This is a genomic window from Pseudofulvimonas gallinarii (assembly GCF_004343305.1).
Lineage (GTDB): Bacteria > Pseudomonadota > Gammaproteobacteria > Xanthomonadales > UBA2363 > Pseudofulvimonas > Pseudofulvimonas gallinarii.
This window is the reverse complement of the sequence record NZ_SMAF01000002.1, coordinates 137808-194970: the sequence shown is the minus strand read 5'-3', so window position 1 is coordinate 194970 and position 57163 is coordinate 137808. Positions and strand designations below refer to the sequence as shown.

Annotated in this window: 52 protein-coding genes and 1 other annotated feature (2 of these 53 only partly in view); of the genes, 36 read left to right on the top strand and 16 right to left on the bottom strand. The window is 67.4% G+C overall.

All coding sequences use genetic code 11. The features are described from left to right. The 5 genes from mutL to tsaB all read left to right on the top strand — a co-directional run. A protein-coding gene (gene mutL / locus EDC25_RS02535) for a DNA mismatch repair endonuclease MutL (protein WP_123522102.1) crosses the window boundary here: on the top strand, positions 1-971 show its 3' portion. Its footprint begins 853 nt before the window's first position; only the last 971 of its 1824 coding nucleotides appear in the window; its start codon lies off the left edge, out of view; its stop codon occupies positions 969-971. Between the two features lie 127 nt (positions 972-1098). After that, entirely contained in the window at positions 1099-1989 is an 891-nt protein-coding gene (locus EDC25_RS02530) for a DUF1684 domain-containing protein (RefSeq protein ID WP_123522101.1), read from the top strand. Positions 1990-2210: 221 nt separating this feature from the next. Further along, entirely contained in the window at positions 2211-5471 is a 3261-nt protein-coding gene (locus EDC25_RS02525) for a S8 family serine peptidase (RefSeq protein WP_123522100.1), read from the top strand. A gap of 185 nt (positions 5472-5656) precedes the next feature. Beyond that, the gene (locus EDC25_RS02520) at positions 5657-7558 is read left to right on the top strand and encodes a cytochrome c3 family protein (protein ID WP_132577203.1); all 1902 of its coding nucleotides are present in this window, start codon (positions 5657-5659) and stop codon (positions 7556-7558) included. A gap of 12 nt (positions 7559-7570) precedes the next feature. Next, positions 7571-8296: a tRNA (adenosine(37)-N6)-threonylcarbamoyltransferase complex dimerization subunit type 1 TsaB gene (tsaB, locus tag EDC25_RS02515; protein ID WP_164484045.1), complete on the top strand. Its 726-nt coding sequence runs from the start codon at positions 7571-7573 to the stop codon at positions 8294-8296. An 80-nt stretch (positions 8297-8376) separates the two neighbouring features. Here tsaB and EDC25_RS02510 read toward each other — a convergent pair whose 3' ends face one another. After that, positions 8377-9291, bottom strand: a complete 915-nt coding sequence (locus EDC25_RS02510) for a DMT family transporter (protein ID WP_123522097.1) — start codon at positions 9289-9291, stop codon at positions 8377-8379. An 84-nt stretch (positions 9292-9375) separates the two neighbouring features. Here EDC25_RS02510 and EDC25_RS02505 point away from each other — a divergent pair, with 84 nt between their 5' ends. After that, positions 9376-10689, top strand: a complete 1314-nt coding sequence (locus EDC25_RS02505) for a threonine/serine exporter family protein (protein ID WP_123522096.1) — start codon at positions 9376-9378, stop codon at positions 10687-10689. A gap of 62 nt (positions 10690-10751) precedes the next feature. On the opposite strand, the gene EDC25_RS02500 is transcribed toward EDC25_RS02505, so the two are convergent. Both EDC25_RS02500 and EDC25_RS02495 read right to left on the bottom strand, forming a co-directional pair. Then, positions 10752-11075, bottom strand: a complete 324-nt coding sequence (locus EDC25_RS02500) for an H-NS histone family protein (protein ID WP_164484043.1) — start codon at positions 11073-11075, stop codon at positions 10752-10754. 249 nt (positions 11076-11324) lie between these two features. Next, complete coding sequence (locus EDC25_RS02495; protein ID WP_123522094.1) at positions 11325-13025, bottom strand: proline--tRNA ligase; 1701 nt, start codon at positions 13023-13025, stop codon at positions 11325-11327. Between the two features lie 726 nt (positions 13026-13751). Here EDC25_RS02495 and EDC25_RS02490 point away from each other — a divergent pair. From EDC25_RS02490 to EDC25_RS02455, 7 genes are all read left to right on the top strand, one after another. Beyond that, complete coding sequence (locus tag EDC25_RS02490; RefSeq protein ID WP_132577202.1) at positions 13752-14522, top strand: hypothetical protein; 771 nt, start codon at positions 13752-13754, stop codon at positions 14520-14522. A gap of 34 nt (positions 14523-14556) precedes the next feature. Continuing rightward, entirely contained in the window at positions 14557-15057 is a 501-nt protein-coding gene (locus tag EDC25_RS02485; RefSeq protein WP_132577201.1) for a hypothetical protein, read from the top strand. A 432-nt stretch (positions 15058-15489) separates the two neighbouring features. Continuing rightward, on the top strand, positions 15490-15705 hold the full coding sequence (locus EDC25_RS02480; protein WP_240639655.1) for a DUF1153 domain-containing protein: 216 nt from the start codon (positions 15490-15492) through the stop codon (positions 15703-15705). Further along, positions 15668-16899 (top strand): IS3 family transposase gene (locus tag EDC25_RS02475; protein WP_132577200.1). Its coding sequence is split into 2 segments (ribosomal slippage): positions 15668-15947 and positions 15947-16899, totalling 1233 coding nucleotides; the frame shifts between segments, so codons are not numbered across the junction. The genes EDC25_RS02480 and EDC25_RS02475 overlap by 38 nt, the downstream gene beginning before the upstream one ends. Then, positions 15946-16062, top strand: a sequence feature (AL1L pseudoknot). It overlaps the preceding gene by 117 nt. Positions 16900-17224: 325 nt before the next feature. After that, on the top strand, positions 17225-17539 hold the full coding sequence (locus EDC25_RS15150; RefSeq protein ID WP_205984976.1) for an ATP-binding protein: 315 nt from the start codon (positions 17225-17227) through the stop codon (positions 17537-17539). Then, positions 17536-18240, top strand: a complete 705-nt coding sequence (locus EDC25_RS02460) for a pseudouridine synthase (protein WP_123522091.1) — start codon at positions 17536-17538, stop codon at positions 18238-18240. The genes EDC25_RS15150 and EDC25_RS02460 overlap by 4 nt, the downstream gene beginning before the upstream one ends. An 81-nt stretch (positions 18241-18321) precedes the next feature. Beyond that, positions 18322-19773 (top strand): right-handed parallel beta-helix repeat-containing protein, encoded by a 1452-nt coding sequence (locus EDC25_RS02455; protein WP_132577199.1) that lies wholly within the window; start codon positions 18322-18324, stop codon positions 19771-19773. A gap of 470 nt (positions 19774-20243) precedes the next feature. On the opposite strand, the gene EDC25_RS14630 is transcribed toward EDC25_RS02455, so the two are convergent. From EDC25_RS14630 to EDC25_RS02445, 3 genes are read right to left on the bottom strand one after another with little or no spacing between them, the layout of a single operon-like run. Continuing rightward, positions 20244-20408, bottom strand: a complete 165-nt coding sequence (locus EDC25_RS14630) for a hypothetical protein (protein WP_164484040.1) — start codon at positions 20406-20408, stop codon at positions 20244-20246. Between the two features lies 1 nt (position 20409). Next, entirely contained in the window at positions 20410-21204 is a 795-nt protein-coding gene (locus EDC25_RS02450) for a hypothetical protein (RefSeq protein WP_123522088.1), read from the bottom strand. Beyond that, positions 21201-21728, bottom strand: coding sequence for an RNA polymerase sigma factor (locus tag EDC25_RS02445; RefSeq protein ID WP_165910863.1), 528 nt, complete (start codon positions 21726-21728; stop codon positions 21201-21203). The genes EDC25_RS02450 and EDC25_RS02445 overlap by 4 nt, the downstream gene beginning before the upstream one ends. A 112-nt stretch (positions 21729-21840) precedes the next feature. Between EDC25_RS02445 and EDC25_RS02440 the strand changes: the two genes are divergently transcribed. The 4 genes from EDC25_RS02440 to ruvA all read left to right on the top strand — a co-directional run bounded on the left by EDC25_RS02440 (position 21841) and on the right by ruvA (position 24807). Then, positions 21841-22494, top strand: a complete 654-nt coding sequence (locus EDC25_RS02440) for an esterase/lipase family protein (RefSeq protein WP_123522086.1) — start codon at positions 21841-21843, stop codon at positions 22492-22494. Between the two features lie 81 nt (positions 22495-22575). Continuing rightward, positions 22576-23316, top strand: a complete 741-nt coding sequence (locus EDC25_RS02435; protein WP_123522085.1) for a YebC/PmpR family DNA-binding transcriptional regulator — start codon at positions 22576-22578, stop codon at positions 23314-23316. Positions 23317-23505: 189 nt separating this feature from the next. After that, the gene (gene ruvC, locus EDC25_RS02430; protein ID WP_123522246.1) at positions 23506-24078 is read left to right on the top strand and encodes a crossover junction endodeoxyribonuclease RuvC; all 573 of its coding nucleotides are present in this window, start codon (positions 23506-23508) and stop codon (positions 24076-24078) included. 129 nt (positions 24079-24207) lie between these two features. Further along, entirely contained in the window at positions 24208-24807 is a 600-nt protein-coding gene (gene ruvA, locus EDC25_RS02425) for a Holliday junction branch migration protein RuvA (RefSeq protein ID WP_123522084.1), read from the top strand. Positions 24808-24891: 84 nt separating this feature from the next. Here ruvA and EDC25_RS02420 read toward each other — a convergent pair whose 3' ends face one another. Next, on the bottom strand, positions 24892-26640 hold the full coding sequence (locus EDC25_RS02420; RefSeq protein ID WP_132577197.1) for a hypothetical protein: 1749 nt from the start codon (positions 26638-26640) through the stop codon (positions 24892-24894). A gap of 405 nt (positions 26641-27045) precedes the next feature. Between EDC25_RS02420 and ruvB the strand changes: the two genes are divergently transcribed. The 10 genes from ruvB to queC all read left to right on the top strand — a co-directional run bounded on the left by ruvB (position 27046) and on the right by queC (position 34815). After that, positions 27046-28107, top strand: a complete 1062-nt coding sequence (gene ruvB, locus EDC25_RS02415) for a Holliday junction branch migration DNA helicase RuvB (protein ID WP_123522082.1) — start codon at positions 27046-27048, stop codon at positions 28105-28107. 55 nt (positions 28108-28162) lie between these two features. Next, entirely contained in the window at positions 28163-28576 is a 414-nt protein-coding gene (ybgC, locus tag EDC25_RS02410; protein ID WP_123522081.1) for a tol-pal system-associated acyl-CoA thioesterase, read from the top strand. Beyond that, positions 28573-29256 (top strand): protein TolQ, encoded by a 684-nt coding sequence (gene tolQ / locus EDC25_RS02405; protein WP_123522080.1) that lies wholly within the window; start codon positions 28573-28575, stop codon positions 29254-29256. Before ybgC ends, tolQ begins: the two co-directional genes overlap by 4 nt. A 17-nt stretch (positions 29257-29273) precedes the next feature. After that, positions 29274-29711, top strand: coding sequence for a protein TolR (gene tolR, locus EDC25_RS02400; RefSeq protein WP_123522079.1), 438 nt, complete (start codon positions 29274-29276; stop codon positions 29709-29711). 7 nt (positions 29712-29718) lie between these two features. Further along, a complete protein-coding gene (gene tolA / locus EDC25_RS02395) occupies positions 29719-30564 on the top strand; it encodes a cell envelope integrity protein TolA (RefSeq protein ID WP_123522078.1) in 846 nt (281 codons plus the stop codon). Then, the gene (tolB, locus tag EDC25_RS02390; RefSeq protein ID WP_123522077.1) at positions 30561-31874 is read left to right on the top strand and encodes a Tol-Pal system beta propeller repeat protein TolB; all 1314 of its coding nucleotides are present in this window, start codon (positions 30561-30563) and stop codon (positions 31872-31874) included. Before tolA ends, tolB begins: the two co-directional genes overlap by 4 nt. Before the next feature lie 60 nt (positions 31875-31934). Further along, positions 31935-32450, top strand: a complete 516-nt coding sequence (pal, locus tag EDC25_RS02385) for a peptidoglycan-associated lipoprotein Pal (protein WP_123522076.1) — start codon at positions 31935-31937, stop codon at positions 32448-32450. Next, positions 32450-33349: a tol-pal system protein YbgF gene (ybgF, locus tag EDC25_RS02380; RefSeq protein WP_123522075.1), complete on the top strand. Its 900-nt coding sequence runs from the start codon at positions 32450-32452 to the stop codon at positions 33347-33349. Before pal ends, ybgF begins: the two co-directional genes overlap by 1 nt. A gap of 11 nt (positions 33350-33360) precedes the next feature. After that, entirely contained in the window at positions 33361-34029 is a 669-nt protein-coding gene (queE, locus tag EDC25_RS02375; RefSeq protein WP_123522074.1) for a 7-carboxy-7-deazaguanine synthase QueE, read from the top strand. A 78-nt stretch (positions 34030-34107) separates the two neighbouring features. Then, on the top strand, positions 34108-34815 hold the full coding sequence (gene queC / locus EDC25_RS02370) for a 7-cyano-7-deazaguanine synthase QueC (RefSeq protein ID WP_123522073.1): 708 nt from the start codon (positions 34108-34110) through the stop codon (positions 34813-34815). A 126-nt stretch (positions 34816-34941) separates the two neighbouring features. Here queC and efpL read toward each other — a convergent pair whose 3' ends face one another. From efpL to EDC25_RS02330, 8 genes are all read right to left on the bottom strand, one after another. Continuing rightward, the gene (gene efpL / locus EDC25_RS02365; RefSeq protein WP_123522072.1) at positions 34942-35505 is read right to left on the bottom strand and encodes an elongation factor P-like protein EfpL; all 564 of its coding nucleotides are present in this window, start codon (positions 35503-35505) and stop codon (positions 34942-34944) included. 29 nt (positions 35506-35534) lie between these two features. After that, on the bottom strand, positions 35535-36302 hold the full coding sequence (locus EDC25_RS02360) for an SDR family NAD(P)-dependent oxidoreductase (protein WP_123522071.1): 768 nt from the start codon (positions 36300-36302) through the stop codon (positions 35535-35537). A 67-nt stretch (positions 36303-36369) separates the two neighbouring features. Further along, positions 36370-38532: a TonB-dependent receptor family protein gene (locus EDC25_RS02355; RefSeq protein WP_123522070.1), complete on the bottom strand. Its 2163-nt coding sequence runs from the start codon at positions 38530-38532 to the stop codon at positions 36370-36372. Beyond that, positions 38529-40670 (bottom strand): O-linked N-acetylglucosamine transferase family protein, encoded by a 2142-nt coding sequence (locus EDC25_RS02350; protein WP_123522069.1) that lies wholly within the window; start codon positions 40668-40670, stop codon positions 38529-38531. Before EDC25_RS02350 ends, EDC25_RS02355 begins: the two co-directional genes overlap by 4 nt. 34 nt (positions 40671-40704) lie before the next feature. Continuing rightward, entirely contained in the window at positions 40705-41334 is a 630-nt protein-coding gene (locus EDC25_RS02345) for an exopolysaccharide biosynthesis protein (RefSeq protein WP_123522068.1), read from the bottom strand. A 13-nt stretch (positions 41335-41347) separates the two neighbouring features. Beyond that, entirely contained in the window at positions 41348-42673 is a 1326-nt protein-coding gene (locus tag EDC25_RS02340) for a hemolysin family protein (RefSeq protein WP_123522067.1), read from the bottom strand. Positions 42674-42853: 180 nt separating this feature from the next. Then, entirely contained in the window at positions 42854-43099 is a 246-nt protein-coding gene (locus EDC25_RS02335; protein ID WP_123522066.1) for a hypothetical protein, read from the bottom strand. A gap of 71 nt (positions 43100-43170) precedes the next feature. Continuing rightward, a complete protein-coding gene (locus EDC25_RS02330) occupies positions 43171-43749 on the bottom strand; it encodes a superoxide dismutase (RefSeq protein ID WP_123522065.1) in 579 nt (192 codons plus the stop codon). A 168-nt stretch (positions 43750-43917) separates the two neighbouring features. On the opposite strand from EDC25_RS02330, the gene grxD reads away from it, so the two are divergent. The 9 genes from grxD (at position 43918) to EDC25_RS02285 (ending at position 56670) form a co-directional block, all read left to right on the top strand. Then, positions 43918-44235: a Grx4 family monothiol glutaredoxin gene (gene grxD / locus EDC25_RS02325; RefSeq protein ID WP_123522064.1), complete on the top strand. Its 318-nt coding sequence runs from the start codon at positions 43918-43920 to the stop codon at positions 44233-44235. 4 nt (positions 44236-44239) lie between these two features. Further along, positions 44240-44995: an SDR family NAD(P)-dependent oxidoreductase gene (locus tag EDC25_RS02320; RefSeq protein ID WP_123522063.1), complete on the top strand. Its 756-nt coding sequence runs from the start codon at positions 44240-44242 to the stop codon at positions 44993-44995. A gap of 30 nt (positions 44996-45025) precedes the next feature. Next, entirely contained in the window at positions 45026-45628 is a 603-nt protein-coding gene (locus EDC25_RS02315) for a YhgN family NAAT transporter (protein WP_123522062.1), read from the top strand. Beyond that, positions 45628-46098, top strand: a complete 471-nt coding sequence (gene rlmH, locus EDC25_RS02310) for a 23S rRNA (pseudouridine(1915)-N(3))-methyltransferase RlmH (protein WP_123522061.1) — start codon at positions 45628-45630, stop codon at positions 46096-46098. Before EDC25_RS02315 ends, rlmH begins: the two co-directional genes overlap by 1 nt. 332 nt (positions 46099-46430) lie before the next feature. Beyond that, entirely contained in the window at positions 46431-47024 is a 594-nt protein-coding gene (locus tag EDC25_RS02305) for a Maf family protein (RefSeq protein WP_123522060.1), read from the top strand. A gap of 47 nt (positions 47025-47071) precedes the next feature. Continuing rightward, complete coding sequence (gene rng, locus EDC25_RS02300; protein WP_123522059.1) at positions 47072-48556, top strand: ribonuclease G; 1485 nt, start codon at positions 47072-47074, stop codon at positions 48554-48556. A 36-nt stretch (positions 48557-48592) separates the two neighbouring features. Further along, a complete protein-coding gene (locus tag EDC25_RS02295; protein ID WP_123522058.1) occupies positions 48593-52414 on the top strand; it encodes a YhdP family protein in 3822 nt (1273 codons plus the stop codon). Further along, positions 52411-53865 (top strand): metalloprotease TldD, encoded by a 1455-nt coding sequence (gene tldD, locus EDC25_RS02290; RefSeq protein WP_205984965.1) that lies wholly within the window; start codon positions 52411-52413, stop codon positions 53863-53865. Before EDC25_RS02295 ends, tldD begins: the two co-directional genes overlap by 4 nt. Before the next feature lie 81 nt (positions 53866-53946). Beyond that, positions 53947-56670 (top strand): bifunctional diguanylate cyclase/phosphodiesterase, encoded by a 2724-nt coding sequence (locus tag EDC25_RS02285; RefSeq protein ID WP_123522057.1) that lies wholly within the window; start codon positions 53947-53949, stop codon positions 56668-56670. Positions 56671-57080: 410 nt separating this feature from the next. On the opposite strand, the gene EDC25_RS02280 is transcribed toward EDC25_RS02285, so the two are convergent. Then, positions 57081-57163: the 3' portion of a glutathione S-transferase N-terminal domain-containing protein gene (locus tag EDC25_RS02280; protein ID WP_123522056.1), read on the bottom strand. Its footprint extends 604 nt past the window's final position; 83 of the gene's 687 nt are visible here — the last part of the coding sequence; its start codon lies off the right edge, out of view; its stop codon occupies positions 57081-57083.

The window sequence follows — 57163 nt, the reverse complement described above, 5'->3', positions numbered from 1 at the left end:
ACCTGCTGTTCCTGGAGATCGACCCCGGTGCGGTGGACGTCAACGTCCATCCCGCAAAGCTGGAAGTCCGCTTCCGCGACAGCCGTCTTGTCCACGACTTCCTGTTCCGCACGCTGCACGAGGCGCTGGCGGGTGCGCGTGCGGGAGCGGCTGTGCCTGCGCACGCCGAGGCGGCTCCGCTCACGTCCATTCCGGTGCCGTCGGCGCCGTCCTTCCAGCCAGGCCGGCAGGCCGGGCTCGGACTGGCGGTGGCCGAGGTGATGTCGGGCTATGCCGCGCTCTATGGCGGCAATGCCGGCGGGGTGGCCGTCGCCGCGACCGGGACTGTCGGAGCATCCGCGCCCGCCTGGCCGGCGATGCCGGCGCAAAGCGGCGAAGCGGCCGAAATTCCGCCGCTGGGCTACGCACTGGCGCAACTGCACGGTGTTTTCATCCTGGCGCAGAACGCGCGCGGGCTGGTGCTGGTGGACATGCACGCCGCGCACGAGCGCATCACCTACGAGCGCCTGAAGGCGAACCGCGCCGGCCAGGGCATCGTCAGCCAGCGCTTGCTGGTGCCGCTGGGCATCGAGCTGAGCCCGCGCGAAGCGGTCGTGGTCGAGGAGCAGGGTGATCGGCTGGCCGCCCTGGGCTTCGAACTGGTCATGGCCGGGCCGTCGCAGGCGCGGCTGCTCAAGGTCCCCAGCCTGCTGGCCGGAGGCGATGCCGCTGCGCTGGCCAAGCAGGTGCTGTCGGATCTCGCCGAGCATGGAAGCAGCCGCCTGGGTGAGGAAGCCGAAAACGCGTTGCTCGCCACCATGGCCTGCCACGGCTCCGTGCGCGCGAACCGGGCATTGACGCTGCCCGAAATGAACGCGCTGCTGCGCGACATGGAAGCCACCGAGCGCTCCGGCCAGTGCAACCACGGCCGGCCGACCTGGGTCGAATGGCCGTTGGCGGAACTGGACAAGCTGTTCCAGCGCGGGCGCTGAGCCATCCTTGCCCCACCGCGGCTGGCTGGAACGCGCCGCGACCCGCCGTGCCGGCAAGCGCGTCGTGGGCCGCGATCGCCCGCAGCTCTGCTAATTTCGGCATTCTCCTCCCCGGTCGACATTGCCCATGGTCGTGCTTCCCCCGTTGCTGCTGGCGCTTGGCCTCGCCGGCGCCCCCGATGCGGTCTACCTGGCCGACCTTGAAGCCTCGCGGATGCAGCGCGCCGCCAACCTGACGCGCGAGGACGGCTGGACCGCGCTGGTCGGTCTGCACTGGCTCGACGCCGCAGCATCCACGAGCATCGGTTCGGATCCTGGCAACGACCTTGTCGTCGCGCATGCGCCCGCTGTCCTCGGCCGCTTCCACCTCCAGAACGGTCGCTGGCTCTTTACCCCTGCAGAGGGCGCCGACGTGGTGGCGCGTGGCGATGGCACCGCCCTTGCGGGACCGGTCGCCATGACCACCGACCGCGAGGCCGCGGCTGCAGGCGGCAGTGCGACGCGCCTTCAGGCCGGATCACTGCACTGGACGCTGATCCAGCGTGGTCTCGGCACCGGCCTGCGCATCTGGGACAGCGAGGCGCCTGGTCGCGTCGGCTTCAAGGGTCTTAACTGGTTTGCGCCGGACCCCGGCTGGCGCATCGAGGCGGCGTGGGTGCCGCACGATCCACCGCGGACCATCGAGATCGCAACCGTGCTCAACACGCTGGAGCCCATGCGCAATCCCGGCGCGCTGCACTTCGAACGTGACGGACGGAAGTACGTGCTGGAAGCCCTGGCCGATGAAGGTGATGCGCAGCTGTTCCTGATCTTTGCGGATCGCAGCAACCGCGCCGACACCTACGGTGCGGGGCGCTACCTGTATGCGGATGTCCCTGCGCTGAACGGAACGGTCCTTCTCGACTTCAATCGGGCTGTAAACCCGCCCTGCGCCTACACGCCGTTCGCGACCTGTCCGCTGCCGCCACCGGAAAACCGCCTGGATCTTTTCATCGAAGCGGGCGAAAAGCGTTACTGATCAGATATTTGCCAAATTACGCTGATGTTGCGCCGCAACACCTCGTTCAATGGAATGCTGTGGCACGTCCAAAGGACTGTCATTCAGGAGTCATCCATGTATGATTCAGCTTCCGCATAGGAAGCGGACACTCCCCGGAAACTCCTCGTGCTCCGGGTACCGATAGAACCACCCTCCCCAGGTTGTTCTTGGGTTACCACATTTCCAGAGGCTCCCGCTAGATGAAACTCACGTATCGTGCGCTCGCCGTTGGCCTGATGGCGGCCGGCCTGACCTTCGGGTCGGGTCTGACCGGTCTGTCCGGCAACGCGTTCGCCCAGTCCCATTCCAATTCCTCCGTGCAGGCGGAAGCGACCAAGGTCTACATGATCGAGTTCGCCGAATCCGGCCTGCTCTACTTCGAGGGCAACAGCGCCGGCTTGCGCGCAACGGCACCGGTCGCGACCGGTTCCCGCAAGCTCGACGTGACGTCCTCCGCCGCGATCGCCTACACCGATCACCTCAACGCGGTGTTGTCGCAGCACCTGGCTGGCATGGAAGCCGTGGTCGGCCGTGAGCTGACGCCGAAGTTCCACTACACCGTGACCCATCACGGTATCGCGCTGGAGCTGACGGCCGAGGAAGCGGCGAAGATCGCCCGCCATCCGTCGGTGGCCTCGATCGCCGAAGAAGAGATCTGGACGGTCGACACTTATCGCTCCGCTTACTATGTCGGCGCCGACACGATCTGGGACGGCAGCAACGTTCCCTCGGGCAGCCTGGGCACGAAGGGCCAGGGCATCACCATCGGCATGTTCGATACCGGCGCCAACACCGACCATCCGTCCTTCGCCCCGATGGGCGCGGAGTGCGGTTATCCGGCCCCGGAGCAGAAGCTGATCGCCAAGGACTGCTCGGCCACCGGTTGCGTGGGTGGCAATCCTGAAGACACCAACGGTCACGGCAGCCACACCGCCAGCACCGCCGGCGGCAACATGGTGCCGGTCACCGCCACTCCGGCACCGCAGCGTCCGATCACCGGTATCGCGCCCTGCGCCAAGCTGATTACCTACCTGGTCTGCCCGGGCGGTAGCTGTCCTGGCTCGGCGGTCACCAACGCGATCAACCAGTCCATCATCGACGGCATCGACGTGGCGAACTTCTCGCTGGGTCCGAACGTCAATGGCCAGCCGAACCCGTGGAATGCCGGCGATACCGTCCGCCGTACGCTGGACATGATGACGGCCGACATCGCCGTCGCCATGTCGGCCGGTAACACCCGGACCCCGCCGACCCAGCCGACCCAGCCGGTCGCCGAAGTCAAGAACATCGGCCCGTGGGTGATCACCGTCGCCAACAGCGGCCACGACGCCACTGCCGCTGGTCCGGGCACCGCCTCGGTCACCGGTCCGACGCCGGTCCCGCCTGCCCTGCAGAGCTTCACCATCCAGGGCGTCGACACCCCGCCGCCGGTTCCGACCGCGCGTCCGGTGATCGACTTCCCGGCGAACCAGCTGCTGTGCACCGGCAGCCCGCTGCCGGGCGCCGGCTACTACACCGGCAAGATCGCCCTGATCGCGCGTGGTACCTGCAACTTCTCCGAGAAGGTGGCCAACGCCGTCGCCGCTGGCGCCGACCTGATCATGCTGTACAACAATGTTGCCGGTGACCTCACCAACATCGCCACCAGCGCGCCGAACGGCGTCAGCGTGGTGACGGCGACCCAGGCAACGGGCAACGCGCTGGTCAGCTTCATCGCCAGCTCCGCGACCGACGTCATCCTCGACATCCACACCCCGCCGCGTTCGGCGGGTGGCGTGCTGAGCAGTGGCAGCCTGCGTGGTCCGAACATGTTCGCCGACTTCACCAAGCCGGACATCACCGCGCCGGGTACGGGCATCTATGCGGCCTACATGAACGGCACGGAGTACGGCAACTCCTCCGGTACCTCGATGTCGAGCCCGCAGGTCGCCGGTGGCCTGGCCCTTGTCCGTGCGGTGCAGCCGACCTGGACCCCGATGGAAGCGATCTCCGCCCTGATGCTGACCGCCAAGCGTGACGGCCAGACCATGCCGGATACCGTGACCCCGGCTGATCCGGACGGCGTCGGTTCGGGCATGCTCGAACTGCGCAACGCGACCCTCGCGGGCTTCGTGCTGAACGAGACGACCGCCAACTTCCTGGCCGCCAATCCGGGCAGCGGTGGCGATCCGCGTACCCTGAACCTGCCGGCAGTGCGCAACACGTCCTGCAACGGCAGCTGCTCCTGGACGCGTACCGTCAGCAGCACGCTGGCCACCAGCGCCAACTGGACCGCCACGGTCGTGCAGCCGACCGGCTTCACCGTCACGGTGAATCCGTCGACCTTCACGCTGGCCCCGGGTGCCGACCAGACGATCACCATCACCGCGACCCCGAATGCGGGCGAGCCGGGTGCGGACATCCGCTTCGGCTACATCGACTTCGCGTCGTCCGCTTCCCCGACCCTGCAGTTCACCGTTGCGGTGAAGGGTATCGGCGGTGTGCCCGGCGGTGATGCCGACCTGATGCTGAGCCTGTCGGCGATGCCGAACTCGGTGGCCAACGGCGGTGCCGTGAACTACCTGGCCAATGTCGCCAATTCCGGTCCGGACGACGCCACGGGCGTCGCCTTTGAACTGGAGCTGCCGGCCGGCAGCCAGTACGTCGGCTTCGCGCTGGCCAATGAGGGCAGGCTGGGTCTGGGTTCCGCGGCTGTCCGCAGTCGGAAGGACTCCTCCGTGCGCGGCGCGGGCTCCTGGAACTGCGGTGCCAGCGGCCAGACCGTGAGCTGCGAATACCTGGGTACGGTGGCTTCGTCGTCGCTGGCGGCTCCGCTGCTGATCCAGACAACGATCAATGCGACGAATCCGGGCACCTTCTCCGCCACCGGTACGGTCAGCGCCGACCAGACCGACCCCAACAGCAGCAACAACACCGCGACTGTTGATGTCGAGGTCGTCGGTCAGCCCGACCTGATCTTTGCCAATGGCTTCGAAGATCCGACCCCGCCCGGTCCGGCGTGCCTCAGTGTGGCCGGTGCCACCGCGGACGGTGAACCGGGCGCTGCGGGCAACACGGTCATGCTGGTCAACATTGGCGTGGGCAACGAGGTGCTGGGTATGTCCGCCGATGTCGTCGTCCAGGCGAACTCGCCGAGCTGGCTGTCCGAGGCGGCTGTGATGTTCGGCAGCACTTCGGACGATGGCCAGATCTACCTCACGGTGAGTGAGACCGACGCCTCTGGAACCGAAGCCACCTCGACGGAAGGTGTGCTTCTCCTGGGCGACTTCGGTTTGCCGAACATCACGGTCGGTGGTGATGGCGTTCTGAAGCTCGAGTTCTTCGAGACCTTCGACGACAGCACCAATCCGGACTCGGAGTGGGACGACATGGATCCGGCCTTCACCTGCCCGGGCATCTATCTCGAGTGCACCGACCAGCAGGCCTGCGACGCTGCAGTCAATGCCGCGAACAGCCGGTAACTGAGAACGCGGACGTTCCGGCCGGCAACGGTCGGAACATCCGCAGCAGGACTGGCCCCGCCCGGTTTTCCGGGCGGGGCTTTTTCATGCCCGCGTCTTTGACGCCACTGCGCCAACGTCCAGCGTACGGATGCGTGCCTGCACTAGACTTGTCGATCTCTCCGCTGCATTCCTGACCTCCCGTCATGCGCGCTGTTGCAGTCAAAGTCCTGTTGGCCACCATCCTTGTCGTGATTGCATGGTCCGCCGTGGCTGTCTACCGCGAGCGGGCGGCGCTGAACGAGCCGGTCGATGTCTCGCAGGCACATTTCACCGGTTCGCAGGCCTGCGTCGATTGCCATGCCGACCGCCACGAAAGCTGGTACGCGACCTTCCATCGCACGATGACCCAGGAAGCGACGCCGGACTCGGTACAGGGCCGCTTCGATGGCCAGCCGCTGGACTACTGGGGCCTGCGCATGCGACCGGTCAGCGAAGACGGCCGCTACTACTTCGAATACAGCGAGATCGACACCGGCGAAGTTGTGGACCGCCGCGAGATCGTGCGCACGGTCGGATCGCATCGTTACCAGCAGTACATGACCTACGTACCGGAAACCGGCAACTACGTCCGCCTGCACTACCTGTGGCACAACGGCGACCAGCGCTGGGTGCACATGAATGCCGCCTTCCTCGGCCCGGACGAGCAGGACTACAGCGCCCAGGTGTCGGTCTGGAACCAGAACTGCATCTTCTGCCACAACACCGGCCCCGAGCCGCGCATGACCAACTACGACGACCTGGTGCGGCGCGCCAGGGCGGGCGAGGCGGTCGATATCCGCACCGAGTCGCTGTTCGAATCGCGCGTGGCGGAGCTGGGCATTTCCTGCGAAACCTGTCATGGACCCGGCAGCCTCCATGTCGAACGCGCCGGCTCGTTCCTCACCCGTACCGCGATGCGCCTCAATGGCGGACGCGACGCGGCGATCGTGAATCCGGAAGGCCTGGCCGCCGAGCAGAGCACGCAGGTGTGTGGCCAGTGCCACGGCCAGCGCCTGCCGAAGACGAACGACATGGTGCGCGAGTGGATCCACGCCGGACCGACGTTCCGCGCCGGACAGAACCTCAACGACCACGTGCAGCCGGTCTGGAAGCACACGCCGGCACCGGCACAGGCGGACGAAAACCTGTTCTCGCTGCGTTTCTGGGCAGACGGGACGCCGCGCCTGAGCGCCTACGAATACCAGGGACTGCTGCAGTCGGCGTGCTACCGCGATGCCGAACTCACCTGCATCGACTGCCACACGGTGCACGGCGGCGATCCCGTCGGCCAGATCAGCGACCGCAACCGCGGCAACCAGCCCTGCCTGCGCTGCCACCAGGATTTCCGCCCCGAATCCGCGCTGGTCGCACACACGCGTCATCCGGCGGACAGCGAAGGGTCGCGCTGCTACAACTGCCACATGCCTGACGCGGTGTATGGCGTCATGGATATCCATCGCACGCATCGCATCGAGTCACCCGACGCGGTGCGGGACGCTGCGGCCGGGCGTCCCAATGCCTGCCTCAACTGCCATCTTGAAGCGACACCGAAGTGGGTCGCCGCGCAGCTGGACCAGGACCCTGACGCCGTGGTCCGGCTGGATGGCGCCGATGCCGGACTCTCCGAAGCCGCGGCCCTGTTGGCGGGGGATCCAGTGCAGAAGGCCATCATCGGCTATCGCGCCGGCCAGCCGGGTGCGCAGACGGGCATTGAACGTGCCTGGCTGGTGCCGTACCTGTTGCAGTCGATGGCCGACAAATATCCGTCGAGCCGACGTTTCGCACGGGACAGCCTTCGCCAGATCCTGTCGGATTTCCCCGATGCCGCCGCAGCGCAGCCGCTACTGTGGAAGCTGGACCAATTCGATTTCATCGCGCCGGTCGAGCAACGCATGCAGACGCTGGACGCGCTGCACGAGCTGTGGCGTTCGCTGGACAAGTCGGCCTGGCCTACGCCAGCACCGGCAACGGCCGTGAGCGCGGAGTACACGCTCGACGAAACCGTCCGTCTTGCATTGCTTGAACTGGGTGGTCGCCAGGACAAGCAGATTTCCATCGGCGAATGAGTGGATGCTGTCGTGAGTAAAGCGTCCGCCTTGCGCCTGTTGGCCATCGAATGCTCCAGCGCCGTCGCTTCCGTCGCGGCCTGGAATCGCGGAACGCTGGCCGGTCGCCGTGGCGTGACCGCCAGTGCCACCGTGGACCGGGTGCTGGGCTGGTGCCGTGAGCTGCTGGACGAAAGCGGCCTGGCGCCCGGTGACCTCGACGCGATCGCCGTGGGCGTCGGGCCTGGCGCTTTCACCGGTGTGCGGATCGCGATCTCCGTGGCGGAGGGATTGGCGTTGGCCTGGGACAGGCCGGTGATCCCGGTGTCCAGCCTGGCCGCACTGGCCATCGCGGCGCCACCGTCCGATGCCGATGCCCCGGTGCTGGCGGTGATGGATGCGCGCATGGACGAGGTCTATGCCGGCTGGTATCGCCTGACGCCGGCCGGAACCACGCTGGCGCTGTCTGAAGAAGAAGTCGTCGCGCCCGAGCACCTGTACTTGCCGCCGGCGGCTGCGCGGGGCTGTCGGGTCATCGGCAACGGACCGCAACTGTACGGCGAACGTCTCGCGGCTGCGCTGCCGTCGCCGCGGGAAACGCTGGATGTCAGCGAGCCGGACGCCATGCATGTCGCGCGGCTCGCTGCGGCGCTTGGACTGGAGGCTGCGACGCCAGCGCACCTGGTCGAGCCAGCCTACATCCGGAACAAGGTCGCGTTGACCACGGCCGAACGCATGGCCGGGCGCGCGAAGGGCTGATCCGCTCGGCCAGCAGGGTACCCGCCAGCGCGCGCTGTCGAGCGTCCCCGGTCGCGCGGGCCCATGGCGGAGCCGACGACTCAGGCCACCATGCACGCCACGCCGGAAAACGTGAGCGTCACGCCGAGCAGGCTGCGCCGCCCCAGCGCTTCGCGCAGGAACAGTGCCGCCAGCACGAGAATGAAGATCGATGCCGTCTCGTTGAGGATGGAGGCGATCGACGCGTCGGTGTACTTGTAACCGGCGAGCCACATGCTCATCGACAGGTACTGGCCGACAAACGCGGCGGCGAGCAGGGTGCCCCAGCGCTGCGGCCGTCCAGTCCGGCGCCAGTCGCTTCGCAGCGCAGGGCTGACAGCGACCAGTGCGACGAGTCCCAGCACCGCACCGCTGACGCGCAGCAGCACCAGCCACCAGAACGGCTCCGCTTCCAGCGTGCGCTTGATCATCACGATGGCGATCGCCATCAGGGCCATCGCGAGCGCGCCCTCCAGGACGCCGCGGCGAAGCGCCGAACGATCCACCTGGTCCAGACGGGTCGGGCCATTGACGACAAACAGGCCTGCCATCACCAGCATGAATCCGCAGATCTGAAGCAGCGACAGCCGTTCGCCCAGGAACAAGAACGACAGCACGATGACGAACGGGCTGTAGAGGTTGCCGACGACGCCCATCCGCCCGGCGCCGACGCGATTCAGCGCACGCAGGTACAGTGTGTCGGCGACGGCGATGCCGATCAGGCCGCTGGCGAGGGCCAGCAGCACCGTCGGCAGGCCGAAATCCGGCCATTCAAGCCGCTGCAGGCCGAAGGCCGTCGCCAGCGGTGACAGCAGCACCGCCACCGTTGCCGTCACCATCAGCAGTACGATGAGGTTCTTCAGCAGGCAAAGCCTGAGCGGCGGAATGTCTTCGCCAAGGCGTTTGTAGATAATGACGCCCACTGCCCAGGTCAGCGCGCAGCCGATCGACAACGTTTCGCCGAGTCCGAATCCCATGACCGCTGCACGCTACCCGAACTCCGTCCGCCCGGCCAGCACCGTGAAGCGGGTGCTTCCGTCCGAACGCGGCGGGATCGTGTCGTGATCGGTCGATGGATCCCGCCGGTGGTCAAGCCGCCTGCGCGGCCGAAGCCGTCTCCGCGCCGAAGCGAGCCGGGCCTGGATGCGCGGCAGGCGGATCTGGTGCGTCGCGCGCGCTTCCTGGTCGCGCTTGCGCGCTGCCTGCACCTGTATGGCGCGCCGGCGCCGCGCCTCGAAAACGCAATCACGGACGTCGCCCGCCTGATCGGCCTGGTCTGCAACATCAATTCGAGCCCGACCTCGATCGTGCTGTCGTTCCGTGAGCCCGGCGGTCCCGAGTCGATGCTCAACGAGATCACCCGTGTGGTCCGGCTGGAACCGGGTGGTCTGGACCTGCGCCGCATGGTCATGGCCGATGCCGTGGTGGAACAGGTGCTGGATGGCAGCCTGGATATCGATACCGGCTATTCGCGCCTGCTGGAAATCGAAGCGCTGCCCGGGCGCGCCGACTGGCTGGTGGTGCTGAGCTTCGGCCTGATCGGTGCCGGTGTCGCCAGCCTTCTGGCGCTGGGCTGGGCGGAACTGTTCGCCACGGGGGTCATCGGTCTGCTGGTCGGCTGCCTGTCTCTGGTCTGCACGCGCCATCCCAACCTCAACGCTTCCACCGAAGCGGTCTGCGCGCTGGTGGCGACGGTGCTGGCCTATGGCATCAGCAGCCTGATCCATCCACTGGCGGTGCAGATGGTGACGTTGGCCAGTCTCATCGTGTTGCTGCCCGGTCTGTCGCTGACCACGGCGATCAATGAACTGTCGACCCAGCATCTGGTGTCGGGCGTCGCGCGCATGGCCGGCGCATTCGCCGTGCTGCTCAAGCTGACCTTTGGCGTTGTCGCCGGCACGCAGGTCGCCCACCTGATGGGCTGGTCACTGGTGATGACCGAAACGGTGCCACTGCCTTACTGGGTCCTGTGGGTGTCGCTGGTGGGCGCCGCCTTCGGCTTCGCCATCAACTTCAGCGCGCCCTGGCGAGACGTTCCACTGGTGATGGGCGCAGCCATGACCAGTTACCTGGTCACGCGGTTCGTCGGTCCATCGGTGGGCAGCGATTTCGGCGTATTCATTGCGGCGCTGATCGCCTGCGCTGCGGGCAACCTCTACGCCCATGTCTGGCACCGTCCGGGCGCACTGATCCGCCTGCCTGGCATCATCCTGCTGGTGCCGGGAAGCGTGGGCTTCCGCAGCCTGTCGCACGCGTTCGAGCGCGACGTGTTCATGACGCTGGATACCGCCTTCACGCTGCTGACCATCCTGATCACGCTGGTGGCCGGCATCCTGTTCGGCAACTTGCTGGTGCCGCCGCGGCGTTCACTCTAGGACGCCAAGCCAGCGGCCCATGCTGAAAGGCCGGACCCCTGCGGGGGCCCGGCCTCCAGGCGTCAGCGGATCAGCAGGCTCGTCTTCGCGGTGCCTGCGTCGATCAGCGCCTTGAACCAGCGCGGCGGCTTGCCCCGACCGGTCCACACCTGGCTGTGGTCGTCCGGATTGCGGTACTTCGGTGCCACGCTGCCGCGCTTGCCGCCACCGCGACGGGCCTTGCCGAACAGCTCTTCGATGCTGTAGCCGCGGGAGCGGGCGAACTCGATGACCTCCTCGCGGACCTTGCCCATTTCCTCTCGGTCGATCTGCTGCTTGCGGACATTGGCCTGCTCGATCAGGGCGTCCAGTTCGGCGCGGGTCAGCTTGCCGATATCTACGGTCATGTTCTGCTCCATCTCGGTTTGATAGCTAAGCGACAGGCGGCCGGCATTGAATTAACGCCAGCTGCAATCAAAAAAAGAATATCCGGCAGTGCTTGCCGGTATGGCCGGGATTATGGGTAATGCCGATTACCCGGTCCAGTATTGGAATCCGCCAGCGCGTCCGTTTTCACCTTGACGATAATGAAATGCGCCCAGCCGAAGGCTGGGCGCATGCTTCGCAGGCAGCGCGACGGGCGGCGGGCTGTGATCTCAGTGACGCAGCCGCTCCAGCAGTGCCGCCTTGTCCAGCGCTTCGGCCGCTTCGGCCCGGCGCGCGCGATATTCGAAGGTGCCGGCGGCAAGACCGCGCTCGGAAACCACCACGCGATGTGGAATGCCCAGTAGTTCGATGTCGGCGAACATCGGCCCCGGCCGCAGGCCGCGATCGTCCAGCACCGTCTCTATGCCCAGCGCCTGCAGTTCTCCGTGCAGCGCTTCCGCAGCCTCTGCCACCGCCGGATCGTTCTTCGGATTGATGATGCAGACGGCGACCTGCCAGGGCGCCATCGGCTCCGGCCAGATGATGCCGGCGGCATCGTGGTTCTGTTCGATGGCGGCCGCGACGATGCGCGACACGCCGATGCCGTAGCAGCCCATGTACATCACCTGGGCGGCGCCGTTTTCGTCCAGCACGGTGGCGCCCAGCGATTTCGCATAGGTCTGACCGAGCTGGAAGACATGACCGACCTCGATCCCGCGGCACAGCGCGAGCGTGCCCTGGCCGTCCGGCGACAGGTCGCCTTCGACGACGCTGCGGATGTCCGCAACCAGCGCCGGTTCCGGCAGGTCGCGACCGAAATTGACGCCGGTCAGATGGAAACCCTCGGTATTTGCGCCGCAGACGAAATCGGCCATCGCCGCGACGGTGCGGTCGGCGACCACGGTGATCTCTCGCTGCGGCGAGACCGGACCGATGAAGCCCGGCTTGCAGCCCAGGTGGGCAACGATTTCCTCTTCGGTTGCCGGACGGTAATCCGCCCCGATGGCCGGCAGGTTGGCGGCCTTGACCTCGTTGACCTGGTGATCGCCGCGGACCAGCAGCAGGCAGAAACCGGACGCGCCGACGACGGCGACGGACTTCACCGTGCGCTCAAGCGGCAGGCCGAGCAGCGCCGCGACGTCCTCGCAGGTCGTCTGTGCAGGCGTCGCCACCCTGGCCATCGCCTCCGCTGCGACCGGACGCGGGCCGGGAGCAGCCGCCTCCGCCTTCTCGACATTGGCGGCGTAACTGGAACCGGTTGAATAGGCGATCAGGTCTTCGCCGGAATCCGCCAGCACGTGGAACTCCTGCGAGGCGTTGCCACCAATGGCGCCGGAGTCGGCCTGGACCGCGCGGAAGCGCAGGCCGAGGCGTTCGAAGATGCGCGTATAGGCGTCGAACATCACCTGGTAGCCGCGCGCAAGGCATTCCGGCGTCAGGTGGAACGAATAGGCATCCTTCATCAGGAATTCGCGCGCGCGCATGACACCGAAGCGCGGACGGATCTCGTCGCGGAACTTGGTCTGGATCTGGTAGACGTTGACCGGCAACTGCTTGTAGCTGGACAGCTCGCTGCGTGCCCAGTCGGTCACCACTTCCTCATGCGTCGGGCCGTAGCAGAACTCGGCGTCCTTGCGATCCCTGATCTTCAGCAGCTGGCCGCCGAACTTCTGCCAGCGCCCGGTCTCTTCCCACAGCTCCCGCGGCTGCACCGACGGCATCAGCATTTCCAGGGCGCCGGCGCGATTCATTTCCTCGCGTACGATGCCTTCCACTTTGCGCAGCACACGCAGGCCGAGTGGCGTCCACGTATAGATGCCGGCCGCGAGCTTGCGGATCATGCCGGCGCGCAGCATCAGCTGCTGGCTGACGACATCGGCGTCCGCGGGAGTTTCCTTGGTGGTGTGCAGGTGGAAGCGGGAAAGGCGCATGGCGGTTGGATTCTTTGTAATGGGGTTCGATCGGGCGGAGTCGCCGGTGCCGGCCTGTGGCGGTCGCGGGCGAAGCCTGGCAAGGGTTGGGAACGCGGGCCGGTCGCCGACGCACGGTGCGGAGAACAGGGTCCGGGCATTCGCGGGAGTGGGATGTTAACCGAGGCGGTGGCAGCCGCGGGCAACGGGCGGGTCTTCCTGGCGATGTCTGCCTTCCACCAAAACGCCGAGAACTGCTGAGGAAGACGCCTCCGGATCCCGAAGAGCTTCTGCCGATGCCTGGCCCCAGGCGAACTCGCGGATCGGCCTGTCGGAGAACAGCGGACGCCTGAGACGGACAACAAGCCACCGGAGCCGTAGGCCGCTCCCCTGGTGCCGTCCGGTAGCCTGTCAGGGTGGCTTGGCCCGTGGTCCGCCGGGCACCGCCTTGTATCCCGCAGCGAGGGCGTGGGGTCAGCATGGAAAGAATCATCCTATACAAATCAGATGGATACGCATCCAGGGGCCGCGCCCGCAAAGAAAATTCCGATCGCCGTGATACGCGGCGCCAACTCCCTGCGTATAAGGTGCTGTCAGCGCGGATGCGACTGGCGGGCGCCGGATCTCCCGGCCAGGACACAGGTGTAAACAAGTGCTTGACTTGTCCTGAATGCCCACCTAGCATGCCAGCGTCGGACATGCGCCGTTCAGCCTTTGCGTGCTTGCAAGGTTGGCCGGCACGAATAAATGGAAGGGCGCGAGCCCGTCATCGACAAAACTCTGATGGGAGATCCAAAGATGTCTCGTAAGTTCAATGCAATGCTCGGGCTGGGCGCTCTGGCCGCTTTCGGTTTCGCTTCCAGCGCTTTCGCGCAGTGCCCGTCGAGCCCGGTTCCGCCGTGGTCGTCGCAGACTGCCTTGGCTGGTTCGCTGGTTATTGCTTCCGGTGGTTATGACAGCACCTCGTGTCGTCTTGATGCGCAGCTGACGGGAAGTCTGACTACTGCCAGCGCCTTCGTCCGTGACGATACTCCGTCCGATGAAGCTCGCTATCGTGCTCAGTTCCTCCTCAACGCCGATAACCTCACGGGCCTGAATCTGCCGCAGTCCGTCAAAGTGTTTGGTGCCTCGACTGAAGCTCCGGCCTCTGGCCTGGGTGACGTCGTTCGGCTCACGATCAGTGGCAACGTCGCTGGTACCCAGAAGAACCTCAACATCATCACGGCGTGCGCAGCAACCACCACTTGTGCGCAGGCTGTCCCGCTCGCTGCCGGTACCAACCGCATCGAGATCGACTGGGTTAAGGGTGCTTCCGGCTCGCTGAAGGTGTGGGTCAACAACACCAATGAAGCCTCGCCGACGGCTACCCTGAATGTTGACAACAGTGCTTGGGGCGGTGTCGACTACGCCACGCTGGGTCTGTCCACTGCCAGCCCGAACTTCCGCTCTGGCCAGACCAACCGCACTGTTGGTTTCGACGAGTTTGACTCGCGCCGCTCGACTTTCATTGGTAATTGATCCATCACTTTGGACTTGGTTTTAGGAGACCAGTATGAAGAAGATTGCATTGACCGCTCTCGCGTTGTCCGTTGCGATTGCGGGTAACGCTGCGGCGCAGACCTGTGCGTCTCCGCTGGAGATTGGTTCGAACCAGACCTATACGCCGGGTGCGAACCAGAACCCCGCCCTGCAGCAGGACCTGTGCACGGCCACCAACTCGCTGCCGAATTATGGTGGAATCGCCAGCTCGCAGCGGGATATCGTGTATAGCTTTGTTGCACAGGGTGCGAACGCGACGGTGACCATCGATCACGTCGGTGCGGCGTTCGGTGCCACTGTTGTGCTGATGCCGTCGCCGTGTGCTTCCGCAACGGACATCATCGGCGCGGGCGACTTTGCTAACCCGATGGTGGTCGATGGCCTTACCGATGGCGCGACTTATTACATCATTGCCACCGCTGATCCGGGCGGTCCGGTCGACGCCTGCGGCACCTTTGGCATCAATGTTACGGGCACTCTGCCGGTCGAGCTGCAGAGCTTCTCGGTCGACTGATCGATGTGACAGGCTGACACCTCAGCCATGTGACTCAGGAAGGCCCGGCATTGCCGGGCCTTCTTTTTTGTCCTTCGCTGATTGCCGGGGAGCCATTTTCCTCCGGGTTTACGCGTCCTGATTTCAAGGCGAGGGCGCTTCCTAGCCGGAACGCAACACGATCCCAGAGTTGGTAGCGGAGGAAGCGGATATCGCGAGGAGCGGATTTTCAGATCCGGGGGTGATAGTCCGTTCGTTACCATTGTCCTCGAACCCACCGCCTGAAGAATTGCGAACATCGACACATCCAGTGCCGGCTGGTGTATGAGGCGAGCGTGTGGCAGGGAAGGGTGGCGTTAAGATTTGGGTAGCCAGTACTCAGCCATGAACTACATGACGCTGTAATGACCCAGTGATTTCCTGCTCAGGTGTAACCTCTTGAAGGAGACACTGATGAGCGTGGTGATGGACGAAGAGATCAAGCGGTGGACAGCCCGTCGGAAGGCGGCGCTTGTGCTGGAAATCATCCAAGGCAAGACCACAGTGGCCGAGGCCAGTCGGCAGTTCGACCTGACGCCCTCTGAACCGCCCCGGGATTCGTGGAGGCTCCAACTCTTGAGTGAATGGAGCCATGAGCAAGTCGAAGCAGTTTTCCCCAGAGGTGCGTGAGCGGGCGGTCCGGCTGGTGCACGAGCACCGGGCCGAGTACCCGTCGTTGTGGGCGGCCATCGAGTCGATTGCGCCGAAGATCGGCTGTGTCCCGCAGACGCTGTTGACCTGGGTGCAGCGGCACGAGATCGACAGCGGCGTGCGTTCCGGCGTTACGACGGCAGAGACCAAGCGCGTCAAGGAGCTCGAACGTGAGAACAGGGAGCTACGCCGCGCCAACGAGATCCTCAAGCTGGCCAGCGCTTTTTTCGCCCAGGCGGAGCTCGACCGCCGGCTGAAGTCCTGAGGGCATTTGTCGATACGCACCGGGGTACGTTCGGGGTCGAGCCGATCTGCAGCGCCCTGCAGATCGCCCCGTCCGGCTACCGGCGTCATGCGGCTCGCCAGCGCGAGCCTGAGCGGCGTCCGGCAAGAGCGCAGCGCGACGAGGCGTTGGCGCCCGAGATTCTGCGGGTTTGGCGAGCGAACCTGCAGGTCTACGGGGCGGACAAGGTGTGGAAACAGCTTGGTCGGGAAGGCATCACGGTAGCGCGATGCACCGTTGAGCGCCTGATGCGCAAGCAGGGCTTGCAGGGCGTCAGGCGCGGCAAGATCGTTCGTACGACGATCAGTGATCGCGGTGCGCCGTGTCCGCTCGACAAGGTCAATCGGCAGTTCCGTGCGGATCGACCGAACCAATTGTGGGTGTCGGACTTCACCTACGTCTCGACCTGGCAAGGATGGTTGTACGTCGCGTTCGTCGTTGATGTCTTCGCCCGCCGCATCGTCGGTTGGCGCGTCAGCGATTCCATGCGCACCGACTTCGTGCTCGATGCACTGGAACAGGCGCTGTATGCCCGGCGTCCGGAACGCGACGGCGGCTTGACCCACCATAGCGACCGCGGGTCGCAGTACGTGTCCATCCGCTACAGCGAACGCCTCGCCGAAGCCGGCATCGAACCGTCCGTGGGCAGTCGCGGCGACAGCTACGACAACGCCCTGGCCGAGACGATCAACGGGTTGTACAAGGCGGAGCTCATCCACCGCCGCGGGCCATGGAGGACGAAGGCAGCAGTCGAGCTGGCGACGCTTGAATGGGTAGCCTGTTTCAACACGCAACGGCTGTTTGCGCCGATTGGCTATATCCCGCCGGCGGAAGCCGAGGCAAACTACTACCGGCGACTGACCGAAACCACGGTCGCTGAAACCGTGTGACTTAAACCAAACAGCCTCCACGAAAGCCGGGGCGGTTCAAGATCGTTCGTACGACGATCAGTGATCGCGGTGCGCCCCGTCCGCTCGACAAGGTCAATCGGCAGTTGATCTTGCCCCCGAATGACGGGCACCCATCTTAGCGGCGTGGGCCCCGGGGACGGGCGAGCAGGCGCAGGTGGACTGGGGTCAGGTGACGGTGTGCCACGGAGAGGTGGCGGCCCCGGGTTCACATGTTCGAGATGACCCTGGGTTACAGCCGCCGTGGGTATGCCGACGGCTATATGAACGAGCGGATGGACAGTCTGCTGTCGACCCATGAGCGGGCATTTGCGCACTTTGGTGGGGTCTGTCAGTCGTTGCTGTATCGTTCGACTACCAGCCCTCGATCGACCGCAAGCAGGGCCTCACACTGGCCAGTTGCCACTACATCGAACACGGCGACAATGTCATCGTGCTCGGACCACCCGGGGTCGGCAAGACCCAACTGGCCGTCTCCCTGGGCTTGAAGGCCATCGGCAATGGCTACCGCGTGTTGTTCGCTGCGTGTCAAGCTCGTTGCCGCCTGAGTCATGTCGATCCAGATCTTGGTCGTGGCGTACACTTCGCGGTGATGCCTTCGCCCCAGCAACGCAACGCATGAAACTGGTCAAGCTGATCGCCAACCTGGGCTATGGCAGCCGCAAGCAGGTCATGGGCCTGTTCCGCGAAGGGCGGATTACGGATGCCGATGGCGAGGTGCTGTACAGCGATGACCAGGTGGCGCACGAACGTATCCGCATCGACGGCGAGCCGCTGGATCCGCCGCAGGGGTTGCTGCTCGCACTGAACAAGCCGACGGGCTACACCTGTTCGACGCGCGATGCCGGACGGCTGGTGTATGACCTGCTTCCGCCGCGCTTCCGTTTGCGACAGCCGGTGCTGTCGAGTGTGGGGCGACTGGATCGCGACACCAGCGGACTATTGTTGTTCACCGATGACGGCAAGCTGCTGCACCGGATCATTTCGCGGAAGTCCGCCATCGAGAAGGTATACGAAGTCCTTCTGGCGGAAGACCTGCGTGGCGATGAGGGCGACCTGTTTGCGGCCGGAACGCTGCTGCTGGACGGAGAAACCACGCCGCTGGCGCCGGCGGCGCTGGAAGTGCTGGGTCCGTGCCATGCGCGCCTGTCCCTGAGCGAAGGGCGCTATCACCAGGTGCGGCGAATGTTCGCGGCGACCGGGAACGCCGTCACGGGCTTGAAGCGCGTCGCCATCGGCAGGCTGCGCCTGGATGAGCTGCAGCTCGCTGCCGGCGATTGGCGGGCACTGGATGCCAGCGAGGCGCAGCGCATCTTCGACTGAAGTCGTAGGCCTGGCGGCGGTTGCCGCTCCGTTTTTGCCCTATTGTGGCGTCTGGAATTCTGCCGGACGAAGGGGGCTTCGATGATCGGGCGACTTCTTTTCGCGGTGTGCGCACTGGCGCTGCCATGGTCTTCGCCAGCATGGGCGCAGGCGACTTATCATGTGGCGACGACGGGCAGCGACGTGCCGGGTGGCGGCAGCGCTGGCCAGCCCTGGGCGACGATTACGTATGCCCTGGGCCGTGTGCCGGATGGATCACTGATCCTCGTGGCGCCGGGCACCTACAACGGTCGCATCCGCATCCGTGGCAATTTCGATCCGCCGGTGACGGTGCGTTCGCAGGTGCCGTATCGTGCGAAGCTGCGACACAACGCCACCGTGTTGACCGTCTACGACGGCAACGGCGTCAGCGGCATCCGCATCGAGGGCTTCGATATCGCGCACAGCGGCAGCGGTGCGGGGGCGATCGTCGTGCATGTGCAGGCGATGGGCGCCGGCAGTCCCGCCGAGGATATCGTCATCACCGACAACATCCTCCACGACAGCTGGAACAACGACATCCTGAAGATCAACAATGGTGCCCGCCGCGTGCGGGTACTCGGAAACCTGTTCTACAACCAGGGCGCGTCCGACGAGCACATCGACATCAACAGCATCGACGACGTGCTGGTCGAGGGCAATGTGTTCTTCAACGATTTCGCCGCCTCGGGCCGGCCGGTCAGCACGGACAGCTCGGCCTTCATCGTCGTCAAGGATTCCAACGGCAACGATGACGGCATCGTGGGGGCGCGCAATACGCGCATCCGGCGCAATGTGTTCCTCAACTGGCAGGGATCACCCGGCAGCAATTTCGTGCTCTGTGGCGAGGACGGCCATCCCTACCACGAGTCCTACGACATGCTGGTCGAGAACAACCTGTTCCTGGGCAACAGTGCGGTGAACATCCGCGCTCCCTTTGGCGTGAAGGGCTGCCGCGAGGTCGTGTTCCGCGCGAACACCATCAGCGGCAACATGCCCGGTACCGCGTTCGCCATGCGCCTGAATACCGAAGGCAGCAACCCTGCGAACCAGAACATCGTGTTCCGGAACAACATCTGGAGCGATCCGACCGGAACCATGACGCGTTTCAGCACAACGCCGGCCGGTGAAACGACGAGCTTCATCCTCAGCCGGAACCTGTACTGGAACAACGGCGCCGCGTTGCCCAATCATCCCTCCGAGCTGATCAACATCGGCAACGATGCACAGGCGGTGACCGGCAATCCGCAGCTGCCCGATCCGGCGGCGGTCGTTCGGCCCTATTGGCAGGAAGGGTCGGGGCAGTTCAACGGTGGCCATGATCGCATCGCCGACGTCTTTACTGCGCTGGCGACGACCTGGGGTACGCCGGCCGGCAGCGGCGCGGGTGTCGGTCAGGCCGACGCCACGCACATGCCACCGGACGATCTCCTCGGACGAGCGCGCGGTGCCAGTCCCGACCTGGGTGCGGTGCAATCCCTGGGCGACCGGATCTTCGCGAGCGGCTTCCAGTAGGCACCGACGGTTCCGGTCATCGCTGTTCGCGGGTGCCGATCGGGTGATTCCAGCGCTCGAGCTGGTATGGTTCCCGAGGCGGCAATGCAGCTCGCAGGCGAAGTGGTCCATGCGGCGATGGAGCGATGCGAGCACCGCGTGCCGCATTGAACCGGGAAGGGCGCCCGCGAACGGCAGGGGCGGCTGGCGTCGACGTCTATGGTCGCGATCGCTGCCTGTACCGATTCGACCCGTGCATCCGCCCTCGCCACGGCCAGCGTTGCAGGTAAAGGCGCGGTCCGCAGCGCGATTGTTGCGGGCAGCGAAACAGCACCATGTGGGCCCGGCTCTGAATGGCGCGGATCAGGAGGCCGATCCGGCCCGTATCAAGGCAGGGCAGGGACTGGGACGGCCATTCCGGGCAATGTCTTCGACCAGCGACGGGTCGAAAGGGGCGTAACGGCCATCCCGGTCCCGGTGGTCAGCGTGCGTTACTGTGCAGCGCCTTCGTTGACCGCCACCGCTGGAGTCGCTGGCGATGAAGGATCCAGCGCCGACAGCGCGAGCAGCACCAGGCCCTTGGCCGCGGCGAGGCTGATCCGCAACCGGATCATGCCCAGTGCGCGACGGTCACCCTTGCGAGCGCGGGTTCTCACGTCAGCCGCCCAGTCCCAGCGTGTAACCGGCTGGCACGTCTGTTGAAAAGGTGTCGGCGGCGACCGGTTCGTCGAAGCGGAAGCGGAACTGCAGGTCTAGCACCGATTGCCCACCTTCGCCGATGGTCAGCGCCAGTGGCAGGCCGCTTTCGTCGGCCCACAGTTCCAGCCGTGCGTCGCCGATGGCCAGCGACCAGCCGCGTGCGGCCTGGCCGTCGATCTGGCGCGTTTCGGTGAACGCGGTCGCGGTGCCCTTGAAGTGGCGCAGCTCTTCGATCCACTTCAGTGCTTCGCGTGCGGGAACGAGTCCTTCCACGCCAATGGGGAAGCGCATGGCGCTGCGGCGGTCATGCAGCAGCATCAGCACCTGGCCGGCGCCCGGGTCGACCACCACGGTCAGTGAGCCGGCGATGTCGGTACGCACCTGTCCGTGCCCGTTCATCACCACGTCGACGGCGGGCAGCAACTTGCCGAGGCCGCTGTGTTCCACGCGCATCGACAGCGTGCGGAACTGCTGGAAATGCCTTTGCACGTCGGCGAACGCGAGACCCCCGCGCTCACCGAGCAGCAAGGGCATCAAGGTGAAGACCACCGCGATCGAGGCGGTGGCGGCGAGGACGAGCCAGCCGCCGCGGCGAGGCCTGCCGGGACGTTCGGCGGTGTTTCCGCGCGCCAGACATTGTTGCAGCCGCAGCTGTGCAGCTTCCACCGCATGCGGGTCGGGCCCGGAGGAGCGCGTCGCTTCGACATGGCTGGCGACTCGGGGATCCAGGGGCTGGGTTCGGAACGTGGTCATGACCGGTCTCCAGGACTGCGGGTGTCGCCCAGGCGTGCGGTGAGCGAGCGGGTGGCGCGATGCAGGTTCACGCTGACGAGGTTTTCACTGATCGACAGCAATGCGGCGATTTCGGGAATGCCGAGACCCTGCAGGTGGCGGAGCGCGAAGCACTGAGCCTGCTTCGGATTGAGCGAGGCCAGCGCGGCGCGCAGGCGGGCGGCGCGTTCGTGCTGATCGGCGTGCTGTTCGGCCGAGGGCGCATGCGCTGGCACGCTGTCCCGCCACAGCGGCAGGATCTGCCACCCGCGCCGTTGCCTGCGCAGCCGGTCGATGGCCAGTCGCGTCGCCATCGCGTTGAGCCAGGCCGGCCACGACGCTACGCCATTGAGATCGCGGGCTTCGAGCAGGCGGACGAAAACGTCCTGTTGCACGTCTTCGGCGAGGGCGTTGTCTCCCAGCACCCGCCACGCGGCGTGGAACACCTGGCGGCCGAACTGCCGGGCCAGCTCGCCGACGTTTACGGCGCTGCGCGATGGGGTCATGGTCGCCTCGAGACTTGCGGCGGGGAAGGGCGGCACGGTGGTCTCCTGTGTTGCTGACACCATGACGAACCGGCAGGGGGCATTCTTGCAGCGCGGCCGATACACTGCCTGGATGCAAGAACACGTCGTCCTGTTGCACGGCATATGGATGCGGGGTTTCACTCTGGGCCTGCTGGCGCGTCGCCTGCGCGGCGCCGGCTACGAGGTGTCCTGCTATGACTACGCCAGTGTCACGCGCAGTCCCGAAGAAGGCGTCGCACGGGTGCGCCACTACCTGGACGGCCTGCCCGATGGCGCCCGCGTGCACCTGGTCGGACACAGCCTGGGCGGCCTGCTGGCGCTGGAGCTGGCCTCGCAGGGCCTCGGTGATCGCCTTGGGCTGGGCCGTGTGGTCTGCCTGGGCACGCCCCTGCGTGGCAGTGCGGTGGCGCGCGTGCTGGCCGGGCTGCTGCCGCTGCGCTGGACGCTGGGGCAGGCGCGCGAGCGGCTGTGCGCGGGCATTTCCGCGCTTCCGGCGGCTGTCGAGGTCGGGCAGGTCGCGGGAAGCCTGCCGTTTGGCCTGGGCGCGCTGGTGCCGGGCCTGGAGCGGCCGCACGACGGCACGGTGGCCGTCACCGAAACGCGGATGGAAGGCCTGGCCGACCATGATGTCGTCAGTACCTCGCACATCGGTCTGCTGGTATCCGACGAGGTCGCGCTCAGGGTCGTCGGGTTCCTGCGGACGGGCCGGTTCCGCGCGCCTGCGGACGCCCATGTCGCGGCCTGAGCCCGGCGGGCGCGTCGGAGGCGTGCCGATGTTCTAAAATCCTCGGGTTCAGTTTCCACCGGATCCGGGGTTCAGACTCTTATGGCAGGTCATTCAAAGTGGGCCAACATCCAGCATCGCAAGGGCAAGCAGGACGCCCTGCGCGGTGCGCAGTTCACCAAGCTCGTCCGTGAAATCCATGTCGCCGCGCGTACCGGCGGCGGCGATCCGGCGATGAATCCGCGCCTGCGCCTGGCGGTCGACAAGGCCGTCGCGGCGTCGATGCCGAAGGAGAACATCGAGCGCGCGATCAAGAAGGCGACCGGCGAGCTGGAGGGCGTGAGCTACGAGGAAGCGCGCTTCGAAGGCTACGCGCCCGGCGGCGTCGCGGTGATCGTCGACTGCCTGACCGACAACCGCAACCGCACCGTTGCCGACGTGCGCCATGCGTTTTCCAAGCACGGCGGCAACCTCGGCACCGACGGCTCGGTGGCCTTCATGTTCCGCAAGCTGGGCGTGCTCTCGTTCGCACCGGGCACGTCCGAGGACGCGGTGATGGAAGCGGCGCTGGAAGCCGGCGCCGATGACGTCGTAGTGTTCCCGGAGGACGGCTCCATCGAAGTGCTGACGCAGCCGGAAACCTTCGAGCGCGTACGCGACGCGATGATCGCCGCCGGCCTGGGGCCGGACGAGGCGGAAGTGACTTTCCGCGCCGACAATGATGTCGCCGTCGAAGGTGAAACCGCGCAGGCGGTGGCGAAGATGCTGGATCGCCTCGAATCGCTGGACGACGTCCAGAACGTCTACTCCAACGCCGACCTGCCGGCGGATGCCTACGTCTGAGCCGGATGCGGGTCGTGATCCGTCCCTGCGGATGCGGCCACGGTTCCAGGGCAGGCGGGTGACCGCCTGCTCGCCTGCCGGAAATCCGCCTGTCGCCCTGTCGCGGTCGGGCCGCCTGGAACCTGCCGCCGCGATCCATGACGGCGCCCCGGTGAAGCCCGCCACAGCGGCGCGGACAGGGCGGCGATGATGACTCCGGCGACCATTCCCGGCCGCGATGCGCGCGCCGCCACGGCGACCACGCGCATCATGGGCATCGATCCGGGCAGCCAGCGCACCGGCGTCGGCATCGTCGATGTCGATCCCGCCGGCCGCAGCGTCCATGTCCACCACCAGACGCTGGTGCTGCTCGACAACGAGAGCTTCGCGCTGCGCCTGAAGCAGATCTTCGACGACCTCGGCGCCCTGATCGAACAGTGGCGACCCGACGAGGTCGCCATCGAACGCGTGTTCGCCGCGCGCAACAACGCCGATTCGGTGCTCAAGCTTGGCCAGGCGCGCGGCGCGGCGATCTGCGCGGTCGTCCAGCACGGGCACGGCATCCACGAATACGCCGCCAGGGAAGTGAAGCAGGCCGTGGTCGGTCGCGGCGCGGCGGAGAAGGCGCAGATCCAGCACATGGTCGGCGTCCTGCTGGGCCTGGCCGGGCGCATCCAGGCGGATGCCGCCGACGCGCTGGCCATCGCGCTCACGCACGCGCATACGCGATCGACGCTGGGCCGGGCCGGCGTCTCGCGCGCCTCCTGGCGCCGTCGCCGCTGATGGCGGCTGCGCCGCTGTCCAACGCGACGACTGTCTGGCGCTGCACGGCATCGCCTACACTGGGGCGAGGGAAAATGCGCGGATGACAACCACCGCGGCCCGACCGCTACGAATGGACCTGGAATCGACATGATCGGCCGTCTGCACGGAAAGCTGCTGTACAAGCACCCGCCCTGGCTGCTGCTCGACGTCAACGGTGTCGGCTATGAGCTGGAATGTCCGATGTCTACGTTCTACGAGCTGCCGGAGGTCGGGCGCGAGACCACGCTGGTCACCCACTACGCGGTGAAGGAAGACGCGGTGGCGCTGTACGGCTTCCATCGCGAAGCCGAACGCGCGCTGTTCCGCGTGCTCATCAAGGTGTCTGGCGTTGGCGCGAAAACCGCGCTCAGCGTGCTCTCGGGCGTAACCGTCGATGCCTTCGCTGCGCTGGTGCAGGCGGGTGATACCGCGGCGCTGACGCGCGTGCCGGGCATCGGCAAGAAGACCGCCGAACGCATTCTGGTTGAACTGCGGGACAAGGTCTCTGACCTCGGCAGCGGTAGCGGAGTCGCCCTGCCCAAGGGCGTGGCGGTGCCCATGGATCCGGAGTCGGAAGCCGCCTCGGCGCTGCAGGCGTTGGGTTACAAGCCGGCGGATGCCCTGAGGATGGTGCGCCAGGCCGTCGAAGAGGGCGACGACGCCGAGGCGATCATCCGCAAGGCGCTGAAAGCCGCGCTCAAGACCTGAGGCGACACCGCGCCCTGACCCTTGTGGCGAGTGCCCGGAAACGCAGCGGCCGGCGAAATGGCCGGCCGCTGACGGGTCAGGCTGTCAGTCCTGGAAGCCGTCAAAGTAGATGATGTCGCTGGTGGCCGCCAGCCGGGTCGTGAACATCGTGCGCGAAGCGGCGTTGCCGACACCGTCGATCCGCGTCTCGCCGGTGGCGACGTAGCGGTTCGAGCCGACGTGGACTACGCCCCACAGCTGGTGTGGCGAGGCGAACGCCGAAGGCTGCACGCGGCGCAGGTGGTTGAGCGTGCCGTTGGTCGCATTGATCTGTGCGAACCACGAATGCGTGCCGCTGCCCAGGACCATCGGGTCGCCGGGGCCGACGGAGACGCCGACCACGCCCAGCGTATTTGCACCCAGCGCAAGGGCGAGCGGTTCGTGCGTCCGCGCCGCGAACGGGACGAGGTTGGGCATGCAGCCTTCGCCAACGCCGTTAGTGGCCGCCGTGCAGCCGCCGTAGGTATTGCCGCCGCTCGGGCCGAAGGTCGGGTTCGGCACGCCGTCACGCAGCTTGAGGATGCCGAAGCCGTCCTTGTACAGCCGCGTTTCCCGGGTGAGCATGAAAACGTCCTCGATATAGTTTGTGCCGGAGAGGAAACCGACGCTTTCCAGGTCGATGACTTCGTCGCTCTGTCCGAACAGGCCGTTGATGGAATGGCAACTCACGCCACCACTGCCATAGCCGGTATCGATCTGGTTGCCGGAAGTGATCCGTGTCAGGCAGCTCGTGTAGTAAGGGGCGCTGGCGGGTGTGCGGGCGGTGAACGCGACATAGAAACCTACCTCGCCGACTGGCGGCAGCAGTATCGTGGAACGGCGGAAGGCGACCCCACCCGGTTTGGATTCGCCATAGCCACCGGGTGTCGAAAACACCGTGATCGAACCGGGCACCAGCGTCAGCGATCCGTTGGAATCGATGGTCAGGCGCATGGTCCAGAAGCCGCCGTTGACCATGGCGGGATCGGCACGGCGTCCGACGACAACCATCCGGTCGCCACGGATGTCCATGGCGACGCCGTCGTTGTCGCGTTGTCCGTCGGGCGTGAATGTCCACCAGCCACCAAAGCTGCCATTGGGCCGGAAAAACAGGATCGCCGGTGCGAATCGTGTCTGTCCCGACTCAATGAATTCGCGCGTCACCAGCACGTAGATCCCGTCGTTCGGACCGATCTTCATGTCGTCGACCGAATAGATCTGCGGCTGCTCGGTCGTCGAGTTCGGATAGCGGATGTACTGGTCGCCGTAGTGGCCGTAGCCGCCGGCAGCGGTCCAGACCTGGCGCTGCCCGCGACCGTTGAGTTTGACCAGGCCCAGCTGGGTGCCGACACTCGGCCAGTCATTGAGCGCGGCGACCACGATCTGTCCCGTGCTCAGCTGCGCAACGGCCCGTCCACTGTATCGGCCTTCATTGGCTCCGGCGAAACGGTCTTCGGCGACACCGTTCGCGCCCCAGCGGGGATCCGTGCGATAGGTGTTGGGCCCGGTGTTGCTCGGCGAAGGCCCCTCCTTGAGGGACGCCTCCACGAAATCCAGGTCGCTGTCACTGAGGCTGGCGAGGGCGTCGAACTGGTGGAGCGCCAGTCCTTCGACATGTTCTGCCAGCGCAGGCGCCTCGACGCGATCGCCCGGCGCCCGTTGGCGCTCCGGGGACTGCGCCAGCGTGCTGCCGGCAACAACCAGGGCGGCAAAGGCAAAGGCGGCCAGGGCACGGCACCGCTTTGCCGGCCGCGATCGCGACATTGATCCGTCCGGCGCCTGCATGCCGGCATGTCGTGCTGAAGAGGTGGTCATGGCGAAACTCCTGTGCGTCCGGGCGATGGGTGGCGTGAGCGGCGCCCGTTGCGCCCACATTCCGGATACGGGGAAGTCGCGTCGAACCCGACAAATTGGCGAACCCGTCATCGGCGTGCGGCTTCCGATGGCGTGGCCAGCCGGGAACCGGAAGCGGTGCATCGCCGCCCGCGGGCCCGAGCCCCGTGCGCATGACAGCGCGGCAGGGCGGGAAACGGGGCGGTGCGGCGCGAGCCGGCCGGTCTCACCGGCCTGAACGGACAGCCCGCCGATCGGTCACAATACGTGCATGTCCGAAACCGCTCGCCCCTTGCTGGACCGTTGCGTCCAGATTTCCCCGCGCCGCCCGTCGCTCCTGCGTCGCCCGTCGACGCGGGCGTCGCTGCGCATGAGCTGCCCGGTGTCATGAGCGACCGCCTGATCGCCCCGCAGGGCAGCAGCGAAGACGAGCGCATCGAGTCTTCGATCCGCCCGAAGAAACTGGCCGACTACCTCGGCCAGGTGCCCGTGCGCGAGAAGCTCGGCGTCTACATCGAGGCTGCGCGCCGCCGCGGCCAGGCGCTGGACCATGTGCTGATCTTCGGACCCCCCGGCCTGGGCAAGACCACGCTCAGCCATGTCATCGCCAACGAGATGGGCGTGAGCATCCGCTCCACCTCGGGTCCGGTGATCGAGCGCGCGGGCGACCTTGCCGCGCTGCTGACCAACCTGCAGGAAGGTGACGTCCTGTTCGTGGACGAGATCCATCGCCTGTCGCCGGTCGTCGAGGAAGTGCTCTATCCGGCGATGGAGGATTTCCAGATCGACATCATGATCGGCGAGGGCCCGGCGGCCCGTTCGATCAAGCTGGACCTGCCGCGATTCACGCTGATCGGCGCCACCACGCGCGCCGGCATGCTCACCAATCCGCTGCGCGACCGCTTCGGCATCGTCGAGCGCCTGGCCTACTACACGCCGGATGAACTCACCGAGATCGTGGTGCGCTCGGCCGGCATCCTCGGCATCGACTGCGAGCGCGAAGGCGCGGCCGAGATCGCCCGGCGCTCGCGTGGCACGCCGCGCATCGCCAACCGCCTGCTGCGCCGCGTCCGCGATTTTGCCGAGGTGCGCCACGACGGCCGCATCGACGCCGCCGCCGCCCGCGCCGCGATGGGCGTGCTGGAAGTCGATGGCGAGGGATTCGATCCGCTCGACCGGCGGTTGCTGTCGACCATCATCGACAGTTTCGACGGCGGGCCGGTCGGCATCGAATCGCTGGCGGCGGCCCTCAGCGAGGAGCGCGGCACGCTGGAAGACGTGGTCGAGCCCTACCTGATCCAGCAGGGTTTCCTGATCCGCACGGCGCGCGGCCGCATGGCGACCTCGAAGGCATGGCGCCACCTCGGCCTGAAAGTGCCGCCGCGTCAGCCCGGCTTAAGCGAAGGCGATCTATTTTCAGCCGGCTCCGACCAGCCGGACGTGCCTTGAGCGCGCCGGCACCCGACTGCTGGCCTGCCGGCCCCAACCAGGACCGATCGACGCGATGAGCGAACAGCCCAGCTTCACCTGGCCGGTACGAGTGTATTTCGAGGACACCGATACCGGCGGCGTGGTCTATCATGCCGGCTACCTGCGTTACTACGAGCGCTGCCGGACCGAATGGCTGCGCGCGCGTGGCTGGTCGCAGCAGGTGTTGATGTCCGGCCAGGGCGTCGCCTTTGCGGTGCGCTCGATGTCCGTCGAATGGATCGCGCCGGCGCGGCTGGACGACCTGCTTGAAGTGCAACTGTCCGTGCGCCAGATGCGCGGCGCGAGCATGCGCGTGGACCAGCGCATCGTGCGCGCCGGCGACGGTGTCGTCCTGAGCAGCGCCCAGGTGCGCGTGGCCAGCGTTCGCGTTCCGGACTTCCGACCCGTTCCCATTCCCGATGCCCTGCTTGAGAGCCTCACCGCATGAGCAATGAACTGAACCTGCTGGAGCTGATCGTCGGTGCCAGCATCCCGGTCAAGATCGTCATGGGCCTGCTGCTGGCGGCTTCGATCGCCTCCTGGTTCGTGATCTTCCGCAAGCGCACGGTGCTGAACCGCGCGCTGGACGAAGCCGAGGCCTTCGAGCAGCGCTTCTGGTCCGGCACCGAGATGGCGACCCTGTTCAAGGAAGTCAGCCACAGTGGCGACCCGGTCGGCATGGCCGGCATCTTCGAGGCCGGCTTCCGCGAGTTCGCCCGCCAGCGCCAGCGCAAGTTCGCCGATCCGCGCACGACGGTCGAAGGTGCCCAGCACGCCATGCGCGCCGCGGTGATCCGCGAGGTCGATCGCCTCGAGCAGAACCTGGAAATGCTCGCGACGGTCGGTTCGGCCAGCCCCTACGTCGGCCTGTTCGGCACCGTGTGGGGCATCATGATCGCCTTCCACGGCCTGGCCAATGTGCGCGAGGCGACCATCGCCATGGTCGCGCCCGGCATCACCGAGGCGCTGATCGCGACGGCGATGGGCCTGTTCGCGGCGATCCCGGCGGTCATCGCCTACAACCGCTACCAGAACAAGGTCGAGCGCATCAACAACCGCTACGAGACCTTCCAGGACGAGTTCTCGACGCTGTTGCAGCGCCAGGCCCACAGCGCCGACGTCGGCTGAGCGGGGGACCGGACGCCATGGCCAGTCGCCGCAAACGCCGTGCCCTCAAGGCCGAGATCAATGTCGTGCCGTACATCGACGTGACGCTCGTGCTGCTCATCATCTTCATGATCACCGCGCCGATGCTCAATCTCGGCGTCGACATCGAGCTGCCGAAATCCAACGCGCGTTCATTGAACGTCGATGCCGAGCCGGTGCTGGTGACCGTGGACCAAGAGGGACAACTGTTCCTGACGCTGGGCAAGGATCCGCGCGAAAGCATCGATCCGGAAACGCTGGTGACCAAGGTCGCCGCATTCGTGCGCAACAATCCCGACGTGCCGGTGCTGGTCGGGGGCGACGGCCGCGTCGACTACGGCCAGGTTTACCAGGCGCTGGTGCTGCTGCAGCAGGCCGAGGTGCCCAAGGTCGGCCTGATGAGCCAGCCGGCAGAATCCGCCGCCGCGCCGCGCTGAGGAACGGATGGAGACGACCGCCGACAAGGTCAAGGCCGTCATCTATGCGGTGCTGGTGCACGCGCTGTGCATCGCGCTGGCGCTGGGCGGCATGTTCTGGTGGCAGACCGGCCAGGTCGTGAGGGCGGCCGGCAGCCCGATCGAGGCCGTGTTCGTCGACCTCGGCGCGCTGCGTCCGGCGCCGCCACGGCCGACGCCCGCCAGGACCGAACCTGCGCGGCCACGCCCGCAACCGCCACAGCCGCCGGCGACGGACCAGAGCGCCCGTGACAATGTCGAGCAGCAGCGCATCGATCGCGACGCCCAGCTGCGTGCCGAGCAGGAGGCGCGCGAGCAGGAGGAAAAACGCCGCCGCGCCGAGCAGGTCCTGCTCGAAGAGGAGCAGAAGCGCCGCGAGGAGGAACAGAAACGCCGCGAGGAGCAGCAGCGCCGCGAGCGCGAGGCGGCGGAAAAGGCCGAACGGGAGGCCCGCGAGGCGGCCGAGCGCGAAGCGGCGGCGCAGGCGCAGCGCGAAGCCGAACAGGCCCAGGCCGGCAGCGGCGGACAGGACGACAGCCTGCTGGCGCAGTACGGCGCCGCCATCACCCGCAGGGTCCACGAGCAATGGCGGGAGCCGGACAATACCGGCAACATCGTATGTACGTTGCACATCGTTCAGGTACGTGGCGGCAGAGTGTTGAACGTCTCCGTCACCAATCCGTGCAACGCCGATCCGGCGCAGCGCCGGCGACTGGAGAACGCCGCCTTGAACGCGCAGCCGCTGCCGTTCCAGGGCTTCGAATCGGTGTTCCGCAGCGATCTTATAATCACGTTCTGCCACCCCAAGGAACTTCCCGAGTGCACTTCGCAATGACCAAGCGCCTGCTGACAGTCCTGTTGCTGAGCCTGGCCGTTCTGGCCGGCAAGGCCTTCGCCGAAGAGCCCTTGCGGCTCACCATCAGTGGCGCCAACGTCGGTGCCGTTCCCGTCGCAGTGGTGCCTTTCGCGCACGAAGGCGCCGGGTTGCCGCCCAGCGTCGACATCGCCCAGGTGATCGCCGCGGACTTCAACCGCAGCGGCCAGATCAACAGCCTTGCCCGCGGTGATGTGGTGGAGTTCCCCGTCCGCGGCAACGAGGTGAAGTACGGCACCTGGCGCCTGCTCAAGCAGGACTACCTGGTGATCGGTCGCGTCGGCGACGCCGGTGGCGGCGTATTCCGCGTCGAATACGAAGCCTTCGACGTCGCCAAGGAACAGCAGATCCTCGCCGGCTCGATCACCGGCCGCGAAAGCGAGTTGCGCGGCGTCGCGCACCAGATCGCCGACCTCGTCTACGAAAAGATCTTCAACATCCGCGGCGCCTTCTTCACCCGAATCGCCTACATCACGGCCAAGGGCCTGGGTGCCAACACCGAATACGCGCTGATGGTCGCCGATTCCGACGGCTACGGCCCGCAGCTGGTCGTGCGTTCGCGCGAGCCGCTGATGTCGCCGACCTGGTCCCCGGATGGCCGTCGCCTGGCCTACGTGTCCTTCGAGCGCGGCAACTCGGCCATCTACATCCAGGAACTGGCCACCGGCAGCCGCGAGGTGGTGTCCGCCGCGCCCGGCATCAACGGCGCACCGGCGTTCTCGCCGGACGGCAGCAAGCTGGCGGTGTCGCTGTCGAAGACCGGCAACCCGGAAATCCACGTCATCGACCTGGCCAGCCGCCAGGTCAGCCAGGTCACCCGCCACTGGTCGATCGACACCGAGCCACAGTGGTTGCCGGACGGCCGCACGCTGGTGTTCACCTCCGACCGCGCCGGCAAGCCGCAGATCTACCAGGTGTCCGCCAGCGGCGGAGAACCCCAGCGCCTGACGGCGCAGGGCGAATACAACGCGAGAGTCACCGTCGCCTTCGACGGCCAGCGCTTCGGCATGGTGCAGGGCAGCGGTAACGTGTATCGTATAGCGGTTTTGGATCGATCCTCGGGGATGGCCCAGTACCGGTTCATCTCGCCCGGTCGCATGGACGAGTCCCCGAGCTTCGCGCCAAACGCCAGCATGCTGATCTACGCGTCACGCGAAGGCGGACGCGGGGTCCTGTACTCGGTCTCCGCCGATGCCAGGGTCCGTCAGCGGCTGGTGCTGGCTGACGGCGACGTCCGGGAGCCTGCCTGGTCGCCCTACCGTCAGCGCTGAGTGTTGCACCCGAGCCTACCCTTGCCCAACAACATCTAACAGCTACTGGGGAATATCGCAATGAACGCCGTTATCCGTATCAGCCTGGCCATCATGCTGGCCTTTGGCCTGGTCGCCTGCAAGAAGAAGACCGTGCGCGAAGAAGTCGTCGACGATACGCCGGTCACCCAGGCGCCGGTCGATTCCTCTCCGGTTGTCGACGAGTGGGCCGACCCGGCTTCCCTCGACCGCATTCCGTGCCTGCGTCAGCGCGTCGTCTACTTCGATCTGGACCGTTCCGACGTCCGTTCGGAAGGCGCCGAGATCCTGGCCTGCCACGCCCGTTACCTGAGCAACCGCCCGAACGCCCGCGTGACCCTGGAAGGCCACGCCGACGAGCGCGGCAGCCGCGAGTACAACCTCGGCCTGGGCGAGCGTCGTGGCAATGGCGTCCGTGACGCGCTGACCGCTTCCGGCGCTTCCAGCAGCCAGCTGACCGTCGTCAGCTACGGCGAAGAGCGTCCGACCTGCACCAGCTCCGACGAGTCCTGCTGGCAGCAGAACCGTCGCGTCGAGATCGTCTACAACGTCAAGTGATGACGAGCCGGCGCTCCCTGACCGCCGCCGTGGTGGCGACCTTCATGGTCGCCACCGCTGGCTCCGTTCCGGCGCAGGATGGCCGGCTCAGTCTGGCCGAGCGCGTCGCGCGCCTGGAACAGTCGCAGCAAACCCAGCCGGCGCCGTCGGCCAACGGCAACCTGGAAATGCTCAACCGCATCCAGGACCTGCAGACGGAACTGCAGGCGCTGCGCAACCTGATCGAACAGCAGCGTTTCGAGATCGACGAACTGAAGCAGCGCCAGGCTGACCAGTACAGCGACCTCTACGAGCGGATCCAGCGCCGCGCCGGCAACGGCGACGACGGCAATGGGTTGCCGGAAGGCGGCGCCGCGATGCCGACGCGCATCCCGACGATGCCTGCCGCGCCTGCCGATCCCAACCAGTTGCAGATGGAGTCGGCCGTCCCGGTCGATCCGTACACCGGTGAACCGCTGGCGCCCTCGGGCGAACCCGCACCCATCGCGCCGATCGCGAGTGCACCGCCCGGTGTCGACCCGCAGGTGGAATACCAGGCCGCGTTCGATGCCCTGAAGCAGGGCCGCTACGACGAATCGTCGAGACTGTTCGGGCAGTTCCTGCGCAACCATCCCGACCACGACCTGGCCGACAACGCCCAGTACTGGCTCGGCGAGTCGTACTACGTGACCCAGAACTACGAGACCGCGCTGCAGACCTTCCGCGCCATGACCGAACGCTATCCCGATGGCGACAAGGCGGCCGATGCGGAACTTAAGATCGGCTACTGCCTGTACGAGCTGGGCCAGTACGCCAGCGCCCAGCAGGCCCTGCAGAACGTCGTCAACCGCTATTCGGGCACCACGGTCGCCCGCCTGGCGGAAAGCCGGCTGCGCGCACTGGCGCTCGAGAATCCCTGAGGCCCGGCTCCATGGACGCGGCCGTCGAGGGCCGCTCCGCGGAGCGGCTGCGCATCACCGAAATCTTCCACTCGCTGCAGGGCGAGGCCGATGCCGTCGGCTGGCGCACGGTCTTTGTGCGCCTGACCGGTTGCCCGCTGCGCTGCACCTGGTGCGACACGACCTACAGTTTCCACGGCGGCGAGTGGCGCGACCTCGATGGAATCCTTGCCGAGGTCGCCAGCTACGACGCCCGCCATGTCTGCGTGACCGGCGGTGAACCGCTGGCTCAGAAGCGCTGCCTCTTGCTGCTGCAACGGTTGTGCGATGCCGGCTACGAGGTATCGCTGGAAACCTCCGGCGCCCTCGATGTCGCCGCGGTCGATCCGCGCGTGCGGAAAGTCGTGGACTTCAAGGCGCCGGCCTCCGGTGAACAGTCACGCAATCTCTGGGCGAACGTCGAACACCTGCTGCCGCATGACCAGGTGAAGTTCGTGCTCGCCAACCGCGACGACTACGACTGGGCCGTGGACTGCCTGCGTGCACAGGCGCTGGCGGAGCGCTGCCAGGTGCTGTTCTCGCCGGTACAGGGACAACTGGCACCGGCGGCGCTGGCCGAGTGGATCCTTGCCGACCGGCTTCCGGTGCGTTTCCAGATGCAGCTGCACAAACTGCTCTGGGGCGACGCCAAGGGACGTTGAAGTCCTTTTTCCTCCGTGGCTGGCCGAACAGCGCCCGCGACCCGTGAAAGCGAAACCCCTCCAAGATTTTTTCCGGCAATGAACGATTCCCGCCAACGCAAAGCCGTCGTCCTGCTCTCGGGCGGCATGGATTCCGCTGTCGTCGTGGCGATCGCCCGCGAAATGGGCTTTGCCGTCCACGCCCTCAGCATCCTCTACGGGCAGCGGCATGCCGTCGAGCTGGCGGCGGCGCGGCGGGTGGCGGCAGACCTCGGCGTTGCCGAACACAAGGTGCTCAACCTCGACCTGCGCGCGATCGGTGGATCGGCGTTGACCGCGGATATCGCCGTGCCCGAATCGCCGAGCGAAGGCATTCCGGTCACCTACGTGCCGGCGCGCAACACCGTGTTCCTGTCGCTGGCGCTGGGCTATGCCGAGGTGATCGGCGCCGATGACCTGTTCGTCGGCGTGAACGCGGTGGACTATTCGGGCTATCCGGACTGCCGCCCGGCCTTCGTGGAAGCCTTCGAGCGCCTGGCGAATGTCGCCACGCGGGCCGGCGTCGAAGGGCACCAGCTGCGGGTCCATGCGCCGCTGATGCACCTGGGCAAGGACGAGATCGTCCGCGAAGGCGTGCGCCTGGGGGTCGACTTCGCGCAGACCGTGTCCTGCTACCAGGCGGACGAGCAGGGCCTTGCGTGTGGTCGCTGCGACGCCTGCCGCCTGCGTGCGCAGGGCTTCGCCGAAGCCGGCGTGCCCGACCCGACGCCTTACCGCGCCGACGCTGGGGCGGCTCCGGCACGCTGAATCCGATTCCAGTGTCCGGAAAGCCGGTGGATACCACCGATCCGGCGTCGAAGGGGACGCTTCAGTGCCGCGCCCTCGCACTGACGCACGGGCACGCATCCGGGCCCGCGCGTCGATCCGCCCTGGTCAGGCGCGACCGGCAAATTCGCCGGTGCTGGTGCTCACCAGGATCTTCTCGCCGTTGGCGATGTACTCCGGCACCATGATTTCCAGACCGGTCGACAGTCTGGCCGGCTTCGGTCGCTTGGTCGCCGTGCCACCCTTGAGCTCCGGCGCCGTGTCGACGACTTCCAGCGTCACGTTCGGCGGCAGCTGCAGGCCGACCGGATCGCCTTCGATCAGCTGCACGTAGCAGCCGGCCAGTCCGTCGGTGATGTAGTCGACGGCGTCGCCCAGCACGTCGGCACCCAGGAGGTACTGGCTGAAGTCGTCGTCATCCATGAACACGTAGCCGTCCTCGTCCTTGTAGGAAAAGGTGGCCTGCCGGCGTGCCAGCTCCACTTCACGCAGGTCGTCGTCGGCGCGCAGGCTGAGGTCCAGCTTCTGGCCGCCCGGCACGCTGTACATGGTGAAGCGGTACGTGGTGTTGCCGCCGCGCGCGGTCGGCACGCTCTTCTCGATATCCCGGATCTGCCACGTCCGGCCTTCGTGCTCGACGACGTTGCCGCGCCTGATCTCGTTCGCTTTCATGTCGGAATCAACCTTTTGGACAATGTCGGTTACTTGGGGGCGAGGCGCACGGCGCCGTCGAGGCGGATGGTTTCGCCGTTGAGGTAGCGGTTGACGAGGATGAAGGCCACGGTATCCGCAAATTCCTCCGGCCGGCCCAGGCGGGACGGGAAGGGAATGGATGCGCCCAGCGATTCCTGCACCTGCGGCGGCATGCCGTCGACCATCGGCGTCCAGAAGATGCCCGGCGCAATGGTCATCACGCGGATGCCGAAGCGGGCCAGTTCGCGCGCCATCGGCAGCGTCATGCCGACGACGCCGCCCTTGGACGCCGAATACGCGGCCTGGCCGATCTGGCCGTCGAAGGCGGCGACGGAAGCGGTGTTGACGATCACGCCGCGTTCGCCGTCGTCGCCGGCCTCGTTGTGCTGCATCAGGTTCGCCGCCGCCTTGGCGACGTTGAAGCTGCCGACCAGGTTCACGCTGATGGTGCGCGCGAACATGTCCAGCGGCATCGGGGCTTCCCTGCCGAGGACACGGCCGGCGCCGAGGATGCCGGCGCAGTTGATGACGGCGTTCAGACCGCCCATCGCGGCCTGCGCCTGCGCGATGATGTCGATGACGCCGCTCTCGCTGGTGACATCGGCCTGGAAGAAGCGCGCGTTCGCGCCCAGCTCGGTGGCCGCGGCTTCGCCCTTGTCGGCCTGGACGTCAAGCAGGCTGACCTGCGCGCCGTGTGCGACGAGATGGCGGGCGACGGCGTTGCCGAGCCCGGAGGCGCCGCCGGTGATGACGGCCTTGACGGTATTCAGTTGCATGGTGGGATCCGCACTGGATGACAGGGCCGGCATTGTAACCGCCGGCCCGCAGGCGCGGCCGGCGCCCTCAGCGCTGCCAGTTCCATTGCAGCCCGGCCAGCCAGGTGCGGCCGGCACCGGGCTCGAAGTAGCGGCCATTGCCTTCATTGACGATGACCGAGCCGACGTACGCGCGGTCGAAGGCGTTGTCCAGGCGCAGGAAGGCGCGCCACTGTCCCTGACCCAGGTGCCAGCGCCGGGAGACTTCCAGGTTCAGCAGTCCGTGTCCGGCGGCCTTTTCGCTGCTGGTGTCACTGACCCGGACGTCGCTCGCGGCCATGCCCTCGACGGCGGCGTTCCAGCTGCCGCCGGTCCAGGCCAGTCGCGCGAAGGCCTGCTGCCGGGCGATACCGGGAATGGGCGTGCCGGCGGGAACCACGGTCGCCGGCACAGTACAGCCGGCGCCGGTGCAGGCCAGGAAGCCGTCGCGGAACGTGGCGTCGAGCCATGTGGCGGCCAGCCGCAGGTCCCATTCGCTGCCCAACGACTGCGACCATGCGGCCTCCATCCCTTCGCGCCGGGCGCGACCGACATTGCTGAAACTGCTGCGGCCGCCGATATTGCTCGCGACCGCCAGTTCGTCGTCGGTATCGGCGCGGAACAGCGCCGTTTCCAGCAGGCCGCCGCCGGCACGGCGCCATTTCAGGCCCGCCTCGATATTGCGGCTGGTCGCCGGACGCAGGTCGAAGGCCAGGCCGGCCCCGCCGTCGGCACGGTAGGAGAGCTCGTTGAACGTCGGCGTCTCGAAGCCGCTGCCGGCGGACGCGTAGATGCGCAGGGATTCCACTGGCGCGAGCACCAGGCCGGCGACCGGCGTCGTACGCGCGTAGCGGACCTGGCCGGAATCATCGGGATTGCCAGCGCTGGCATATCGGTCATCGGATCGGAATCGCACGCTGCTGTGGCGCGCGCCGGCCAGCAGCGACCAGCGCCCGGCGACCTGCCACCACAGCTGCGCGAACTGGTCACTGTTGCCTGCGCGATTCCTTTCATCGCGCCGCAGCACGCCGCGCACGCCAAGCGCGTCGCCATCGAAGTTCTCGAAGCCACGACGATGCTGGTGCTGGCGATCCGCACTGGTGCCGATGGTGAACTCGGCGCGGCGACCGGCCAGCTCGCCCAGCCACTGCCAGCGCAGGTCGGCGCCACCGTAGCGGTTGTCGAGATCGATGACGCCGCCAGCATGAAGGGGATTGGCCTGCGCGGACGCCGGGATCGCAAGGTACTGGACGACATCACGGCCGCCGGCGTGCACGCGCGCATGCAGGGAACCGCTTTCCCCGGCCGGTTGTTGCCAGGCCAGTCCCGCCTGCGTCTGCCGCACCGACTTGCGCGTGTTGAATTGCGCCGCCACCGCCGTGGCCTGGCGCGGATCCTCGCGGACCTGCGCCGCGGTCAGTCCCAACGGGTCCAGTGCCTCGGGGAGGTCGAGATGGTTGAACACCAGATCCAGGCGATGGCCGCCCTCGAACAGCCAGTGCAGGCGTGCGTTCGCGGTGTCGCGCCTGGCCGCGCTGTGATCGCGGTAACCCTGCGTATCGAAGCGCGCCAGCGCGACGTTGTAACCGCCGTGCGCATGGCCACCCTGGAGGTTGGCGGACACCGTCCAGGTGTCGTCACTGCCGAACGTGCTGCGCACGCGCCAGGGATCGCCGGCCTGTCCATCGGCCGTGAACAGTTGCACGACGCCGCCGGAAGAATTGCCATGCAGCGCTGAAAACGGCCCGCGCATCACTTCGATGCGTTCGGCACCGGCCAGTGCGAAGTGCGAGAGCTGGCCCTGCCCGTCGGGCATCGTCGCCGGAATGCCGTCGGCATAAAGGCGCACGCCACGCACGCCGAAGGTCGCGCGCGCGCCGAAACCGCGGATCGACAGTTGCGTGTCCTGGGCGTGGTTCTGGCGGTCGCGCGCCAGCAGCCCCGGTACGCCTTGCAGCAGCTCCGACGCGATCGCCTGCGCGCGGTTGCCCTCCTCGATAAACACGGTGTCGAGCGAGGCGGGGACTTCGAACGCCGGGACCGAGTGCAGCCCGGCGCTGTCGACGATGACGGTGTCCAGCTCGCGTGCGCCTGCCGTTGCCGCCTCGTCGAGAGGGCTGTCGGCGACGATCACGCCGGTGTGTGCGGCCGAGAGTGCGGCGGCCAGCGCGATGGTGGAACGCGTCGTCGCGAGGCGCGCGGGAAAGCTCATGGGCGGACCAGGAGTGCGTCGATGTGCGCGGCCAGCGCGTCGCGCAGTCCGCTGGAATCGAACAGCACGTCTAGATGGTCGCGGATGTGCTGCGAAAGACGGGCGCGGTAGCCGGGGTCACGGGCGACGGCCAGTGCGCGCGCCACCAGTTCATCCGGTGTCGCCACGACCAGCTCATCGAGGCCAATCCGGCGCAGCATCGCCATCGATTGCCGTGCGCGCATGGTCAGACCGGGGCGGGTGACGATGGGCAGGCCTGACAGCAGCGCGTCGAGGCTGGTGTTGCCGCCGGACCAGTACAGGCTGTCCACCATGACGTCGCAGGCCTGGTTGACCTGCAGGAAACGCTCGCGATCCATCATGGGCAGCACCAGCAACTGCCGGTCGGGATCGGCGCCGGCAGCGCGCAGCGCGGCGCCAAGGCGCGCCAGGAAGGGTGCGCGCATCGCTTCGCCTTCGCCCTCGAACAGCACGAGCACGCCATCGCGGTCGGCTGCCGCGATTGCCGCGAACACGGCGTCGTTGTCGGGATGCAGCTTGAACAGCGAATGCGGCAGCAGGTACAGCGGGACGTCGTCGGGCAATCCGAGTTCCGCGCGGCCCGCTGCAGGCGGCAGCGTCGGAACGCGATAGCGGGTGCCGAGTCCGGGCAGCAGGTGAAGGCGCTCGCGGTAGTGCGCCTGCGCGTCGGCCGGCTCCATGTCGGCACAGGAGAAACAGCCGTCCATCGTCGGCAGGCCGGACGTGACCGGATGGCCCCAGGCGCAGGCCTGGCGCGGTGCGAGCCGCAACGCCGCGACCGGCAGCAGCCGTGCATCCATGCCCAGTTCCGGATAGATGATCAGGTCGCAGGCGGCTTCCGCGAGCGCGCCGGCGAGTTCGTCGGCTCCCCCTTCGATGCGATGGAGCATCGCCGGCGCCTGTCCGATGGCTGCCGTCGTGGCATCGAAGTGCGGTCCGAGCTGGAAGACATGGACCTCGTGGCCCAGTTCGGCGAGCAACCGTGGCCAGCTGCCGAAATACGCTCCGGCCGTGCACTCGCGGAAGCACGAGGACACCAGGGCGATGCGCGCCTGACCGGTCGCGTCGGCGCGGCGCGCCGGCCGCGGCAACGGCGGACAAAGCCGTGCCGCCAGCTGTGAGAGCAGGTCGCCCCAGGACGACTGCAGTGCGAGGTCGTTCTCGCCGTGGTAGGCGAGGAAGAAGTTGCTCCAGGCCAGCTGGGCCAGGCTCCGCTCGCAGCGGCCCAGGCGCTCGTGGTCCAGCTGCGAGTGCAGATCTTCCATGCCCTGCACGAACTGTTTGCGGGCCACGGCGATGTCCGACGCATCGATGACAATGGCAGGCAGCGCGAGGCGCGAGGCGATCAGGTCGCGAAGACCCGGCGCGGCGGCGCCATCGCCGCGCAAGGCCGCGGCATGGCGGTACAGCGCCCTGGCAGGAACGGATGCACCGGCATGCGCGAATTTCTCGGCCAGCGAAGCCAGCGGACCGGCCAGATGTGGGCCGTCCTTGCGCGCGAGAAAACCTGCTGCGCGTTCGGCGCCTGGCGCGTCGCCGGCGACCAGGAGTGCTTCGACCTGCCGGATGCGGAGCGCGTCCGGCAGGTCGCCCGGCATCTCCATCCCGGCCAGCAGTTCGCGCGCTTGCCTGAACTTCGCAGCCAGCGCCAGTGCGGACGCCAGTTCGATGGCGACTTCCGGATCGGCGGGTGCCTGCGCGTGGAGTCGTTGCCAGTGGGGCAGGGCCTCTCGGTGGCGGCGCGAGGACATGAAACCCAGCGCCAGGTTGAAGCGCGCCTCGGTGTTGCCGTCCCAGTGTTCGAGCGCTTCGGCGAAGGCGCGCTCGGCCTCTTCCGTCCGCCGTGCCCGTCGCGCTTCGCTACCCAGCCGGTTGAGCGCCTGCGACAACACGCGACGAAGTGCCGGCTGCGCAGGTTGCAGCGCCAGAAGGCGACGCAACGCCTGCACGGCGAGGGCGGGCTGACCTGCAAGCAGGGCGGCGTTCGCCTGCAACCCGAGGGCGGGCACAAGGCCAGGTTGCCGCGCCAGTACGGATGCGAGCAGGCGAAGCGCCTCCTCGGCATGGCCGCGCTGCAATGATGCGGCGGCGAGTGCGATCGGATCGTTGCTGTCCACGACGCGAGTCTAGCGTCGCGTCGCGAAGTCCGGATCAGTGTCCGTTCATGCCGCGGGCCGCGCGCCGACGTTTCAGGCGCCAGGCCCTCAGGTTGCGCAGCAGCACGCCCACCGCCATCACCAGCGGACCGATGACGAACCACGAACTGACCAGCAGCATGCCGTCGCGTTCGATCAGTGCGATGGCCATCGCCAGGAGGATCAGTCCAAAGAGGTAATTGGTGAACGGGATCGGCAGTGACAGCAGCAGCCCGTACAGCACCACCATCACGCCGGTGGCGCGGTTGCCGGCGTTGTCGAACAGCCACGGCAGGCGCGGCTGGCAGAAGCGTTCCATGACCTTCAGCGGGCGGCCCATGCGCCGGGTGAAGGATTCGATCGACGACTTCGCGAGCGTCTTGCGCCGTGCGAACGCCGGCACCCAGGGATGGCGCAGGCCGATGATCATCTGTACGCCGAGGATCGCGATCAGCGGTCCGGTCACGCCGGCGACGCCGGGGATCGGGATGAAGGCGGGTAGGGACAGGAAAAGCAGTACGAAACCGAAGCCGCGGCGGTTGAAGCGGTCGACCAGTTCGCCCAGGGTAATCCGGTCGCTTGCGATGGAATCCAGCATCTGCCGGATCATCTCGGTGGTGCGGATGCTGTGAGCGGCGTCGCTCATCGGGCGCGGTCGCTCAGGGCAGCGCGTGCGTGGCGGCAGGGCCGGGCAGCGGCTCGATGAGCAGCTTGTCGATTCGCGCGCCGTCCAGGTCCACCACTTCGAAACGCCAGTCGCGCCATTCGAAGGCTTCGCCGACGGCGGGAATACGATCGAAGTGCGCGATCAGCATGCCGGCGGCGCTGTGGAAGTCGTGTTCCTCCTCGCCCGGCAGGGCCGACACGCCCAGCAGTTCGCGCAGGTCGTCCGTGGCCAGGCGGCCGTCGACCAGCCAACCGCCGTGTTCGCGTTGGACGATCGGGAGTTCACTGTCGCCCGCGTTGCCGTCACCCGCCGCACTGGCGCGATTGCCGACGATGGCGTCGAGGACATCGTTGCTGGTGACCAGGCCCTGGAGGTCGCCGTATTCGTCGACCACCAGCGCGAAGGCCATGTCCTCCTCGCGGAATTTCTCCAGCGCACGCAGGACCGGGGTGGTTTCCGGCAGGTACAGCGGCGGACGCAGGTGCGCCAGCCACTGTCCGTTGCCGAGGTCGGGCAGTTCCACCACGCGCTTGCTTTCGAAGATGCCCAGGATGCGGTCGTCGCTGCCGCGGCGCACCGGAAAGCGCGAGTGCGGCACCTCGCGCATCACCGCCAGGTTTGCTTCGGTGCCCGCATCGGCGTCCAGCCAGACGATATCGGTCCGGGGTGTCATGAGGCTCTCGACATCGCGGTCACCCAGACGCAGGACGCGGTTGACCATGTTTCGTTCGTTGGCATCGATTACGCCCTGTTCCGCGCCTTCGGCAACCAGCAGCCGGATCTCGTCCTCGGTGACGGTCTGCGCCGGTCCGTCGCGCAGTCCGAGCAGGCGCAGCACCAGCCGCGTCGAGAATGCCAGCACGGCAATGAACGGCCGGGTGACGGCGGCGATCACGCGCATGGGTGGCGCGACCCGACTGGCTATCAGTTCAGGGCGCGTCAGCGCAAGCCGCTTGGGTACCAGCTCGCCGAGGACCAGCGTCGCGAAAGTGATGCCCGTGACGCTGACGGCGACGGCGACGGGATGCGCGTACGCGGCCAGTCCCGGGATGGCTGCGAGCCAGCCGGCGACGTCGTCGGCGACGGCGATGCCGCCGAGTGCTCCGGTCAGCACGCCGACCAGGGTAATGCCGATCTGCACCGCGGACAGGAAGCGTTCCGGCCGTTCGGCCAGCTGCAAGGCCATGCGGGCGCCCCGACTGGTCTGCGCCATCTGGCGCAGCCGGGCCGGGCGCGATGTCACGACCGCCATCTCCGACATGGAGAAGAAGCCGTTGAGCAGGATGAGGGCGAGGATGATGACGAGGTCGGTCGTCATGGGTGTTCGCGGAGTCGTAGTGCCGTCGGATTACCGGTCACAGGTACGTGGCCCGGCGACGGACCGACGGCGTGCCCGGCTGCGCGGTGTGCGGCAGGCGTGCAGGGCACGGGACGCAAACCCGGCGTTGCGGCAAGGCCTGTCAGGCGTATCGGATCGGACGTCCACACAGCCGGCAAATTAGCAGAGGTCCCGGATCCCGGGCATGGGTGGATGGTTGGCTGCGACGCCGGACCCGCGGCGGCGGGCGGCGATGACCCGGTCGCGGGAAGCGGCCAGCGCCAGGCCTTCACCGAGCCCCGGCTCGCTGGACGCCGCGCTGGCGATGTCCTCGTCGAGGCCGTCGGTCTTGTTGACCCGGGCAGGACGCGCCTGCCGGCGCGATGCGTTGTCGGACTGGTTCTGTTGGTCTTGAGCGCCAGACAAGACCTGTCACAAGGGCCCGGCGATGGCGATGGCGATGGCAACGGCGGCGCCGTCGCCATCGCCGGTGCGCATCAGCGCATCTGGCTGGCGACGAAGTCCCAGTTCACCAGGTTCCAGAACGCCTCGACATACTTCGGGCGTGCGTTGCGGTAATCGACATAGTAGGCGTGCTCCCACACGTCGCAGGTCAGCAGCGGCGTGTCGGTGCCGGTCAGCGGCGTGGCGGCGTTGCTGGTCGACACCAGCGCCAGCTGGCCATCCGGACGCTGCACCAGCCAGGCCCAGCCGGAGCCGAACGTGGTCAGGGCGGTCTGCGTGAACTGTTCCTTGAACTTCTCGAAGCTGCCGAAGGCGGCATCGATGGCTTCGGCCAGCTTGCCGGTCGGTGCGCCACCGCCCTGGGGCGACAGGCAGTTCCAGTAGAAGGTGTGGTTCCAGACCTGGGCGCTGTTGTTGAAGACGCCACCGCTGGACTTGCGGATGATTTCTTCCAGCGACAGGGTCTCGAACTCGGTGCCGGCGATCTGCTTGTTCAGGTTGTCCACGTAGGCCTGGTGATGCTTGCCATAGTGGTAATCCAGGGTTTCCTGCGAGATGTGCGGCTGCAGGGCGTCGCGCGGGTAGGGGAGCGGGGGCAGTTCAATGGCCATGGTCGTATCCTCGTGGCTTGCGTGGGCTGGCATGGTTGCAGGACCGGCGAGTCTAGCAAATCGACCCGGATCGCCGATGACCGCCAGTCCGGGCAGGCATTGCAAAGCACCTGCCGGGCCCCCATAGTGGCAGGCTGACTCTCTCCCGCTTCCCAAGGTATTTCCTCCATGGACGTCACCGAGCGCATCCAGCAGGCCATCGATTCGCAGCCCATCGTGCTGTTCATGAAGGGCACCCCGCAGTTCCCGATGTGCGGCTTCTCCAGCCGTACCGTCCAGGCCCTGCAGGCTGTCGGCGCGCAGTTCGCCTCGGTGAATGTGCTGGAAGACCCGGAAATCCGCGCCACCCTGCCGCGCGTCTCGAACTGGCCGACGTTCCCGCAGCTGTTCATCAATGGTGAGCTGATCGGCGGTTGCGACATCACCCTCGAGCTGTACGAGAAGGGCGAGCTGCAGCAGCTTGTCGCCGAAGTCTCCCGCGCCTGATCCCATGGCACTGCCCGTAGCGTCCTGCCCGGCCGATTGGCCGTCGGCAGCGCCGGACCTGTACGGTCGCGTGGTCGTCATCACCGGCGCCAGTGGCGGACTCGGCCAGGCCATCGCGCGCCAGGCGGCGGCTGCCGGCGCCGAGGTCGTGCTGGTCGGTCGCAAGGTGGTGGCGATGGAACGCCTGTACGACGACATCGAGGCGGCGGGCGGCAAGGCCGCCCTGTATCCGCTCAACCTCGGTGGCGCGAACCCGGACGACTATGCCGAGTTCGCCGCCAGCGTGGTCGGGCAGTGCGGCGGCATCGACGCCCTTGTATTCGCATCGGCCCACCTGCGCGGCCTGTGTGGCGTGGAACGTTCGCCAGTCGATGACTGGCTGGCGGCGCTGCACATCAATCTGAGCGCGCCGTTCCTGATGACCCAGGCCTGCCTGCCGCACCTGCAGGCGCGGCCCGATGCCGCGGTCGTCTTCACCGTCAACGGTCCGGAAGCCACGTCGGGTGCCTACTGGGGGGGCTATGGCGTGGCCCAGGCCGGACTGGCGCAGTTCGCCTCGATGCTGCACGACGAAACCGACACCGGTGCAGTGCGCGTGCACGCCCTTGATCCGGGCCCCATGCGCACGGCGTTGCGCCAGCGCGTGTGGTTCTCCGAGGATCCGTCCACCGTGCCGACGCCGGATCGCGCGGCCCGGGCCGTGACCGCGCTGCTCGGCAGCGAGGGCGCCGCCTGGCGCGGTCGCCTGCTGCGGCTGTAAGCCCCGCCCCCGGGGCGCTGGAGTCCGACCATGGAAGTGCTCTCGGCCGCCGTCCTGCTGTTCCTGATCATGGATCCGCTCGGGAACATTCCGGTGTTCCTGGGCCTGTTGCGGCCGCTGGCCCCACGCCGCCGCCTCTACGTCCTGGCGCGCGAGCTGCTCATCGCGCTGGCCATCCTTTTCGTCGTCCTGTTCGCCGGCCAGTGGGTGCTCGCGGGCCTGCACCTGCGCCAGGAATCGATCAGCATCGCCGGCGGCATCGTGCTGTTCCTGATCGGCGTGAAGATGATCTTCCCGACGGCCGAAGGGCTGTTCGGCGAGATTCCCGACGGCGAACCGCTGATCGTGCCGATGGCGGTGCCGCTGATCGCCGGGCCGTCGACCATGGCGGCGCTGCTGCTGCTGGCCAACCAGAATCCCGAGCGCACCGCCGACTGGAGCCTGGCGCTGGTTATCGCGTGGGTCGGCACTGCCGCGATCCTGTTCTCGGCGACCTGGCTGTACCGCCTGCTCGGCGCACGCGCGCTGAGTGCGCTGGAACGCCTGATGGGCATGCTGCTGGTGGCCTTGTCGGTGCAGATGGTGCTCGACGGCGTCGCCGTCTATCTGCGCAGCGCCCTCGCGGCCGGCTGATGCGACTGCTGCTGCTGGCGATCGGGCACAAGATGCCCGCCTGGGTGGACGCCGGTTACCGCGAATACGCGCGTCGCTTCCCGCAGCATCTGAAACTTGAACTCGTCGAACGTCCGGCGTCGCCCTGGGCGTCGCGCGGGGACGTCGCGCGTGGCCAGCGCGAAGAAGCGGACAGCCTGCGCGCGGCCATTCCGCGCGATGCGCGCGTCATCGCCCTCGATGAACGCGGCAGCGCCTGGACGACCCGGCAACTTGCCGATCGCCTCGACCAGTGGCAGCTCGACGGTCGCGATATCGCGCTGCTGGTGGGCGGCCCGGACGGCCTGGACCCGGAGCTGCGCGCCAGCGCCGAACAGCGCTGGTCGCTGTCGCCACTGACCCTGCCGCACCCGCTGGTACGTATCGTCGTCGCCGAGCAGCTCTATCGCGCCCATACGCTGCTGAGCGGACACCCCTACCATCGCGATTGAACCTCGCTGCACGGCGTGGCAGCGTGCCGCGTGCCGCCTCCTGCGGGATCCGATCATGCGGGTGTGGCCCGGCTCCCGTGCGGCCGTTGTGCCACTCCGGTGCGGGCGCCGGTCCGGTCGAGGTTTCGCCGCCATGCGTCACGGCAAGGCTTCAGGCCTGGCCCCATGCCGGCGGTTTCCCGCCGGCGAGCCCTTATCCCGATGGCATCAGGGCCGATCACCACGCTTGCCCGTGTCTCAATGTCAGCCCGCATGCGGCAGCCTGCGCCGTGTGATCATCCGTGTTGCAATGCGCGGCTTCCGCTCGCGACCCGACCGACTTCGTTCAAGCCATGGCCCCGATTCTTTATCTCGCCTCGAAATCCCCGCGTCGCCGCCAGCTGCTCGGGCAGCTCGGCGTCGATTTCGAGGTCCTGGATGTCGATATTCCCGAGGCGCCCGAGCCGGGCGAGTCGCCGGTGGCCTACGTCGAGCGGCTGGCGCGCGCAAAGGCCGCGGCCGGGCGCGCGGCGCTGGCGGTTGGTGCCGGCGGCGACGGCTGGGTGCTGGGCTCGGATACGGAGGTCGTGCTGGACGGGGAAATTTTCGGCAAACCCGTGGACGAGGCCGGTGCCGCGGCCATGCTGAGCCGGCTGGCCGGCCGGGAACACGAGGTGCTGACCGGCGTCTGCCTTGCCGGTCCGCCCGCTGCCGGGCCGCCCACGTCGCTGGTCTGCACGACCCGTGTCCGGTTCGACGCACTGGACGAGGCGGCGATCCGCGTCTATGTCGCCACCGGCGAACCTTTCGGCAAGGCGGGCGCCTATGCCATCCAGGGCCGTGCCGCGGCCTTCACCAGCCACCTGTCCGGCAGCTATTCCGGCGTGATGGGATTGCCTCTGTTTGAAACGGCGCGCCTGCTGCGGGCGGCGGGATTCGCGGTTTGACGGCGTTTTTCGGGCACAATCGGGCGAAGGAACAAGGGATTGCGCCGGTGTCTGAAGAATTGTTGATCAACGTCACGCCCCGGGAGACCCGGGTCGCGCTGGTCGAAAACGGCATGCTGCAGGAAGTGCATGTCGAGCGTGCCGCACGCCGGGGCTGGTACGGCAACATCTACAAGGGCCGCATTGTCCGCGTGCTCCCGGGCATGCAGGCGGCGTTCGTAGAGATCGGACTTGAGCGCACGGCGTTCCTGCATGCCTCGGACATCGTCCGCGCGGCCACGGTGGAAATGCTGACCGAAGAGGGCGCAACGAACGCGCCGCCCCCCGTGCCGCCGATCAACGAACTGGTTCGTGAAGGCCAGGAGCTGGTGGTCCAGGTCATCAAGGACCCGATCGGCAGCAAGGGCGCCCGCCTGACGACGCAGATCTCGATTCCCTCGCGTTACCTGGTGCTGCTGCCGCGCAGCCGCACGCTGGGCGTTTCGGCGCGCATCGAGGACGAGGACGAGCGTGCACGCCTGAAATCCGTCGTCCAGAACTTCAGCGAGCGCAACGGCTGCGGCTACATCGTGCGCACCAATGCCGAAGGCCAGACCTCCGAGGCGCTGGCCGAGGATGTCGACTACCTCGACAAGGCCTGGTCGCAGGTGCAGGCCCGGGCGCCGGCAGCGAAGGTCGGTGCGCGCCTTTACGAAGACCTCTCGCTGCCGCTGCGCGCCGTGCGCGACCTGATGCGCGCGAACATCGAGAAGGTGCGCATCGATTCACGCGAGACCTGGGATCGCACGATCGCCTTCGCGCAGACCTTCATGCCGGACCAGATCGAGCGCATCGAGCACTATCCCGGCGAGCGGCCGCTGTTCGACCTCTACGGCGTCGAGGACGAGATCCAGAAGGCGTTGACCAAGGAAGTGCCGCTGAAGTCCGGCGGCTACCTGGTCATCGACCAGACCGAGGCGATGACCACCATCGACGTGAACACCGGCGGCTACCTGGGCCATCGCAACCTCGAGGAAACGGTGTACCGCACCAATCTCGAGGCCGCGCAGACGGTGGCGAGGCAGCTGCGCCTGCGCAATCTCGGCGGCATCATCATCATCGACTTCATCGACATGGAAGACGATGAGCACAAGCGCCAGGTCCTGCGCACGCTGGAAAAGTTCCTTGCCCGCGACAACGCCAAGACCACCGTCTACGCGATGAGTCCCCTCGGGCTGGTTGAAATGACGCGCAAGCGCACGACCGAGAGCCTGGCGCGGCAGCTTACCGAGTCCTGCCCCGAATGCGGCGGCCGTGGCGTCATCAAGACCGCCGAGACCGTCTGCTACGAGATTTTCCGCGAGATCACACGTGCCGTACGCCAGTTCGAGGCGCGCACGCTGTTGGTGTTGGCGTCGCCCAAGGTCGTCACGCGCATCACCGAGGAGGAATCCGCCGCGGTCGTCGAGCTGGAGGAATTCCTGGGCAAGAGCATCCGCTTCCAGGCCGAGGAGCAGTACGGTCAGGAACAGTACGATGTGGTTCTGCTCTGATGGCGCCCTGGCAGCGGCCTCCGGCCTGGCGGTAATGTGAAGATCTGGCGTCGACGATTGCAGCGCTGGCTGTTATGGACGGTGTCCGGCGCCCTGATTGCGGCGGCGGTCCTGGTCGGTGTGATCCAGCTGGCACTGCCGTGGTGGGCGTCCGATCCCGATCGGGTTGCGCGCCTGCTGTCGTCGCGCCTGGGCTCGCCGGTACGGATCGAATCGACCGAACCCGGCTGGAGCCGGCGCGGTCCGGTGGTCGCGCTGCACGGCGTGCGCTTCGGCGAGGGTGACTCGGCACTGCGCATCGGCCGCGCCGCCTGGGCCGTGGACTTCGCCGGCCTGGTCCTGCCGGGGCGCGTGTTCAACGAATTCCGTGTGCAGGGCCTGGACGTGACGCTGTCGCGACAGGACGACGGCCGCTGGGAAGTGCTCGGATTGCCGGAACTGCTGCGTGGCGAGCGCCGCCGTTCGCTGAGCGAGGTCCTGCAGGCACTGCCCGCGTTCGCCGTGCGCGACAGCCGCCTGCAGGTGCGCTATGACGCGCAGCGGCCACCGCTGCGCGTGCAGCTGGCGGAGCTGCGCTGGATCGGCGGCGAAGAGGGTGATCACTGGCGGGGTCGCCTGCGGCCATCCGGTTCGGACGACGACAGCCATGACATCGAACTCGCGCTCGACCTTGCCCTCGGGCGCGGCCACGCCTACCTGCATGCCGACGACGTACGGCTGTCGCGCTGGCTCGACGACAGCCTGCCGATGCCGGTCCATCCGGACGACGGCCGGCTTGATCTGGAAGCCTGGCTGACGTTCGACGACCGCGGCGTCCATGACGCACAGGCCGAACTGGCGGTCACGGCGTCGACCTGGCGCCGCAGCGTGGACACGAAGGACGCCGACGGCGACCAGGCGCATCCGACGCGCGATGCCGACGCGGCCGTCAGATTGCCTCCGTTGGCCATGGGCACGCGCTGGCAGCGCGAAGGCGCCAACAGCCGTCTGCTGGTGGATGACCTGCGCATCGACGGCGTGGCGATGGGGCGCGTGGTGGGTGTCGTCGCCGACGGCGGGCTGCGTCTGCGCGCCACCGGTCTGGCGCTGGCGCCGCTGCAGGGTTTCGCGGAACTGGCGGCAGCCGGATCGCCGGCGGCGCGGCGTGCATTGCGCCAGGGCCAGCCCGCGGGTGCCATCGATGTCATCGACGCCGAATTCGCCGGCGGCCGCCTGCGCCAGTATGCGTTGCGGGTGTCGGGCCTGGTTTCCAGCGGGGCGCCCGGACAGCCGGGCCTGCGGGGACTCGACCTCGGTGTCCTCGGCGATGCCGAGGGGTTGGTGGCGTGGCCGGAAGCGGAAGGTCTGGTCGTCGATTATCCCGGCGTCCTGGCCGCGCCGGTCGCGATGGATATCGGCCGTGGTGCGATCAGCGGCTGGAAGGACGATGACGGCTGGCATTTCCATGCCGACCAGTTGCCGATCGCTGGCGACGGTTTCCAGTTGCGGCTGGCCGGCGGGGTCGACATCCCGCGTGATGGACCGGTGCAGCTGGACTTCGGCGCCCTGGTCGGGCCGACGCAGATCGAGGCGGTCAAGGCGTTCTGGCCGCTCAACCGGATTCCGAACACGGCGCGCTGGCTCAATCGCGCGCTGCGCGGGGGTGAGATCGTCGCCGGATCGGCCTGGTTGCGCGGTCCGGTCGGACCGTTCCCTTTTCCGCCCGGCACGGGGCATTTCGAAGCCACCGCCAGCGTCGCTGAAGCCGGGCTCGACTACCACGAGGAATGGCCGGCGCTTCGCGGCATTGACGCCGACCTGGTATTCGAGAACATGAGCCTCGCCGTGCAGTCCCGGCGCGCGCGCATGGCCGGCGTGCCCATTGATCGCGCCGGTATCCGGGTCGAGAACCTGAAGCTGCCGGTACTCGAGGGTCACGGCTCCGGTCGCGGCGACGGCGTCGCGCTGCTGGACCTGCTGCGGCGTACCCCGGTCGAAAAGCGCTGGGGCGAGCATCTTGAGGGCATGAGCCTCGAAGGCCCCGCACGCGCGGACGTCGATCTGCGGGTGCCGCTGAAACCGGAACTCGGCAACGCCTCCGTTGACGGCCGCGTGACCTTCGCCGGCGCGCATTTCCGCGACCGCCAGCGCCAGCTGGATTTCACCGACGTGCAGGGCGAACTGCAATTCACCCGCCATGGCATCTCCGCCTCGGGGCTGGCCGTCGGCGTCGCCGGTGAACCGGCGATGCTCGACCTGCGCATCGGCGACGACGTCGTTGATTCGCGCCATACGCTGGAAGGCCAGCTGCGCGGACGCCTGCCTGCCTCGGCGCTGTTCGGCGACTTCGACTATGTGGCGCCGATGGTCGCGCGCATGGATGGCCGCGCCGAATGGCGGGTCCGCATCGAGGTGCCGCATGCCGATGCCGCGGGAAGCGAACCCGGCGCCCGCGTCCGTGTCGACAGCGACCTGCGCGGCATCGCACTCGACCTGCCGGCGCCGCTGGCCAAGAGCCGGGGCAGCGCGCTGCCGCTCAGGCTGGAGACGCGACTGTCGCCGGAAGGGCAGCCGCGTCCGCTCGAGTTGCGCATCGGCAGCCTGGTGCACATGAAGGCACGACTGCCCAGTGCCGGCCTTGGATTCGCCGGCGCCGTCGCACTGGGCGGCGCCACGCCCGAGCAGGTGCCCCGCCTCGGCCTCAGCATCAGCGGGCAGGTGCCCGCCTTCGACCTTACCGGCTGGCTGGCGCTGTCCGCGCGTGGCGACGATTCGGCGACGACCTGGCCGCCGATCATGCTGCGGGCAGGTGAACTCGGCGTGTTCGGTCGCGCCTTCCGCGACGTCGACCTGCAGATGTTGCCCGCCGATGGCACGGTGAAGGTGCAGCTGCGCGGTCCCGATATCGATGGCGAGATCGTCTGGCCGAAGGCGAGCGAGGGCCGCGTGGTGCGCGGCCGCTTCAGCCGCGTGCATGTGCCGGAGGCGGGCAGCGCTTCCCTCGGCGGCGACCTTGATCCAGCGGCGATGCCGGCGCTGGACGTGGAGGCCGAAGACGTCCGCATCGGCAGCAAGCACCTGGGCAGCACCCGGCTGCTCGCCGAGGTGGCCGATGGCGCCTTCCGCGTCGAGCGTTTCCAGGCGCGCAATTCCGCCTTCGAGCTGGATGCCACTGGACTATGGCGGCGCGTGGCGACCGGTGACCGCTCCGACTTCGACATCGCGCTGCGCGCACCGGACCTGGGCCGCATGCTGGAGAGTTTCGGCTTCGCGGCGCTGATCGAAGGAGGCCGCACCGACAGCACCATCCGCGGCAGCTGGGCCGGTTCGCCCGCTGCCTTCGCGCTGGAAAACATCGAGGGCGTGCTCACGCTGAAGGTGGGCTCCGGTCGCATCATCGACATCGATCCCGGCGTCGGCCGCCTGTTCGGCCTGCTCAACCTGCGCGAGATCCCGCGCCGCCTGGTCCTGGATTTCCGCGACATCTTCAGCCAGGGCATGCGCTTCAGCTCCATCGAAGGCAGCTTCCAGCTCGACGTCGGCGAGGCCTATACCGACAACGTGCTGCTCAAATCACCTTCGGCCGACATCCTGGTGACCGGTCGCACGGGCTTGATACTGCGCGACTACGACCAGACATTGGAAGTGACGCCGCGCGTCGGTGGCACGCTGCCGGTGGTCGGCGTGATCGCCGGCGGCCCGGCCGGTGCCGCCGCCGGCCTGTTGATGCAGGGCCTGATGCGCGCGCACAAGGTCAGCCACATGGTGTATCGCGTCACCGGCCCCTGGGACGATCCGGTCATCATCAAGCAGGAGCCTATCAGTGGCACCTCGCCCCGCCCACGCGCCGAGCGCGCAGACATGGAACCCGCAACATGAGTACTGACATCCTCGCCCCGATCGAACTGGCAGAGCGTTCGCTGCTTGCCCCGGGCGGGCTGGGCCAGGCCGACCTCGAGCGCGTCTTCGCGCAGGTGATGGGGCCCGGCATCGACGCCGCCGACCTGTATTTCCAGCGCAGCCGCAGCGAGCAGTGGGTGCTCGAGGACGGCATCGTCAAGGACGGCACGCACAGCATCGAACAGGGCGTCGGCATCCGTGCCATCAGCGGCGAGAAGACCGGCTTCGCCTATTCCGACGAGATCATGCTGCCGGCGCTGGTGGAGGCCGGGCGCGCCGCGCGCGCGATCGCCCGCGAAGGACAGTCGTCGCCGGGGCAGGCGCTCAAGGTGGCCGGTGGCCGCAACCTGTATGCACCGGTCGATCCGCTGGACAGCCTCGACAACCACGACAAGGTGAAGCTGCTGCGCGAGGTCGATGCCTTCGCCCGCTCGCTCGATCCACGCGTGCAGCAGGTGATCGTCAGCCTTGCCGGGAGTATTGAAACCGTGCTGGTCGCCGCCAGCGACGGCACCTTGGCCGGCGACGTCCGCCCACTGGTCCGCTGCAACGTCCAGGTGATCGTCGAAAGCAACGGTCGCCGCGAGCAGGGCAGTGCCGGCGGGGGCGGTCGCCACGACTACGCACGCTTCACTGCCGGCGACCTGCCGTTCGCGTTCGCGCGCGAGGCGGTGCGCCAGGCGCTGGTGAACCTCGAGGCCGTCGACGCGCCGGCCGGCGAGATGACCGTCGTGCTCGGCCCGGGCTGGCCCGGCGTGCTCCTGCACGAAGCCGTCGGCCATGGGCTTGAAGGCGACTTCAACCGCAAGGGCACCAGTGCCTTCGCCGGCCGGATGGGCCAGAAGGTGGCCTCGTCGCTGTGCACGATCGTCGATGACGGCACGCTGGACGGTCGCCGCGGTTCGCTGAACATCGATGACGAAGGCGTGCAGACCCAGTGCACCACGCTGATCGAGAACGGCGTGCTCACCGGCTACATGCAGGACAAGCTCAATGCGCGCCTGATGGGCTCGCGACCAACGGGCAACGGCCGCCGCGAGTCGTTCGCGCACCTGCCGATGCCGCGCATGACGAACACCTACATGCGCCCAGGCGAAAGCGATCCGGGCGAGATCATCGCCTCGGTGAAGCGCGGCCTGTACGCGGTGAATTTCGGTGGCGGCCAGGTGGACATCACCTCCGGCAAGTTCGTGTTCTCCGCATCCGAGGCCTACCTGATCGAGGACGGCAAGGTCACCGCGCCGGTGAAGGGCGCGACGCTGATCGGCAACGGACCGGAGGCCATGGGCCGGGTGAGCATGGTCGGCAACGACCTGAGGCTGGATACCGGGGTCGGCGTCTGCGGCAAGGATGGCCAGAGCGTCCCCGTCGGAGTCGGCCAGCCGACGTTGAAGATCGATGCGATGACCGTGGGCGGCACGCAGACGTGACCCGCCTGGCGGGTCGCCCGTCCAGCGTCGGCCTGCGCTAAAGTGCGGAGATAGTTCAGGGTCGACCCTGGCGAGGGAGGAATGGGGAACATCGTCGCCGACCAGTCCGGTTCGAGGATGAGTGCACGGGTGTGGAGCCTGGTGGCGCTGGTCCTTGGCCTGGCATTGAGCGCGCTCGTCGCGCACTGGCAGCATGGCAAGCTGGTCGAGGACCGGCACATGCAGCTGGCGCGCATCGCCGCGCGCAGCGCGGAGACGCTCAACAGCGAACTGGCGTTCGCCAGCCAGATGATCCGCTCCCTGCAGGCGGCCTTCCTGTCCGCCGACCGGGTGTCGCCGCGCGAGTTCGCCACCCTGCACCGGATCCTCGACAAGGACCACTTCGTCCCGGCGCTGCGCCTGCTCGAATACGCGGCGCGCCGCACCGCGCCGGATGGCGGCAGCCGCTACATCACCGAGATGGTGGCGCCCGCCGCCGGCAATGACGCGCTGATCGGACTGGATGTGTCGGCACGACCGAACGACCTGGAAGCGCTGCACCGTTCCGCAGGCAGTGACCAGCCGGTGCTGTCGGCACCTTTCCGCCATGGTGACCCGATCCGCGGCGAATGGCTGGCCGTCAGTTTCCGCCTGCCGGTGTTCACCCGCGGCGCGCCACCGGCGACGCAGGACGAGCGCCAGGATCGCCTGGCCGGTTCGGTGGCCGCGATCTTCGATGTTTCGGCGCTGCTGAAGGTCGGCCTGCCGCCGGACGTGCTCGCCAACTTCAATGTCGACGTGCGCGACGCCCAGACCGGCACGATGCTGTTCCAGAGCGTCATCGACGATCCGGGTCCGCGGGAACCGCACATCGAACTGGTCGAAGACGTGCGTTTCGGCGAACGGATCTGGCGCCTGCACCTGACGGCGATGCCGTCGAACACGTCGCGCTCGACCGAGGCGGGGCTGACGCTGGCCATCGGCCTGCTGGCAAGCGTGATGATGGCGCTGGCCGTGTGGTCGCTGATCGGCATGCGCCAGCGTGCGCAGCGCCTGGCCAACAAGCTGGCCAGCCAGTACCAGGCCAGCGAAACGCGTTTCCGCGCCCTCAACGACCTGCTGCCGGTCGCCGTCGCACTCGTACGTGCCGACGATGGCCGCCTCGATTACATCAACGATGCTGGACGCCGGCGTTTCGGCCAGCACCTGACACCACTGCTGTCCACGCTCGACCAGCTCATCGACGATCCGGAAATGGTGCGCCAGGTCCGCTCCGTGGCGGACACCGGCCAGGCGCTGATCGAGCAGACCATCCACCTTGGCCACGCCGGCGGCTTCTGGGCCAGCCTTTCGGTGACGCGCGTCGAACTTGACGGGGAATACAAGCTGCTCATGGTCGCCAGCGACGTCAGCGAACTGCGCGAGCTGACCGAACGACTGCGCTTCCAGGCCATGCATGACGATCTCACCGGTCTGAACAACCGGCGCGGCTTCGATACCGAACTGGATCGCGCGATCGCCGCGGTCGATGCCGGCGGCATACCGCGGGCGCTGCTCTATCTCGACCTCGACCAGTTCAAGGTGGTGAACGACAGCAGCGGCCACGCCGCCGGCGACGAACTGCTGATCCGGATCGCCGCCTGCCTGCGCGACCAGCTCGGCCCCAGCGACCGGCTCGCGCGCCTGGGTGGTGACGAGTTCGGCATCCTGCTTGCCGACGGCCGCGAGGCGAACGCGCGCGCGACCGCGCAGCGCCTGTGCGAGGTGGTCGCCGGCAATATCCATCGCCTCGACCAGCGCAGCGTGGCGGTCACCGCCAGTATCGGCCTGGTGATCCTTGACGAGCCGGGAATGACGCGCGGCGACGCGCTGTCGATGGCGGATACCGCCTGCTTCCTGGCCAAGGAACACGGACGCAACCGCTATTACCTGTATGCCGAGAGCGACGCCGAGAGCGCGCACCGGCGCAGCGAGATGGAATGGCCGGGCCGTATCCGCCAGGCGATGGCGGATGGCCGCCTCAGCCTGGACTACCAGGAGATACGTTCGCTGCGCAAGGAAGTGACGGGTGCCGGCGCGCGCGTCGAGGTGCTGCTGCGCATGCGCGATCCGTCCGGGACGATGATCTCGCCCGGCAACTTCATTCCTGCCGCCGAGCGTTTCGGCCTGATGCCGCTGCTCGACAAGTGGGTGGTGGAAACCGCGCTGTCCAATTTCGACCGCCTGCATCCAGACGGTCCGAATCTGAGCAGTTGCTCGATCAACCTCTCCGGCGCCAGCGTCGATTCCGAGGGTTTCGCCGACGTCATCATCGATGCCATCGAGCGCCATCGCGTCACGCCCGGCAAGCTGTGCTTCGAGATCACCGAAACCTCGGCGGTGGGCAACCTGCGCCGCGTGCAGACCTTCATGCGCCGCCTGCGTGCCATCGGCTGCCGATTCGCGCTCGACGATTTCGGCGTCGGCATGGCCTCGTTCGGCTACCTGCGGCAGTTGCCGGTGGACATCATCAAGATCGACGGCAGCTTCATCCGCAAGATCGATACCGATCCGATGAGCCTGGCCATCGTGCGCGCGGTCGCCGAGATCGGCCACCACGCCGACCTGCGCGTGGTCGCCGAATCGGTGGATTCCGTCGAACTGCCGGCACGCCTGCGCATGCTCGGCATCGACTACGTGCAGGGTTTCGCGCTGCACCGGCCGGAGCCGGCGGTCTACTGCCGGGACCGCTTCGCCGCGCCACCCATCGAGGAGGAAGCGGGCCAGGGCTTCGACGCCGTTCCGGACAGCACCGCGCGATCCCCGTCACCCGACGGAAGCGGTTAGGCCGGCAGCCAGTACGCAGGGGCCTGCGTTGAGGGCCGCATGTTGGAGCGGGCCCGGATTTCGGTGGCGTCCCGGACGGCACCGCGCGCTCTCGTCCCCAACGACAGCGACTAGGCCGGCAGTGTCGCCGCGCAGGCGCGCCGCGTCGCCGTTCGGGCGTTGAACAGCGGGCCAGGGTTTCGGCGCTGTCGCGAACGGCACCGCGCGCTCCTCGTCACCCAACGCCCGCGAGCAGGCTGGCAGTGCCTCTGCGCAGGCGGGCTGTGTCGCCGTTCGGGCGTCGAAAATCAGGCCAGGGTTCGGCGCTGTCGCGCAGCCCCGCGCGCTCCTCGTCACCCAACCACCGCGACTAGGCCGGCAGTGCCTCCGTGCAGGCGCACCGCGTCGCCGGCCAGGCGTTGAACAGCGGGCTAGGGTTTCGGTGGGGTTCCGAACAGCACCGCGCGTTCCTCGTCACTCAATGGACGCGAGTAGGCCGGCAGCGCCTCCGCGT

Bases quoted from the DNA above. Each gene is read 5' to 3' on its own strand.
- EDC25_RS02530 (WP_123522101.1), top strand. From the start codon at position 1,099: ATGGTCGTGCTTCCCCCGTTGCTGCTGGCGCTTGGCCTCGCCGGCGCC.
- EDC25_RS02525 (WP_123522100.1), top strand. From the start codon at position 2,211: ATGAAACTCACGTATCGTGCGCTCGCCGTTGGCCTGATGGCGGCCGGC.
- EDC25_RS02520 (WP_132577203.1), top strand. From the start codon at position 5,657: ATGCGCGCTGTTGCAGTCAAAGTCCTGTTGGCCACCATCCTTGTCGTG.
- EDC25_RS02510 (WP_123522097.1), bottom strand. From the start codon at position 9,291: ATGGGATTCGGACTCGGCGAAACGTTGTCGATCGGCTGCGCGCTGACC.
- EDC25_RS02500 (WP_164484043.1), bottom strand. From the start codon at position 11,075: ATGACCGTAGATATCGGCAAGCTGACCCGCGCCGAACTGGACGCCCTG.
- EDC25_RS02495 (WP_123522094.1), bottom strand. From the start codon at position 13,025: ATGCGCCTTTCCCGCTTCCACCTGCACACCACCAAGGAAACTCCCGCG.
- EDC25_RS02490 (WP_132577202.1), top strand. From the start codon at position 13,752: ATGGAAGGGCGCGAGCCCGTCATCGACAAAACTCTGATGGGAGATCCA.
- EDC25_RS02485 (WP_132577201.1), top strand. From the start codon at position 14,557: ATGAAGAAGATTGCATTGACCGCTCTCGCGTTGTCCGTTGCGATTGCG.
- EDC25_RS02480 (WP_240639655.1), top strand. From the start codon at position 15,490: ATGAGCGTGGTGATGGACGAAGAGATCAAGCGGTGGACAGCCCGTCGG.
- EDC25_RS02460 (WP_123522091.1), top strand. From the start codon at position 17,536: ATGAAACTGGTCAAGCTGATCGCCAACCTGGGCTATGGCAGCCGCAAG.
- EDC25_RS02455 (WP_132577199.1), top strand. From the start codon at position 18,322: ATGATCGGGCGACTTCTTTTCGCGGTGTGCGCACTGGCGCTGCCATGG.
- EDC25_RS02450 (WP_123522088.1), bottom strand. From the start codon at position 21,204: ATGACCACGTTCCGAACCCAGCCCCTGGATCCCCGAGTCGCCAGCCAT.
- EDC25_RS02445 (WP_165910863.1), bottom strand. From the start codon at position 21,728: ATGACCCCATCGCGCAGCGCCGTAAACGTCGGCGAGCTGGCCCGGCAG.
- EDC25_RS02440 (WP_123522086.1), top strand. From the start codon at position 21,841: ATGCAAGAACACGTCGTCCTGTTGCACGGCATATGGATGCGGGGTTTC.
- EDC25_RS02435 (WP_123522085.1), top strand. From the start codon at position 22,576: ATGGCAGGTCATTCAAAGTGGGCCAACATCCAGCATCGCAAGGGCAAG.
- ruvC (WP_123522246.1), top strand. From the start codon at position 23,506: ATGACTCCGGCGACCATTCCCGGCCGCGATGCGCGCGCCGCCACGGCG.
- ruvA (WP_123522084.1), top strand. From the start codon at position 24,208: ATGATCGGCCGTCTGCACGGAAAGCTGCTGTACAAGCACCCGCCCTGG.
- EDC25_RS02420 (WP_132577197.1), bottom strand. From the start codon at position 26,640: ATGACCACCTCTTCAGCACGACATGCCGGCATGCAGGCGCCGGACGGA.
- ruvB (WP_123522082.1), top strand. From the start codon at position 27,046: ATGAGCGACCGCCTGATCGCCCCGCAGGGCAGCAGCGAAGACGAGCGC.
- ybgC (WP_123522081.1), top strand. From the start codon at position 28,163: ATGAGCGAACAGCCCAGCTTCACCTGGCCGGTACGAGTGTATTTCGAG.
- tolQ (WP_123522080.1), top strand. From the start codon at position 28,573: ATGAGCAATGAACTGAACCTGCTGGAGCTGATCGTCGGTGCCAGCATC.
- tolR (WP_123522079.1), top strand. From the start codon at position 29,274: ATGGCCAGTCGCCGCAAACGCCGTGCCCTCAAGGCCGAGATCAATGTC.
- tolA (WP_123522078.1), top strand. From the start codon at position 29,719: ATGGAGACGACCGCCGACAAGGTCAAGGCCGTCATCTATGCGGTGCTG.
- tolB (WP_123522077.1), top strand. From the start codon at position 30,561: ATGACCAAGCGCCTGCTGACAGTCCTGTTGCTGAGCCTGGCCGTTCTG.
- pal (WP_123522076.1), top strand. From the start codon at position 31,935: ATGAACGCCGTTATCCGTATCAGCCTGGCCATCATGCTGGCCTTTGGC.
- ybgF (WP_123522075.1), top strand. From the start codon at position 32,450: ATGACGAGCCGGCGCTCCCTGACCGCCGCCGTGGTGGCGACCTTCATG.
- queE (WP_123522074.1), top strand. From the start codon at position 33,361: ATGGACGCGGCCGTCGAGGGCCGCTCCGCGGAGCGGCTGCGCATCACC.
- queC (WP_123522073.1), top strand. From the start codon at position 34,108: ATGAACGATTCCCGCCAACGCAAAGCCGTCGTCCTGCTCTCGGGCGGC.
- efpL (WP_123522072.1), bottom strand. From the start codon at position 35,505: ATGAAAGCGAACGAGATCAGGCGCGGCAACGTCGTCGAGCACGAAGGC.
- EDC25_RS02360 (WP_123522071.1), bottom strand. From the start codon at position 36,302: ATGCAACTGAATACCGTCAAGGCCGTCATCACCGGCGGCGCCTCCGGG.
- EDC25_RS02355 (WP_123522070.1), bottom strand. From the start codon at position 38,532: ATGAGCTTTCCCGCGCGCCTCGCGACGACGCGTTCCACCATCGCGCTG.
- EDC25_RS02345 (WP_123522068.1), bottom strand. From the start codon at position 41,334: ATGAGCGACGCCGCTCACAGCATCCGCACCACCGAGATGATCCGGCAG.
- EDC25_RS02340 (WP_123522067.1), bottom strand. From the start codon at position 42,673: ATGACGACCGACCTCGTCATCATCCTCGCCCTCATCCTGCTCAACGGC.
- EDC25_RS02330 (WP_123522065.1), bottom strand. From the start codon at position 43,749: ATGGCCATTGAACTGCCCCCGCTCCCCTACCCGCGCGACGCCCTGCAG.
- grxD (WP_123522064.1), top strand. From the start codon at position 43,918: ATGGACGTCACCGAGCGCATCCAGCAGGCCATCGATTCGCAGCCCATC.
- EDC25_RS02320 (WP_123522063.1), top strand. From the start codon at position 44,240: ATGGCACTGCCCGTAGCGTCCTGCCCGGCCGATTGGCCGTCGGCAGCG.
- EDC25_RS02315 (WP_123522062.1), top strand. From the start codon at position 45,026: ATGGAAGTGCTCTCGGCCGCCGTCCTGCTGTTCCTGATCATGGATCCG.
- rlmH (WP_123522061.1), top strand. From the start codon at position 45,628: ATGCGACTGCTGCTGCTGGCGATCGGGCACAAGATGCCCGCCTGGGTG.
- EDC25_RS02305 (WP_123522060.1), top strand. From the start codon at position 46,431: ATGGCCCCGATTCTTTATCTCGCCTCGAAATCCCCGCGTCGCCGCCAG.
- tldD (WP_205984965.1), top strand. From the start codon at position 52,411: ATGAGTACTGACATCCTCGCCCCGATCGAACTGGCAGAGCGTTCGCTG.
- EDC25_RS02285 (WP_123522057.1), top strand. From the start codon at position 53,947: ATGGGGAACATCGTCGCCGACCAGTCCGGTTCGAGGATGAGTGCACGG.